The 54,384-nt window shown below is 67.9% G+C and carries 59 protein-coding genes (1 of these 59 only partly in view); 35 read left to right on the top strand and 24 right to left on the bottom strand.

What is annotated here, in order from left to right; all coding sequences use genetic code 11:
• Positions 1-3,108, top strand: the 3' portion of a protein-coding gene (locus tag ACYVDN_RS17250) for a beta strand repeat-containing protein (RefSeq protein WP_460573660.1). 2,280 nt of this gene lie to the left of the window's left edge; 3,108 of the gene's 5,388 nt are visible here — the last part of the coding sequence; its start codon lies off the left edge, out of view; it ends in the stop codon at positions 3,106-3,108.
• A 1-nt stretch (position 3,109) separates the two neighbouring features.
• Entirely contained in the window at positions 3,110-3,571 is a 462-nt protein-coding gene (locus tag ACYVDN_RS17245) for a hypothetical protein (RefSeq protein ID WP_460573658.1), read from the top strand.
• A gap of 36 nt (positions 3,572-3,607) precedes the next feature.
• Here ACYVDN_RS17245 and ACYVDN_RS17240 read toward each other — a convergent pair whose 3' ends face one another.
• The 6 genes from ACYVDN_RS17240 to ACYVDN_RS17215 form a co-directional block, all read right to left on the bottom strand.
• Positions 3,608-5,107 (bottom strand): helix-turn-helix transcriptional regulator, encoded by a 1,500-nt coding sequence (locus tag ACYVDN_RS17240; protein ID WP_460573656.1) that lies wholly within the window; start codon positions 5,105-5,107, stop codon positions 3,608-3,610.
• Between the two features lie 256 nt (positions 5,108-5,363).
• Positions 5,364-6,425, bottom strand: a complete 1,062-nt coding sequence (locus ACYVDN_RS17235) for a collagen-like triple helix repeat-containing protein (protein WP_460573654.1) — start codon at positions 6,423-6,425, stop codon at positions 5,364-5,366.
• Positions 6,426-6,547: 122 nt separating this feature from the next.
• Positions 6,548-7,168 (bottom strand): dihydrofolate reductase family protein, encoded by a 621-nt coding sequence (locus tag ACYVDN_RS17230; protein WP_460573652.1) that lies wholly within the window; start codon positions 7,166-7,168, stop codon positions 6,548-6,550.
• Positions 7,168-7,701: an SRPBCC family protein gene (locus tag ACYVDN_RS17225; RefSeq protein WP_460573650.1), complete on the bottom strand. Its 534-nt coding sequence runs from the start codon at positions 7,699-7,701 to the stop codon at positions 7,168-7,170. The genes ACYVDN_RS17230 and ACYVDN_RS17225 overlap by 1 nt, the downstream gene beginning before the upstream one ends.
• A 3-nt stretch (positions 7,702-7,704) precedes the next feature.
• Entirely contained in the window at positions 7,705-8,046 is a 342-nt protein-coding gene (locus ACYVDN_RS17220; protein WP_460573648.1) for an ArsR/SmtB family transcription factor, read from the bottom strand.
• A 53-nt stretch (positions 8,047-8,099) separates the two neighbouring features.
• A complete protein-coding gene (locus ACYVDN_RS17215; RefSeq protein ID WP_460573646.1) occupies positions 8,100-8,456 on the bottom strand; it encodes a hypothetical protein in 357 nt (118 codons plus the stop codon).
• A gap of 56 nt (positions 8,457-8,512) precedes the next feature.
• Between ACYVDN_RS17215 and ACYVDN_RS17210 the strand changes: the two genes are divergently transcribed.
• Positions 8,513-9,673: an NAD(P)-binding domain-containing protein gene (locus ACYVDN_RS17210; RefSeq protein WP_460573644.1), complete on the top strand. Its 1,161-nt coding sequence runs from the start codon at positions 8,513-8,515 to the stop codon at positions 9,671-9,673.
• Positions 9,674-9,680: 7 nt separating this feature from the next.
• On the opposite strand, the gene ACYVDN_RS17205 is transcribed toward ACYVDN_RS17210, so the two are convergent.
• A complete protein-coding gene (locus tag ACYVDN_RS17205; RefSeq protein WP_460573642.1) occupies positions 9,681-10,262 on the bottom strand; it encodes a TetR/AcrR family transcriptional regulator in 582 nt (193 codons plus the stop codon).
• A 114-nt stretch (positions 10,263-10,376) separates the two neighbouring features.
• On the opposite strand from ACYVDN_RS17205, the gene ACYVDN_RS17200 reads away from it, so the two are divergent.
• The 4 genes from ACYVDN_RS17200 to ACYVDN_RS17185 all read left to right on the top strand — a co-directional run bounded on the left by ACYVDN_RS17200 (position 10,377) and on the right by ACYVDN_RS17185 (position 13,270).
• Positions 10,377-10,829 carry an anthrone oxygenase family protein gene (locus ACYVDN_RS17200; RefSeq protein ID WP_460573640.1) on the top strand — a complete coding sequence of 151 codons (453 nt, stop codon included), beginning with the start codon at positions 10,377-10,379 and terminating at the stop codon, positions 10,827-10,829.
• Between the two features lie 108 nt (positions 10,830-10,937).
• Complete coding sequence (locus tag ACYVDN_RS17195; RefSeq protein WP_460573637.1) at positions 10,938-11,744, top strand: MBL fold metallo-hydrolase; 807 nt, start codon at positions 10,938-10,940, stop codon at positions 11,742-11,744.
• A 32-nt stretch (positions 11,745-11,776) separates the two neighbouring features.
• Positions 11,777-12,262 carry a nitroreductase family deazaflavin-dependent oxidoreductase gene (locus ACYVDN_RS17190; protein ID WP_460573635.1) on the top strand — a complete coding sequence of 162 codons (486 nt, stop codon included), beginning with the start codon at positions 11,777-11,779 and terminating at the stop codon, positions 12,260-12,262.
• A 78-nt stretch (positions 12,263-12,340) separates the two neighbouring features.
• Positions 12,341-13,270, top strand: coding sequence for a LysM peptidoglycan-binding domain-containing protein (locus ACYVDN_RS17185; RefSeq protein ID WP_460573633.1), 930 nt, complete (start codon positions 12,341-12,343; stop codon positions 13,268-13,270).
• Between the two features lie 26 nt (positions 13,271-13,296).
• Here the strand turns inward: ACYVDN_RS17185 and ACYVDN_RS17180 are convergent, their stop codons facing one another.
• Entirely contained in the window at positions 13,297-14,547 is a 1,251-nt protein-coding gene (locus tag ACYVDN_RS17180; protein ID WP_460573631.1) for a multidrug effflux MFS transporter, read from the bottom strand.
• A gap of 152 nt (positions 14,548-14,699) precedes the next feature.
• Between ACYVDN_RS17180 and ACYVDN_RS17175 the strand changes: the two genes are divergently transcribed.
• Entirely contained in the window at positions 14,700-15,827 is a 1,128-nt protein-coding gene (locus ACYVDN_RS17175) for an ROK family protein (protein WP_460573630.1), read from the top strand.
• On the opposite strand, the gene ACYVDN_RS17170 is transcribed toward ACYVDN_RS17175, so the two are convergent.
• Complete coding sequence (locus ACYVDN_RS17170) at positions 15,743-16,879, bottom strand: LLM class flavin-dependent oxidoreductase (protein ID WP_460573889.1); 1,137 nt, start codon at positions 16,877-16,879, stop codon at positions 15,743-15,745. The genes ACYVDN_RS17175 and ACYVDN_RS17170 overlap by 85 nt on opposite strands.
• A 105-nt stretch (positions 16,880-16,984) precedes the next feature.
• Here ACYVDN_RS17170 and ACYVDN_RS17165 point away from each other — a divergent pair, with 105 nt between their 5' ends.
• Complete coding sequence (locus ACYVDN_RS17165) at positions 16,985-17,476, top strand: MarR family winged helix-turn-helix transcriptional regulator (protein WP_460573628.1); 492 nt, start codon at positions 16,985-16,987, stop codon at positions 17,474-17,476.
• Positions 17,477-17,506: 30 nt separating this feature from the next.
• On the opposite strand, the gene ACYVDN_RS17160 is transcribed toward ACYVDN_RS17165, so the two are convergent.
• From ACYVDN_RS17160 to ACYVDN_RS17150, 3 genes are all read right to left on the bottom strand, one after another.
• Positions 17,507-18,382, bottom strand: a complete 876-nt coding sequence (locus ACYVDN_RS17160) for a helix-turn-helix transcriptional regulator (RefSeq protein ID WP_460573626.1) — start codon at positions 18,380-18,382, stop codon at positions 17,507-17,509.
• Between the two features lie 78 nt (positions 18,383-18,460).
• Complete coding sequence (locus tag ACYVDN_RS17155; protein WP_460573887.1) at positions 18,461-19,504, bottom strand: NAD(P)-dependent alcohol dehydrogenase; 1,044 nt, start codon at positions 19,502-19,504, stop codon at positions 18,461-18,463.
• 49 nt (positions 19,505-19,553) lie between these two features.
• Entirely contained in the window at positions 19,554-20,858 is a 1,305-nt protein-coding gene (locus ACYVDN_RS17150; protein ID WP_460573624.1) for a multidrug effflux MFS transporter, read from the bottom strand.
• 146 nt (positions 20,859-21,004) lie between these two features.
• Here ACYVDN_RS17150 and ACYVDN_RS17145 point away from each other — a divergent pair, with 146 nt between their 5' ends.
• The 3 genes from ACYVDN_RS17145 (at position 21,005) to ACYVDN_RS17135 (ending at position 24,027) form a co-directional block, all read left to right on the top strand.
• The gene (locus ACYVDN_RS17145) at positions 21,005-21,979 is read left to right on the top strand and encodes an NAD-dependent epimerase/dehydratase family protein (protein ID WP_460573622.1); all 975 of its coding nucleotides are present in this window, start codon (positions 21,005-21,007) and stop codon (positions 21,977-21,979) included.
• A 71-nt stretch (positions 21,980-22,050) separates the two neighbouring features.
• Entirely contained in the window at positions 22,051-23,568 is a 1,518-nt protein-coding gene (locus ACYVDN_RS17140) for a hypothetical protein (RefSeq protein ID WP_460573620.1), read from the top strand.
• 39 nt (positions 23,569-23,607) lie between these two features.
• A complete protein-coding gene (locus ACYVDN_RS17135) occupies positions 23,608-24,027 on the top strand; it encodes a cupin domain-containing protein (protein ID WP_460573618.1) in 420 nt (139 codons plus the stop codon).
• Positions 24,028-24,247: 220 nt separating this feature from the next.
• Here ACYVDN_RS17135 and ACYVDN_RS17130 read toward each other — a convergent pair whose 3' ends face one another.
• Both ACYVDN_RS17130 and ACYVDN_RS17125 read right to left on the bottom strand, forming a co-directional pair.
• Positions 24,248-25,480, bottom strand: coding sequence for an RNA polymerase sigma factor (locus ACYVDN_RS17130; protein ID WP_460573616.1), 1,233 nt, complete (start codon positions 25,478-25,480; stop codon positions 24,248-24,250).
• Positions 25,477-25,821, bottom strand: coding sequence for a YciI family protein (locus tag ACYVDN_RS17125; RefSeq protein WP_460573614.1), 345 nt, complete (start codon positions 25,819-25,821; stop codon positions 25,477-25,479). Before ACYVDN_RS17125 ends, ACYVDN_RS17130 begins: the two co-directional genes overlap by 4 nt.
• A gap of 152 nt (positions 25,822-25,973) precedes the next feature.
• Here ACYVDN_RS17125 and ACYVDN_RS17120 point away from each other — a divergent pair, with 152 nt between their 5' ends.
• From ACYVDN_RS17120 to ACYVDN_RS17110, 3 genes are read left to right on the top strand one after another with little or no spacing between them, the layout of a single operon-like run.
• Complete coding sequence (locus tag ACYVDN_RS17120; RefSeq protein WP_460573612.1) at positions 25,974-26,348, top strand: VOC family protein; 375 nt, start codon at positions 25,974-25,976, stop codon at positions 26,346-26,348.
• A gap of 2 nt (positions 26,349-26,350) precedes the next feature.
• Positions 26,351-26,701 (top strand): ArsR/SmtB family transcription factor, encoded by a 351-nt coding sequence (locus tag ACYVDN_RS17115; protein ID WP_460573610.1) that lies wholly within the window; start codon positions 26,351-26,353, stop codon positions 26,699-26,701.
• On the top strand, positions 26,698-27,135 hold the full coding sequence (locus ACYVDN_RS17110) for an SRPBCC family protein (protein WP_460573608.1): 438 nt from the start codon (positions 26,698-26,700) through the stop codon (positions 27,133-27,135). The genes ACYVDN_RS17115 and ACYVDN_RS17110 overlap by 4 nt, the downstream gene beginning before the upstream one ends.
• On the opposite strand, the gene pdxR is transcribed toward ACYVDN_RS17110, so the two are convergent.
• Positions 27,071-28,567, bottom strand: a complete 1,497-nt coding sequence (gene pdxR / locus ACYVDN_RS17105; RefSeq protein ID WP_460573605.1) for an aminotransferase-like domain-containing protein — start codon at positions 28,565-28,567, stop codon at positions 27,071-27,073. The two genes, ACYVDN_RS17110 and pdxR, sit on opposite strands and share 65 nt — an antisense overlap.
• Positions 28,568-28,710: 143 nt before the next feature.
• On the opposite strand from pdxR, the gene ACYVDN_RS17100 reads away from it, so the two are divergent.
• A complete protein-coding gene (locus ACYVDN_RS17100; RefSeq protein ID WP_460573603.1) occupies positions 28,711-29,421 on the top strand; it encodes a pyridoxamine 5'-phosphate oxidase family protein in 711 nt (236 codons plus the stop codon).
• A gap of 69 nt (positions 29,422-29,490) precedes the next feature.
• On the opposite strand, the gene ACYVDN_RS17095 is transcribed toward ACYVDN_RS17100, so the two are convergent.
• Positions 29,491-29,895 carry a RidA family protein gene (locus ACYVDN_RS17095; RefSeq protein ID WP_460573601.1) on the bottom strand — a complete coding sequence of 135 codons (405 nt, stop codon included), beginning with the start codon at positions 29,893-29,895 and terminating at the stop codon, positions 29,491-29,493.
• A gap of 194 nt (positions 29,896-30,089) precedes the next feature.
• Between ACYVDN_RS17095 and ACYVDN_RS17090 the strand changes: the two genes are divergently transcribed.
• The 3 genes from ACYVDN_RS17090 (at position 30,090) to ACYVDN_RS17080 (ending at position 31,560) form a co-directional block, all read left to right on the top strand.
• A complete protein-coding gene (locus ACYVDN_RS17090; protein WP_460573599.1) occupies positions 30,090-30,833 on the top strand; it encodes a dienelactone hydrolase family protein in 744 nt (247 codons plus the stop codon).
• A 65-nt stretch (positions 30,834-30,898) separates the two neighbouring features.
• Positions 30,899-31,168: a hypothetical protein gene (locus tag ACYVDN_RS17085; protein WP_460573597.1), complete on the top strand. Its 270-nt coding sequence runs from the start codon at positions 30,899-30,901 to the stop codon at positions 31,166-31,168.
• The gene (locus ACYVDN_RS17080) at positions 31,156-31,560 is read left to right on the top strand and encodes a type II toxin-antitoxin system VapC family toxin (protein WP_460573595.1); all 405 of its coding nucleotides are present in this window, start codon (positions 31,156-31,158) and stop codon (positions 31,558-31,560) included. The genes ACYVDN_RS17085 and ACYVDN_RS17080 overlap by 13 nt, the downstream gene beginning before the upstream one ends.
• Before the next feature lie 2 nt (positions 31,561-31,562).
• On the opposite strand, the gene ACYVDN_RS17075 is transcribed toward ACYVDN_RS17080, so the two are convergent.
• The 3 genes from ACYVDN_RS17075 to ACYVDN_RS17065 are packed head-to-tail and all read right to left on the bottom strand — an operon-like array spanning position 31,563 to position 34,324.
• Entirely contained in the window at positions 31,563-32,594 is a 1,032-nt protein-coding gene (locus ACYVDN_RS17075) for a DUF4037 domain-containing protein (RefSeq protein ID WP_460573593.1), read from the bottom strand.
• Between the two features lie 27 nt (positions 32,595-32,621).
• On the bottom strand, positions 32,622-33,845 hold the full coding sequence (locus ACYVDN_RS17070; RefSeq protein ID WP_460573591.1) for an RNA polymerase sigma factor: 1,224 nt from the start codon (positions 33,843-33,845) through the stop codon (positions 32,622-32,624).
• 59 nt (positions 33,846-33,904) lie between these two features.
• Positions 33,905-34,324, bottom strand: a complete 420-nt coding sequence (locus ACYVDN_RS17065; protein WP_460573589.1) for a YciI family protein — start codon at positions 34,322-34,324, stop codon at positions 33,905-33,907.
• Positions 34,325-34,495: 171 nt separating this feature from the next.
• On the opposite strand from ACYVDN_RS17065, the gene ACYVDN_RS17060 reads away from it, so the two are divergent.
• The 6 genes from ACYVDN_RS17060 (at position 34,496) to ACYVDN_RS17035 (ending at position 39,073) form a co-directional block, all read left to right on the top strand.
• A complete protein-coding gene (locus ACYVDN_RS17060; protein ID WP_460573587.1) occupies positions 34,496-35,155 on the top strand; it encodes a TMEM175 family protein in 660 nt (219 codons plus the stop codon).
• Between the two features lie 175 nt (positions 35,156-35,330).
• On the top strand, positions 35,331-36,284 hold the full coding sequence (locus ACYVDN_RS17055; RefSeq protein ID WP_460573585.1) for a patatin-like phospholipase family protein: 954 nt from the start codon (positions 35,331-35,333) through the stop codon (positions 36,282-36,284).
• Positions 36,285-36,325: 41 nt separating this feature from the next.
• On the top strand, positions 36,326-37,156 hold the full coding sequence (locus tag ACYVDN_RS17050) for a helix-turn-helix transcriptional regulator (RefSeq protein WP_460573885.1): 831 nt from the start codon (positions 36,326-36,328) through the stop codon (positions 37,154-37,156).
• A complete protein-coding gene (locus ACYVDN_RS17045) occupies positions 37,153-38,055 on the top strand; it encodes a class I SAM-dependent methyltransferase (RefSeq protein ID WP_460573583.1) in 903 nt (300 codons plus the stop codon). Before ACYVDN_RS17050 ends, ACYVDN_RS17045 begins: the two co-directional genes overlap by 4 nt.
• 122 nt (positions 38,056-38,177) lie before the next feature.
• The gene (locus ACYVDN_RS17040) at positions 38,178-38,768 is read left to right on the top strand and encodes an HdeD family acid-resistance protein (RefSeq protein WP_460573581.1); all 591 of its coding nucleotides are present in this window, start codon (positions 38,178-38,180) and stop codon (positions 38,766-38,768) included.
• Entirely contained in the window at positions 38,765-39,073 is a 309-nt protein-coding gene (locus tag ACYVDN_RS17035; RefSeq protein ID WP_460573579.1) for a hypothetical protein, read from the top strand. The genes ACYVDN_RS17040 and ACYVDN_RS17035 overlap by 4 nt, the downstream gene beginning before the upstream one ends.
• 109 nt (positions 39,074-39,182) lie before the next feature.
• Here ACYVDN_RS17035 and purB read toward each other — a convergent pair whose 3' ends face one another.
• On the bottom strand, positions 39,183-40,571 hold the full coding sequence (gene purB / locus ACYVDN_RS17030; protein WP_460573577.1) for an adenylosuccinate lyase: 1,389 nt from the start codon (positions 40,569-40,571) through the stop codon (positions 39,183-39,185).
• On the bottom strand, positions 40,568-41,125 hold the full coding sequence (locus ACYVDN_RS17025; RefSeq protein ID WP_460573575.1) for a low molecular weight protein-tyrosine-phosphatase: 558 nt from the start codon (positions 41,123-41,125) through the stop codon (positions 40,568-40,570). Before ACYVDN_RS17025 ends, purB begins: the two co-directional genes overlap by 4 nt.
• 183 nt (positions 41,126-41,308) lie before the next feature.
• On the opposite strand from ACYVDN_RS17025, the gene ACYVDN_RS17020 reads away from it, so the two are divergent.
• Both ACYVDN_RS17020 and ACYVDN_RS17015 read left to right on the top strand, forming a co-directional pair.
• The gene (locus ACYVDN_RS17020; RefSeq protein WP_460573573.1) at positions 41,309-41,563 is read left to right on the top strand and encodes a hypothetical protein; all 255 of its coding nucleotides are present in this window, start codon (positions 41,309-41,311) and stop codon (positions 41,561-41,563) included.
• Positions 41,553-42,959, top strand: a complete 1,407-nt coding sequence (locus ACYVDN_RS17015) for a hypothetical protein (RefSeq protein ID WP_460573572.1) — start codon at positions 41,553-41,555, stop codon at positions 42,957-42,959. Before ACYVDN_RS17020 ends, ACYVDN_RS17015 begins: the two co-directional genes overlap by 11 nt.
• A gap of 10 nt (positions 42,960-42,969) precedes the next feature.
• Here the strand turns inward: ACYVDN_RS17015 and ACYVDN_RS17010 are convergent, their stop codons facing one another.
• Positions 42,970-43,362, bottom strand: a complete 393-nt coding sequence (locus ACYVDN_RS17010; RefSeq protein WP_460573570.1) for a phage holin family protein — start codon at positions 43,360-43,362, stop codon at positions 42,970-42,972.
• A 90-nt stretch (positions 43,363-43,452) separates the two neighbouring features.
• On the opposite strand from ACYVDN_RS17010, the gene ACYVDN_RS17005 reads away from it, so the two are divergent.
• Positions 43,453-43,761: a hypothetical protein gene (locus ACYVDN_RS17005; protein WP_460573568.1), complete on the top strand. Its 309-nt coding sequence runs from the start codon at positions 43,453-43,455 to the stop codon at positions 43,759-43,761.
• 72 nt (positions 43,762-43,833) lie between these two features.
• Here the strand turns inward: ACYVDN_RS17005 and ACYVDN_RS17000 are convergent, their stop codons facing one another.
• On the bottom strand, positions 43,834-44,187 hold the full coding sequence (locus ACYVDN_RS17000) for a hypothetical protein (protein ID WP_460573566.1): 354 nt from the start codon (positions 44,185-44,187) through the stop codon (positions 43,834-43,836).
• A gap of 100 nt (positions 44,188-44,287) precedes the next feature.
• Here ACYVDN_RS17000 and hisC point away from each other — a divergent pair, with 100 nt between their 5' ends.
• From hisC to ACYVDN_RS16980, 4 genes are all read left to right on the top strand, one after another.
• Positions 44,288-45,394 (top strand): histidinol-phosphate transaminase, encoded by a 1,107-nt coding sequence (gene hisC / locus ACYVDN_RS16995; protein ID WP_460573564.1) that lies wholly within the window; start codon positions 44,288-44,290, stop codon positions 45,392-45,394.
• A 5-nt stretch (positions 45,395-45,399) separates the two neighbouring features.
• The gene (pdhA, locus tag ACYVDN_RS16990; protein WP_460573562.1) at positions 45,400-46,593 is read left to right on the top strand and encodes a thiamine pyrophosphate-dependent dehydrogenase E1 component subunit alpha; all 1,194 of its coding nucleotides are present in this window, start codon (positions 45,400-45,402) and stop codon (positions 46,591-46,593) included.
• Between the two features lie 89 nt (positions 46,594-46,682).
• Positions 46,683-47,642 carry an alpha-ketoacid dehydrogenase subunit beta gene (locus ACYVDN_RS16985; RefSeq protein WP_460573883.1) on the top strand — a complete coding sequence of 320 codons (960 nt, stop codon included), beginning with the start codon at positions 46,683-46,685 and terminating at the stop codon, positions 47,640-47,642.
• 61 nt (positions 47,643-47,703) lie between these two features.
• Complete coding sequence (locus ACYVDN_RS16980; RefSeq protein ID WP_460573560.1) at positions 47,704-49,131, top strand: dihydrolipoamide acetyltransferase family protein; 1,428 nt, start codon at positions 47,704-47,706, stop codon at positions 49,129-49,131.
• A 335-nt stretch (positions 49,132-49,466) separates the two neighbouring features.
• Here ACYVDN_RS16980 and ACYVDN_RS16975 read toward each other — a convergent pair whose 3' ends face one another.
• The gene (locus tag ACYVDN_RS16975) at positions 49,467-50,816 is read right to left on the bottom strand and encodes a TetR/AcrR family transcriptional regulator (protein ID WP_460573558.1); all 1,350 of its coding nucleotides are present in this window, start codon (positions 50,814-50,816) and stop codon (positions 49,467-49,469) included.
• A gap of 120 nt (positions 50,817-50,936) precedes the next feature.
• Between ACYVDN_RS16975 and ACYVDN_RS16970 the strand changes: the two genes are divergently transcribed.
• The 3 genes from ACYVDN_RS16970 (at position 50,937) to ACYVDN_RS16960 (ending at position 54,198) form a co-directional block, all read left to right on the top strand.
• The gene (locus tag ACYVDN_RS16970) at positions 50,937-52,007 is read left to right on the top strand and encodes a Gfo/Idh/MocA family protein (protein ID WP_460573556.1); all 1,071 of its coding nucleotides are present in this window, start codon (positions 50,937-50,939) and stop codon (positions 52,005-52,007) included.
• A complete protein-coding gene (locus tag ACYVDN_RS16965; protein ID WP_460573554.1) occupies positions 52,004-52,804 on the top strand; it encodes a hypothetical protein in 801 nt (266 codons plus the stop codon). The genes ACYVDN_RS16970 and ACYVDN_RS16965 overlap by 4 nt, the downstream gene beginning before the upstream one ends.
• Before the next feature lie 77 nt (positions 52,805-52,881).
• Positions 52,882-54,198: an ABC transporter substrate-binding protein gene (locus tag ACYVDN_RS16960; protein ID WP_460573552.1), complete on the top strand. Its 1,317-nt coding sequence runs from the start codon at positions 52,882-52,884 to the stop codon at positions 54,196-54,198.
• Positions 54,199-54,384 lie beyond the last annotated feature (186 nt).

The raw sequence follows: 54,384 nt of genomic DNA, 5'->3' as shown, positions 1-54,384 counted from the left end.
AACGGCGGAACGGCCACCTACAACGTGACGTTCACCAACACCGGCTCGACCAATCTGGTGAACCCCGTCATGTATGACCTGTTGCCCGCGGTCGGTGACACGGACACCACGAAGACGGATGCCCGCGGGTCGCAGTTCGGCGTGGCCCTGACCGGTGTGGGCCCAGTGCCCGCCGGGGTCACGGTGTCCTATTCCCAGGCGGCCAACCCCTGCCGGCCCGAGGTGTTGGCGAATGCCGGCAACCCGGGATGCGTCGACGACTGGAGCACGACTGCTCCGGCGTCTCTGTCCTCGGTGACCGCGCTGGAGTTCTCCTACAACGGCACGGTCTTCGTGCCGGATAGTGCCGGGATCAACACCTTCTCGGTCCCCTACACGGTGTCGACCCCGGCGAACATCGCAGGCAAGACGGCGTGGAACACGGTGGGCACCACGGCCACTCCGGGTGTAGGACAGCCCCTGATGACGGCGGCGGAGTCATCCGTCACCGGGCTGCACGCCCAGGCCGGTCTCACGGTCGTCAAGGCGGCGTCGCCGACCACCGTGGATCACGTCGGCCAGACGGTGACCTTCACCTTCACGGTCGACAACGACACGGCGGTCGCACTGAACGCTGTCTCCATCAACGACGTGCAGAACTCCCCAGCAGGCGCTCTCACCAGCGGGCCCACCTGCCCGTCACCGAGCCTCGCGCCCGGCGCGACCGAGGACTGCACCGCGACCTATACCGTGACCCAGGCCGACCTCGACAACGGGAGCATCTCCGACAGCGCGACGGCGTCGGGGACCCCGGTCTCGGGAAGCCCGCTGGTCTCCGCGCCTTCGACCGCGACGGTGACGGCGACTCAGACGCCCGCACTGACGCTGCTCAAGTCGGCAACCCCGACGACCGTGAGCAACGCGGGCGACAAGGTGACCTACTCGTTCCTGGTGACCAACACCGGAAACGTGACGGCCACGGGGCTTGCGATTGCGGATGACGGCTTCTCGGGCTCCGGCAGCCTGTCCGCCATCACGTGCCCGACGACCACCCTGGCGCCTAATGCCGACACGACCTGCACCGCCACGTACTCGTTGACCCAGGCGGATGCGGATGCTGGATCGATCACCAACACCGCGCACGCGACCGCCACCGATGCCGGGGGTGCTGCGGTTGCCTCCGCGCCGTCGACGGCCACAGTGACAGTGACGCAGGCACCGGCGCTCTCCCTCGTGAAGTCGGCCGATCCTTCCGGCGCGGCCGCCTTCCTCGCTGGCCAGGTGCTCACCTATCACTACCTGGTGACCAACACCGGTGATGTCACCGTGACGAACGTGGGCATCACCGAGGGGATCTTCACGGGCTCGGGCTCGCTCTCGGACATCTCGTGCCCCTCGACGACGCTCGCACCGAACGCTCAGGTCGATTGCACCGCCACCTACACGCTGAGCCAGGCGGACATCGATGGTGGATCGGTGTCGAACACCGCCACCGCGACGGGAACGGGACCTGGCGCGACGCCGGTCTCCTCGCAGCCGTCCACGGTGTCGACGCCCGCCATCGCGGCCCCGGCATTGACACTGACCAAGTCAGCTTCACCGACGACCGTGAGCGCGCCGGGAGACCAGGTGACCTATTCGTTCCTGGTGTCCAACGCCGGCAATGTGACGGTCACCGGTGTCGGGATCGTGGAAGGCAGTTTCTCGGGCACGGGAACGCTGTCTGACATCTCCTGCCCTGACTCGGCCCTGGTGCCCGGCCAGGACACGACCTGCACGGCGACCTATGGGGCGACGCAGGCCGACATCGATGCGGGATCCGTGACCAACACCGCGTCCGCCACGGCCCTCGCACCGGGTGGTGCTCCGGTGACCTCGCCGTCGTCGAGCGCAACCGTGACGGCGACGCAGGCCCCGGGTCTCGAGATCGCGAAGACCGTCGATCCGACCGCGGTCGACGCAGCCGGACAGACGGTGACCTACACGTTCGCGGTGACCAACACCGGCAACGCCACCCTGAACCAGCTCGCGGTCTCCGACACGGACTTCTCGGGATCGGGAACCCTGTCGGCGATCTCCTGCCCGACGACCACTCTTGCCCCCGGCGACAATGTGTCGTGCTCCGCGACCTACGTCGTGACCCAAGAGGACATGGATTCGGGATCGGTGACCAACACCGCGACCGCCACCGGCGTCGACACCGCAGGCGCCACGGTGACCTCCGACCCGTCTGAGGCGACCTTCACCGTCACGGCGCAGCCGGCGCTCACCCTGGTCAAGACGGCTCAGGCCACCACGACCGACAGCGAGGCAGGTCAGCAGGTCGAGTACGACTTCTTGATCACCAACACCGGAAACGTGACGGTTGCGGATGTCACTTCCGAGGAGGACACCTTCACGGGTACGGGCACGCTCGACTCGCCGACCTGCCCGACCGGTGCGGCTTCGCTGGCGCCGGGCGCACAGGTGACCTGCACCATCGTGTACACGGTGACGCAGGCGGATGTCGACGCGGGGTCGATCACGAACACCGCCACCGCGGTGGGCACGCCTGCCGGCTCGCAGACACCGGTCACGTCCGACCCGTCGACGGCGACCGTGACCGAGCCTGCAGCGGCGGCGGTGACCCTGGTGAAGACGGCGAACGTCACCTCGCTGAGCAAGGCCGGCCAGGTCGTCACGTTCTCCTTCACCGTGACGAACACCGGCAACATCACGCTGGAGAACCCTGCGGTCGAGGAGGGCACGTTCAACGGGCACGGAAAGCTCTCAGCGCCGACATGCCCGACGGGCGTGACCGAGCTGACTCCGGGTCAGGTGGAGGTGTGCACCGCGGACTACACGGTGGTCGCATCCGACCTCACCGGCGACCCGCTGACCAACACCGCAACGGTCGACGCTGCGGCGCCTGATGGAGACCCGATCGTCTCCGACCCGTCGACGGTGAACATCGCCGAGGTGCTGCCGGCAGGTACGTCACCGAGCTCGACGCCTTCACCGACGGCGACGGCGTCGGGACTGGCCGACACGGGATCGACGATCGCCTGGGGCTACGGTGTGCTGGCTCTCGCGCTGGTTGCGGCCGGCGCGGTCATCCTCATCATCCGCCGACGCCGGAGGAGCGCCTGACATGCAGACTCGTCTCGCCTCTCGAACCACGGCCATCGCCGCCGCGCTGATGGTCGCCGGGATCGCCCTCGCGGGCTGCACGGCTGCCGTGCCGACCACTGCCAAGACACACACGGCAGCGGCGGCGACGGTCCCCGGGCTGCCTGCCGGAGTGACCCAGGCGACCGCGCTGCCCACGAACATCCCCAATGATGTGAAGACGCGTGCCAACGTGAAGCTCGCTGGTTGCGCCTCGACCAAAGACGGCTGGAAGGCCTCGGGGACCGTCAGCAACGCGGGCAAGTCCCCGGCCACGACGGTCATCACGGTGTTCTTCACGACGGACAAGGCGACCGTCATCGGCACCGCTCAGACCCGCGTCACCGTCAAGGCTGGCGACAAGCAGAGCTGGAGCGCGCAGAACAAGTTCACCGCACGGTCGAAGACGTTGTGCGTGCTACGGGGAGCCGGCCAGGCCGGCTGATCACGTGACGCCGTGGGGTCCGACCACCCCGCGGCGTCACAGCATCCGTCGTCCGATCCAGGCCGCCTCCTCACGGCCGTGCGCACCGAGCTTTCGGTAGAGCACCCTGAGGTGCGTCTTGATCGTGTTCGGCGACACGTGGAATCTGTGCGCGAGATCGGCGATCGACTCGTCGGCGACGAGACCCTCGAGGATCTCCCGTTCACGTCGAGTCAGGCGGGGTCGTCGTTGTGCGCCGAATCGGATCGGGATGTCGCCTATCGGGTCATCCAGCAGCGGACCGAGCTGGTCCCTGAGCTCCGGGGATGCCAGGGTCAGCGTGCTGAGCGCTTTGGACGCGTTGACCGCCCAAGCAGTGGATTCGATCGTGCGGTCGCTGACCGTGCCTGAGATCGCGAGCTCGGCCTCGGCGTAGAGCACGGCGCGGCCAGCCTGCAGCGAGATGGGGATGCCGGTGGCCGACTCCTCTTCGTGCAGCATGGCGACGGCGTTCTCGGCGTGCCCCCGCAGCCACTCCTGTCGAGCGCGCGCCAAGGGGATTCCGGGCCACGCAGTACTCAGCCCGGGACGGTTCAGCGTGCGGTGGGCAGGCTGGAGGTCGCCGAGCGACTGGTGAAGGGTGGCCAGATCCGCCCTCAGCACCGCTCCGGGCAGTGATTCGGGGTCGGATCGCGTGCGCTCCGAGATGAGTAGCTGGCCGATCTCATTGATCGCGGACCGCTGTGTTCCGTTCACGAGCGCCGCGATCGCCCGCGCATGCACGGGAACCCACCACCAGTGATGCCCAGGCACGACCACGGGGGACTCGTCCGGCACGGCATCGGCCGTCACGCTGCCAGTCGCCGCGTCGATCAGAGCGCGCGCGAGAATGCCCGGCTGCTGAAAGTGGAAGGTGGCGTGGCCCGGATGATCGAGCCCGTGCACCGTCATCGTGAGTAGGCGCTCCGCCTGGCGATACCGCTCGGCCAGCGTGTATGCCAGCGCCAGATGTTCGCGCGCGTACCTCCCCGCAGGGTGCTCGGTCTGCACCGTCGCCCATCGGACGCCCTCCGTGAAGGCGGAGATGGCGCCCAGCACGTCTGCGGCGAGGAGCTTCGCCGTTCCGCACAGCAGGAACACGACGGGCAGCACGTCGGAGAAACGTCTCATGTCCACAGCGGTGTGGATGACATCCAATGCGTCGTCCGCGGCGGCGGATGCATCCCGGTAACGCCCAGCGGCGAGCAGCTCCCTGATGCGGGCCTGCCGAAGCACCAGCAGGTCCCGGGCCTCGGGGGCGCGCTGGGAGCTCACCCACGACGAGAACCGCTCGATCGCGTCATCGTCGATCAACATGACCGGTCGCCTGGCAGCGGAGGTGATCGCACGCCGCATCACGTTCCGCGGATTGCGTTCGTACCACTCCTCTGGAGCCGCCTGGAACAGCCGGTCGAGAAGGTCGTCATCCGTGAACAGATAGAAAAAGAAATGCTTGTCGAGAAGCCGATCGACGGCCTCCCAGTTTTGCGAGGCGAACGCCTCGGTCAGTGCAGACATATGCACCCGAACTCCCCAAATCCCACACAACGTCTCAAACTTCGTCGGCGGCCGAGCATCGACTCGACCCGGTCCCGCCGCGACGCTGCCGCAAACGCTTTCCCGGCACGACCCGGGATGTCCGGGGTTTGGCCTGCGCTGGCGACGAGCCGCGCGGCGGTGGTCATCGCTGCTTCCCGGCGCGCGTTCTCGCATCACGAGAGACGGCAAGGCGCCGGAAGCCGAGGGATGACGCACTCCCGCAGCGCGGTCCGGATCAGTCGGGACTGGAGTCGGTTTCGAAGGTCGGAGTCGGAAGAGGCCGGTCGTCGGCGCAGGGTGAGCCGGAGGCCCTCGATGCGAGGCCGGACAGGGTGATCTCGGAGACGTCGCTGAACGCGCCGCCGCTCGCTGATGAGCCACCGCCGGCCCCGCCGAAGCCTGCGGCCGATCGTGCCGGAGGGCTGTCGGGGTCGGCTTGTCTGTGCACCGCGGGCACGACCCGGGTGTGGTGGCCGAATCCAGTGGATGTCGGGTGTGCGGCGTTCCACGACCCGGAGAGCTGCCACGCGAGGGGTGTGTTGCCCTCGTTGATCGCCAGGAACGCCGACGCGACACTCGGCGCGGCGTGCGGCCCGAGCTTCGTGGGCGCCGACGAGCCGCCGACCGTCGCGGATGTCGCGCCACTGCCGGAGCCGATAGTGCCGGTCGTGCCCTGTCCTGACCCCGGTGCGCCGTCCCCGGAACCCGTGCTGGCCCCGCCAGGGGCTGTACCGCCGCCGGGACCGGATGCCGGTGGTCCGAGCACCGTGCCGGTGGTGGAGCCCACATCTCCGACCACCCCGTCCACGAGATCTGTGACAGGAGCGGTGGCGCTCGACAGAGAGCCGAGCGTTGAACTCACCGTCGGCCCGACCACGGGAAGTGATCCGACAACCTCGTCGACACCGCTCTCCACCGGGGCGAGAGACTGCGTGAGCGAGATGGAGGAGGTCGCAGAGGCGACCGCGCTCGTCACCGGCTGCACGACCTGCTTCACGGGAGCAGGAAGCGCCTGCACGACGGGTGCGGCGACGTGCGAGACCGTGGACGCGACGCCGCTGACGGTGCCGCCGACCGGCGTGGTGGCCGCACCCAGCACGGATCCCACTGAGCCGAGCAACGTGGAGTGCGAGCCGCTCGAACCGGTGCTCGAGGTCGGTGGCGTTCCGGGTTCATCGGCCGAAGCCGACAGCGCTCCGAGCGCGAGCCCGAGCACGACAAGTCCCCCGCTGATTCCCAGCCCCCACAGCATCGGGCGTAGGAATCGCCCAGGCCCCTCAGCCTCGGCGTGTTCCATGGTCAGCCCCCTGTCCAGATCCCTGGACGAATCTATCGGTTGTGCTGACATGGGCGTAGCGGTCGACACGAAATTGAATCGTGTCAGGTTACCGGTCACGACGGGTCGACCGACGCGTTCGGCTAGCGTTGGCGCACGGCGTAGGTGAGGTGCGTCGCCCGCGGGGATGCCTCCGAGCTGAGCTGATCCAGCTTGACCTTGGACGCGTCGATGCCCTCGAAGAGGCGCACTCCTGCACCGAACAGCACCGGCGAGAGCGCGATCGAGAATTCGTCGACCAGGCCGGCGTTCACATACTCCACGATGGTGGTGCCACCGCCCGCGATCCGTACGTCTCGGTCATCCGCAGCATCGCGCGCTTGGGCGAGCGCGGACTCGATACCGTCGTTCACGAAGAAGAAGGTCGTGCCGCCGGCGCGTTCCCAGGGGTCGCGCTTCTCGTGCGTGACGACGAACACCGGCGTGTGGAAGGGTGCGTCCTCCGGCCAGGCGTGCTCGCCGGCGTCGAACATGTGCTTGCCCATCACGCTGGCGCCGGTGCGCTCGAAGGTCTGGCGCGCGACGTCGTTGTCGAGCCCCTCGTCGCCGCCGGCGCCGAGCTTGAGACTCTCCCGCATGAAGCGCGTCGGGAAGACCCAGTGCTGCAGCTCCATCCACTGCTGCCCCATCAGCTCCTCGGGCGATGCGGGCGCCATGAACCCGTCCAGCGACATCGACACGCTGAAGAACACTTTGCCGGTCATCAGTTCTCGGCTCCCTTCCTCAGGATTTCAGGGCCGCCGGACTCGGCGACAAGGGTTTCGGTGACGTAGGCGGCCAGCTTGCCCAGGGTCTGGTTGCCGGCCTCGATCGCGTGGTACTTCTCGGCCGCCTCGTCGCGCAGCTCTTTGGTCGAGAACACGGTGCGCATCTGAACCCGCGTCCCGGCATCGTCGGGCGTGAAGGTGAGGACCGATTCGAAGGCGTTCGGATCGCCCCGATACTCGCCGTGCAGCATCGAGATCTTCTCGGTCGGGATGATCTCGGTCCACGAGATCCATTCGGGATAGTCCGTGCCGTCGGGCCCGCGCATCTCGAAGGCCCAGTCCTCGCCGACGCCGAACCCGAACGACCGCGTCGTCGTGGTGAACCCCTCAGGCCCCCACCACTGCGACAGGTGCCGCACGTCGGTGAACGCCTCGAAGACGAGCTCCCTCGGCGCGTGGATGACGCGGGTGATCACGATCTCGCGGTCATCCGTCGCCCGTGCCGGGGCGTTCTGGGCCGTCTCGCTCATGCGCTATCCCTTCTGCTTCGTCTGCTGGAGGTCTTGCACGTACGCGTCGAGCCGGTCGAAGCTCTCGTTCCAGAACCGCTCGAACCCGCCGGTCCACTCGTGAACCGGTCGCAGTCCGCGGGCGTCAAGGCCATAAAGGCGTTGCTTGCCCGCCTTGCGGTCCTGCACCAGCCCGACTTCCCGCAGGACTTTCAGATGCTTGGATGCCCCAGGCTGCGACAGTCCCAGTGCGTTGGCCACCTCGGTGACGGGCCGCTCGCCGGCGCGAAGCAGCATCAGGATCTCCCGGCGCTGCGGCTCCGCGATGGCGTTGAAGACGTCGGTGGTCGTCGCTGCGCGTGCCATGCCGGCCATCGTATACCCATATGGTTATGCGTTGCGGACGGAGCCAAGCCTCGTCACTTCGGGGTGATCGCGTCGACGAACTCGTAGGCCTCCGCGACGATGGCCGGCCACGTCTCCGGACGGTCGGCGCGGGCGGTGACCCACTCGCGCATCGGGCGGTCCCGCATCACGGCCGGCTCGGCATCACCGGCAGCGATCAGCTCGCCGACGCGCTCCTCGGGGAGCTTCGCGAACAGGCTCCCGGAGAAGCCCACGAAGGCGAAGACCTTGCCGCGCACGCTCAGGCCCTCCGAGCCGAACATGCGGCCGAGCGCCACGTCGTCGAGCGTCGTGTACTCGGCGACGATCGGGTCGAAGACCGCGTACGACTCTGGAGACTTCTCGCGACGTGAGTCACTTGCGGAGGCCATGGCATCACGTTACGTCTGCAGGGAAGAACCGTCATCCCTCATGGGTTCAGACACGTGTGGGTGAGGGAGAGCGCAGGGCGACCGTCGTGGTCATCGGTGCCGGCCAGGCCGGACTGTCGGCGGCGTACCACCTGCTGCGACACGGGTACACGAGCGCGCTCGACGACCCGAACGGCGAACGGACCTTTGTCGTGCTCGACGCCAATCCGGCGCCCGGTGGCGCGTGGCAGCATCGCTGGCCGTCGTTGCGCGTGGCCACTCTCAACGGCATTTTCGGTCTGCCCGGTCATCCACAACCGGAGCTGGACGACACCGAGAAGAGCAGCGTCGCCGTGCCCCGGTACTTCGCCGGGTTCGAGCACGAGCATCAGCTGCCGGTCTTGCGGCCGGCAACAGTCGAGGCGGTGCGGCGTGCCGACGACGACCCGGACGGCGATCTCGTGATCGAGACGGATGGCGGACCCTGGCGTGCCCGCGCGATCATCAACGCCACCGGCACGTGGAACAACCCGGTGCAACCGCACTATCCGGGCCGGGAGACCTTCCTCGGCCGCCAGCTGCACACCAGGGACTATCGGTCGCCCGACGAGTTCGCCGGGCAGCGGGTCGCGGTCGTCGGCGGTGGAATCTCGGCCATCCAGCAGCTCGAGGAGATCTCCCGCGTCGCCACCGTGTTCTGGTACACGCGGCGCGAGCCGGTGTTCATCGAGGGCACGTTCGAGCCGGAGACCACGGGAAGGGCGACGATCGCGAAGGTCGTCGCGGATGTCGAAGCCGGGCGCCCGACCGGGTCCGTCGTGTCCTACACCGGTCTCGGCTGGACGCCGTATGCCATCGCGGCACGCGACCGCGGCGCTCTCGTTCGCCGGCCGATGTTCACGGCGATCGAGCCGCACGGGGTGCGCGAAGCCGACGGGACCTTCACTCCGGTGGACAGCATCCTCTGGGCGACCGGATTCAAGGCCGACCTTAGGCACCTGGATCCGCTGCTCCTGCGCAAGGAGTCGGGTGGCATCGTGATGCAGCGCACCCAAGTCGCTGCCGAGCCGCGAGTGCACCTGATCGGGTACGGGCCGTCCCAGTCCACGGTCGGGGCGAATCGGGCCGGGCGCGAGGCCGTCGTGGCGCTGACGAAGCACCTGGATGCCACCCCTGGGCACGCGGCATCGGTCTCTACGCCAGACGCGCCGGTCCTGGCGCCCGCCGTCCGGGCCTGACCCCTGGTCAGTTCACCGCGGCGTCCGCGGTCACGCCGAACAGGATGCCGAGCTCGGCGATCCTGTTCGCTCGATGTTCACCACGCATGCGGCCTGCGCGTTCGAGCTCGCTGATGCCGTGCAGGCTTCCCCAGAAGACCTCGGTGCGCGTGCCGCCGTGCTCGTCGCCGATCGCGCTCGCCAGGGCCTCGAAACCGGCGCGGAGTTCCGGCTCGTTACCCTCCTCCGCGAACCGAGCGTCGATCGGCTGCCGGAACATCGCCTCGTAGACAGCGGGATGCGCTGACGCGAAGTCGAGGTAGGCGTCGGCGACCGCCTCGATCGCCTGCCGGCCCCTCGTGCCGCCGGTGGCGGAGCGGCACAACTCGGTGAGCTCGGTGAATCCCTCGAACGCGACGGCCCGGATGATCTCCGCCTTGCCTCCAGGGAAGTGGCCGTAGAGCACCGGCTGGGTGTAGCCGATGGCGTCGGCGAGGCGTCGAGTGGTGACGGCTGCCCAGCCATCCTCATCGGCACAGGCTCGCGCTTCGTCGAGGATGCGCCGTCTCCGTTCTTCGCTGCGTTGGCGGCGCGCGTTCGACTCGGTCATCGCCACTCCTCGTACCTCTGGCGCGCTGTGTCTGACGCGGCCCTTGTGCTTCCGGGATTCGAGTTCTACATTAGCACTGCTAGAAATACTAGCAACGCTAGATCCGAGGTCATCATGGAAGCGCTTCTCGCCGTCGTCGCGGCAACCGTCGTCGGAGTCATGGTCGGCGTGGAGTTCGCCGTCGCGTTCGTGCTCAACCCGATCCTGGGCAGCTTGGCCTTCGGTCCATCCCTCGAGGCACGTGCCTACGGCGGCCGCATGATGGGCAGGGTGATGCCGTTCTGGTACTTCGGCTCGCTCATCCTGGTCGTGGCGCTCGCGGTCGTGGCGTGGGGAACGCCGACCGCTTCAGCAGCGCTCGTCGCGGCCATCCTGCTGGCGCTCAGCGTCGTCCTGTCCATCGCGGTTCTCGTGCCGATCAACAACCGCTCGAAGACGTGGTCGGCCGACGAGCACCCGGATGACTGGCGCGAACAGCAGCAGCGCTGGGATCGCCTCCACTACCTGCGCGTGGCGATCATCATCGCGGCCTTCGTGCTCGTGGTCGTCGCGGTGACGATGCTCTGACAACCCCTGCCCATGTCGCAGGCAAACGGTTAGCGTGGAAACGCGGGATGCGCGACGGCCCAGCACCACGCCGTGCGCGGTTCGAGCGACGAAGCGGGAGGGGACGCCATGCTGAGCCACGTCGCGGAGGGTGTGCTCGTGCACCAGAGCGAGTTCATGCAGAGCAACGCGGTGGTCGTTGAAGGGACGGACGGCGTGCTGGTGATCGACGCCGGCCTTCGGGATGACGAGCTCGCGTGTCTCGCCGAAGACCTGGCCGAGTCGGGGCGGCGGGTCGTGATGGGCTTCTCGACGCATCCGCACTGGGATCACCTGCTCTGGCATCCCGAGCTCGGCTCGGCGCGGCGATACGGCACCGCCGCGGGCGCGGCGATGATCCAGGCACGGATATCGACGCCGGGCTGGGAGGCCGCGGTCACCGGGATGATGCCGCAGGACCTGGTCGAGCACGTGCCTCTCGACGGGTTCGGTCTCATCGACGGTCTTCCCGACGGGGCCGAAGAGATCCCCTGGGACGGGCCGCACATCCGCATCATCGAGCATCGGGCCCACGCGCCGGGTCACGCCGCACTGCTGGTCGAGCAGAGCCGGGTGCTCGTCGCCGGTGACATGCTCTCGGACATCCTGATCCCCATGCTCAACCCGAACTCCCCTGACCCGATCGACGACTACCTGGCGGCTCTGCGGCTCTTCGAGGGTGTGGCGGATGACCTCGACGTGGTCATCCCAGGCCATGGGTCCGTCGGTGACGCCGACCAGCTGCGCGCACGGATCGAGAAGGACCGCGCCTACGTGGGCACTCTGAGCGATGGTGGCGCAACAGACGACTCGAGACTTGGTCCGTCCGCCCCGTACGGCCAGGAGATGACCGGCGTGCACGGCTGGCAGGTCGAGCGTCTCGGCGGCGCGAGCTAGCAAGGCGGGATGCCCGCATGGAGGTTCCCGCGATGCGACCCTGGATCAAACGGCTGCTCGGCGCGCCCAACGTGCTCTACACGTCCGGGCTCGGCCGGATCTTCGGTCACAGGTTCTTGCGACTCACCCACACCGGCCGCACGAGCGGGCGGCGCTTCCACGTCGTCGTCGAGGTGGTGCACTACGACGGAACGACGGGTGAGGCGATCGTCATGTCGGGGTTCGGGCGACGGAGCGGCTGGTTCCGCAACGTCACCGCGGGAACTCCGACCTGGGTCGACTTCGGTCGCGGACCCGTTCGGGCGGATCATCGCGTGCTGGGTGCCGACGAAGCCGCGGAGGTGCTGAACGCGTACGAGCAGCGGATGCCACTGGCCCGTCCGCTCGTACGGTTGGTGCTCGGCCGCCTAGCCGGATTTCGGTACGAGGGCACGCAGGCCGACCGGCTTCGCGTGGTCGAAGCCCTGCCGCTCGTCGCGTTCACTCCGCACCGCCGACGGAGGTCTCCGCGAGACTGATGTGTCGTTGTGCACATGTTCGCGCTCCGAAGTGGACGCACGTCTAGGGAGACCGCGAGACGTGGCTAAGATTCCGCTGTGCGAAGTAGCAGAGAGGTCCATGCCAGGGCGGAGGCGCGGACCAGGCGGGCGAAGCGGCGCGGTCTTGTTCTGATCGGGGCGGCCGCCGCGGTCACACTGGCGCTCGCCGGATGCAGCCCGGCCGCGGAGAGCGCCTCGGCGCATGCGACGCACAGTCATGCGGCTCGCACGAAGACCCCCACATCGACACCGACCGAGACACCGAACCCGGCGATCTCGCACCTCGCCACAGCGGAGCCGGCAGCTACGCCGATGCCGAGCCCGACGATCACGCCTGTTCCGGCGGGAACGGTCGTGGCGGAGGGTGACGTCGCCTCCCCGAAGGGGAGCATCCACTACCACTACCGAGTGGTCGCGAACGGTGACAACACCTATTCGGCGCAGTACTCGGGCTTCACGTCTACGGTGCCGATCCCGGTGTCTGTCACGCTGATCGACATCCCTCCGCAGGTCGGCGACGGGCTCACCTGGCACGGGGTCGGCGACCACCAGCTCGGCGGTCCGACGACTTCGGCAGCGCCTGCATCGTCCGTGTCACTCGGCTCGGAAGATCAGCCGTCGTACCTCACCACCCTCGTGACCTATTCCTCGGCGCCGACCGACGACGGCATCCCGGTCGAGCTCGGCCCGAACAAGGTGCTGGCCGTCGACACGGTGAACTGGAGCATCCCTGTGCGGCAGTCCAACGTGCATCCGGTGGATGGCGGCGCCCGAACGTATGCCGCAGGCACGGTCACCGCCACTACCGGCAGCGGCGCTCCGAAGAGCTACGTCGTCGCGCCCGGCGACATCACCTCGGTCGTCGCGGACCGCTTCGGCATCTCGGTCGAAGACCTGATCTGGCTCAACTCGAACCTGCAGGTGTTCGGCGACCAGCAGTACCTCTACGAGGGCACGACGCTGAACCTCGACCCCGACAGCATCTGAGGGGCTGAGCACTCAGGGTGCCGGAGTCATCCGGCGGCGCTCGTCACGGGAGCCTCGTCGACGACATCCGTTCTGACATAGCGACGCGTCAGCACGGCTGCGATCGCGGCGAGCAGGAAGAAGATCAGCATCACGGTGGCCATGACCGCGACGGACACCGTGCCGAGGAGCCCTGTGAGAGGAGTGGTAAGTGCGCCGACCAGGAACGGCACACCGCCTCCGAGTGCGGACGCGGTTCCCGCGTACCGTCGACCGGTCGCCTGCATGATCGCCGAGTTGGACGGCAGATAGGTGCCCAGCCCCACCGTCATGCCGCACAGGCAGATCCAGATCGCGAGGAGCGGCGGCTGCCCGGGGAGAGAGGTGATCGCGACGACGAAGAGCCCCAGAACTGCGGCGGTTTGGAGACCGATCGCGCATCGGCGCAGCACGAAGGGGCCGAAGCGCATGACAAGAACTCGGAAGAGCACGCTCGAGAGCATCATCGCTGTGGCGTTCACGGCGAACACGACCGTATACATGCCCGCGCTGATGCCGAGGCCCTTCTGGAGCACGAATGACGAGCCGCCGATGTAGATGAAGAATCCCCCGATGGTCAAGCACTGCACCACGACAGGACTGGCGAACGCCGGATCGGCGATGAGTCGCCCTGTGCGTTCGACGAGGCGTCGCAGCCCGCCCGGTTGCCGTCGTTCCGATGGCAGGGTCTCGGGGATCCCCTTGGTCGCGGCCACGATCATGCCGACACCGACGATCGCGAGAAACCAGAAAATCGTCCGCCAGTCTCCGAAGATGAGCAGTACGCCGCCGATCGCCGGACCGATCACGGGGGCGATCAGCCCGATCGCAGAGAGACTGCCGAACTTCGCCGCGGCGGCCCTGCCCTTCCAGGTGTCGGTGACCACCGCGCGGCCCAGAGCAGCCGCCGCACCGCACGCGAAGCCTTGCACCGCCCGCAGCGCGATCAGCTCCCAGCCGGTCGCCGCGATCGCGCACAGCAGAGAGGTCAGCGCGAACGCGATCGTGGAGATCAGAATCAGCATGCGCCTCCCTCGCGCGTCGCTGACGGGGCCGGTCGCCAACTGTCCGACCGCGATGCCCGCAATGCAGGCCGTCATAGTCAGCTGAGCCACCGAGGCCGTCGTGGCCAGGCTCGTCTGCACCTGCGGAAGCGCGGCGATGTACGTGTCCGTCGAAAGCGACATCGTCCCGGTGATCACCATCAGGGCGACGAACGACGGCGTGGTGAGGCGAGTGCGAAAAATTGCTGAAATCATTAGTAAAGACTTCGAATCGGATGCGGAGAATGGCAACTGTTCGAGTCTATTCGCCAAACAGGGCAATTTCTATAAAGTACTAGAGGCATAAATGGCTGATATCATTAGTTATGCCTTTCGCTCATCGCATTGACGATCGCATTGTCGACTTCGTGCGGTACTCAACGGGCGCCGATCGCGCCGAGCTCTCCCGGGAGCTCGGGCTCCCGCGGCCCACCGTCGCCAGTGCGGTGCAACGGCTGATCTCCGCGGGTGTCCTCGTCGATGTCGATGCTCGGGATGGCCGGCCTCTTGTCGGCCGTGGCAGGCACCTCCTCGAGACCGTCGGCCCTTCGGCGGCCGTGGGTCTCGTCAGATGGAGAGGCGGCAGGCTCCTCCTCGGGCTCTACGGCGCGAACGGTGATGCCCTCGATGAGCCGACCAGCCTCGAGCAGCCGGCGCCGGACGTGGGTCCCGCCGGCCTCGAACCCGCTGTGGAGGCTCTCGTCGAACGTGCCTCGCGCCTCGATGCCTACGAGTTGCGGCTGGTGGTGATCAGCGTTCCGGCGCCGTTCCTCCGAGGGCGGGGGGCACCCCTCGAGAGCTCCGTCGATACGGGGGTCGCCGAACGGTTCGCCATCACCCAGCCGGACGACATCGACGAGTATCTCGGGCGCAGGCATCCGCTCGCGTTCATCAGTGAGAATGACGCGAACCTCGCTGCCCTCGGCGAGAGGTACGTCGGCGGCCACGGCGAGGCCAACCTGGTCTACGTCAAGCTCGACGGCGAGGGTCTAGGGTCGGCCCTCATCGTGAACGGCCGGCTGGTGCGAGGGTCGCAGGGGTTCGCCGGGGAGCTGGCGCACATTCAGCTCGACCCGGATGGTCCGCTCTGCCTGTGCGGTGGCCGCGGCTGCCTCTGGAACCAGGTGCGCGACCTCGCCCTGAGTGTTCCCGGGTACGGCGTCGACCGACCGATCGGGTTCGCCGACCTGCCGCGGCTGGCCGCCGCAGGGGATCCTGGTGCGGCGCGCATCCTCACCGACACCGGCCGCGCGCTCGGGCGCCCGCTCGGCCACCTCTGCACCATGCTCGATCCGGACACCATCGTTCTCGACGGCTCACTCGGGCCGCTCGCCGCCGACCTCGTCCTCACCGGCCTCCGCGAGAGCCTCGCCATCCACACTCCTCCGGCGATCGCCCACCACGTACGGGTTCAGGTGAGCGAACTCGGATCGGATGCCGAGGTGCGCGGTGCGCTCGAAATACCGAGGGAGGCTGCGCGTAGCGTACGCGGGTGACCGGATCCGTTGCGCGCGGCGAGCAGCTCCCGCACGCGCGGCGCGACCTGCTCGCCGAACAGCCGGATGCTGTGCTCGCGCACCTGGCGTGGCATATGGAGCAGGTCGTACTTCAGGTCGAAGCGCGAGAGATGGTTGGCGCGCGCGATCTCCGTGATCTTCTGGGCGACGGTCTCCGGTGACCCGACGTAGAGCGCGCCGGTGTCCACCTCTTCCGCGTATCTGGCCGACGTCGGTGGGTAGAACCCGCGCTCCTGGCTCATCTGCCTGACGACGGGCTCCCAGTACTTCCAGTACGTGGCCTTGGCCTCGTCATCCGTGTCGGCGATCAGACCGAGGGAGTGCTGCGCGATCGGCAGCTCGGGCTGCCCGAACTGGGTCAGCGCCCGCAGGTACAGCTCGGCGTGCCCGGCGAAGCGCTCGGGACGACCTCCGATGATCGCCATCATCAGCGGAAGCCCGTTCCGCGCGGCACGGATGACCGAGTCGGGGCTTCCGCCGATGCCGATCCACGCGGGGATGCCGCCGTCGGGCATCCGCGGGTGCAGCCGCACATCGGTGAGCGAGCTGCGGTATCTGCCCGACCAGGTCACGCTGTCCTCGCGCATGAGGCGCAGGAAGAGGTCAAGCTTCTCCTCGAAGAGCTGCTCGTACTCGGCCAGGTCGTACCCGAACAGCGGGAACGACTCGATCGACGAGGCTCGGCCGAGCACGAGCTGAGTGCGGCCGCCCGAGATGCCGTCGACGGTCGCGAACTCCTGGTACAGCCGCACCGGGTCCTGGGTCGACAGCACCGTCACCGATGTGCCGAGACGGATGACCGAGGTGGCCTGCGCTGCCGCGGCGAGCAGCACCGGCGTCGCCGAGTCCACCATTCCCTCTCGGTAGTGCTCGCCGACGCTGAACACGTCGAGGCCGACGGACTCGGCAAGCTGCGCCTCCTCCACGAGCAGGCGCAGCTGCTCCGCGTCGGACAGCACGCGTCCGTCATCCGTCGCGACCTCTCCGAACGAGTTCAGCCCGAACTCGAAGTCCTCGATCTGCACGGCCATGGTCGTCACGACCCCTTTCCCTTCCGGATGTCTTCCCCGGATCGCTCCAGATTGACGTGTCAATGCTGCAACACTGGGATTGACGCATCAATTCCGGAGGTGCTCATGCCGTACGAGACCGTGGCGCACGAGTCGCATCGGGCCACGCCGACGCGGGATCAGCTGCGCGTCTGGCGCGACTACATCGAGACCGCCGAGGCCTTGCGCACCAGGCTCGCGGCGCGGCTGCAGGGTGAGTCATCCCTCTCTTCCGGCGACTACCAGGTGCTGCTCGCGCTGAGCGAGGCAGACCACAAGACTCTGCGCTCCTCTGAGCTCGCCACCCGGATCGAGTGGGAGCGCAGCCGCCTCTCGCACCATCTGGGCCGCATGGAGAAGCGCGGCCTCATCAGACGGGTCGCGTGCGTCGACGATGTGCACGGCGTCGACGTGCAGATCACGGATGTCGGACAGTCGGCCTTCAGAGCCGGGTCGGTTCCCCACCTGCGTGCCGTGCGCGAACTCTTCATCGACGCGCTTTCCGCCCAGCAGCTCGATCACGTCGAGGACCTCACGGCCACGCTTCGCAAGCACCTCGGGCTCGACGCGGAGCGCTGAGGGGTCCGCGACGGCTCGTCGCTGACGCGGTCAGTGCGTCGCTTCCGCCACTTCGGCGGCGTCCTCGGTGGCCGCCCACGACGCCAGCAGCCTCAGCGCCTCGTCGGTGGGGCTTCCCGGCACGGCGGGATACACGGTGAGCGTGAGGCCGGTGTCCTCGTCGAGCTCGGTCTGCACGAACAGGAGCTCGAGCGGTCCGACGATCGGATGGTTGAAGTGCTTCGTGCCCGTGTAGTGCCGGTGCACGTTGTGCGCTGCCCACCTGGTGCGGAACTCGTCGCTGCGCATCGACAGCTCGCCGATCAGCTCCGCGAGGCCTTTGTCGTGCGGAAAGCGGCCCGCCTGCCGTCGGAGCATCGCCACGTTCGTGCTGGCGGAGCGCTCCCAGTCCGCGTAGAAGTTGCGCGCGTGCGGATCGAGGAAGATGAACCGCGCGTAGTTGGCCGGGCCGAAGCTGCTACGGAACATGTCGATGTACATGGCATGCCCGAGAGCGTTGTACGCGACGATGTCTTCGCGATTGTTCACGACGAAGGCCGGAGCCCCCGTGATGGAGTCGAGCACGTACTGCAGCGGCGGCTGCACCGTGCTGATGCGCGGCTTCGGTGGCGTGCGCGACGTCGTCGCGGCTGCTCGTGCGAGGTCGTAGAGGTGGTCGTGCTCGGCGCGATCCAGCTGAAGGGCGCGGGCGATGGCATCCAGCACGCTGTCAGAGACGCCGGAGAGGTTCCCTCGCTCGAGACGCGTGTAATAGTCGACGCTCACCCCGGCCAGGCGGGCGACCTCGTCGCGACGCAGACCCGCCACACGGCGCCGCGTTCCGACGGGGTCGATGCCCGCCTGCTCGGGCGTGATGCGCGCCCGGCGGGAGATGAGGAACTCCCGCACCTCGGTTCGGTTGTCCATGCTCTCCACGTTAAGCCTCTCCTTCGCTTTCAGGTCCAACGCGCAGCGCGCTATTCGATCCGCGTGAGACAGCCGCGCTCAGGAGAAGGTGGCGGCGTCGATGACGAAGCGGTACCGCACGTCGGAGGCGAGCACGCGATCCCATGCCTCGTTGATATACGAGGCGGCGATCAGTTCGGTGTCGGGCAGGATGCCGTGCTCGGCGCAGAAGTCGAGCATCTCCTGGGTCTCGCGGATGCCGCCGATGCTCGATCCAGCGAACGAGCGGCGGTTGCGGAACAGGGTGAAGACCCTGATCGGAAGCGGCTCTGCCGGCGCCCCGACGTTGACCATGGTGCCGTCCAGCCGCAGCAGCGACAGGTAGGCGCCCAGGTCGAGCGGAGCCGAGACGGTGTTGACGATGAGGTCGAAGGCGCCCTTCAGGTCGGTGAACGTCTGGGCGTCATCCGTGGCGTAGTAGTGGTCGGCGCCGAGCCGAAGTCCGTCATCCTTCTTCGACAGCGAGCGGGAGAGCACCGTGACCTCTGCGCCCATCGCGTGGGCGAGCTTCACGGCCATGTGTCCGAGGCCGCCCATGCCGACGACAGCGACCCTCTTGCCAGGGCCGGCCTGCCAGTGTCGCAGCGGCGAATAGGTCGTGATGCCGGCGCACAGCAGCGGGGCCGCCGCTGCGAGGTCGAGCGACTCGGGAACCCGCAGCACGAAATCCTGGTCGACGACGACGTGGGTGGAGTATCCGCCCTGCGTGATGGTGCCGTCGGCGTCGACGCTGCCGTAGGTACCGGTGTTGCCGTTCAGGCAGTACTGCTCCTCGCCGGCGAGGCAGTTCTCGCACTCGCGGCAGGAGTTGACCATGCAGCCGACGCCGACCCGGTCGCCGACGGCGTGCTTGGTCACCTCGGATCCCACTTCGGCGACAATCCCGACGATCTCGTGGCCGACGACGAGCGGGTGCGCGATGGGTCCCCACTCCTCGCGAACGGTGTGGATGTCGGAGTGGCAGATTCCCGCGTACTTGATGTCGATCAGCACGTCCTTCGGCCCGACGTCACGACGGGTGATCGTCACCGGCTCGAGGGGTGCATCGGCGGAAGGGGCTGCGTAGGCGTTGACGGTGAGCAAGGGGTTCTCCTTGTGTCGTGTGGAGGGGGTCTTGTCGAGGGGTCTCGGGTCAGGCATCCGCGCACGCGAGCGCGACGGGATCGACGCGACGCTTGGTGCGCTCACGACCGACGAGCATGACCCGCGCGGCCGTGGCGAGGGCGATGGAGATCACCGTGACGATGCCGAGCGGAAGCACGGTGTGCGCGCCGCCGAGTCCCACCAGCGGCGCTGCGATCCCGCCGAAAGCGTACCTGGTGAGCCCCAGAACGGATGACGCTGTGCCCGCCAGCTCCGGGTAGTCGGAGAGCGCCAGCGCGGTGGTCGGGGCCGATGTGGCTCCCGCTCCGCCGGCCGCGAGCAGGAAGAGGGACACGATGACGACCGGGAGCGGCAGAGCGAACAGGCCGGTGGCGAGAAGGCCCAGCGATCCGATTACGCACATCGCAAGGCCGATGGTGAGCGTTCCGCGGCGCGACCAGCGTTCCGCTGCGCGGGCGCCCAGGTACCCGAAGAGCATCACGCCTGCCGAGTTGAGCCCGAACGCCAGCGAGTAGCCCTGCGGGGAGAGGCCGTAGATGCCCTGCAGAATGTACGTCGCGCCCGCGAGGTAGGCGAAGATCGCGGCGAAGACGAAGCCCGTGATCAGCACCGCGCCGACGAAGAGTCGGTCGGAGAGCAGCCGCCGGAAGTCGCGCGCGGTGTGGCGCATGCCGCCGGTGGTACGTCGCTCGGCCGGAAGGGTCTCCCGGAAGATCACGAGGCAGAGCACGAGCAGCACGACGCCGACGCCCGCGAGAAAGAGGAAGAGGCCCCGCCAGTCGGTGAACCGCACCAGCTGTCCGCCGATGACCGGTCCGACGATCGCAGCGAGCCCAGCCATCAGGGTCAGCCGCCCGTAGTAGCGAATGAGCGCTCCGCCGTCGTATACGTCGCGGCCCGCCGCTTGGGAGATGACGATGCCGACGGCGCCGGCGAGACCCTGCACGAAGCGGGCGAGGATGAGTGTGCCGATGGTCGGGCTGACGGCGCAGAGCACCGACGCGGCGGCGAACGCCGCGACACCGATCAGAAGCGGAGTGCGCCGCCCGAACCGGTCGGAGAGCGGACCGGCGACGATCTGCCCGAGCGCGAGCCCGATGAGGCACGCGGTGACAGTGAACTGCGCGACGGAGGTCGACGTGCCGAGCTCGTTGGTCAGGTCCGGAAGTGCGGGCAGGTACAGATCCATCGAGATCGGTCCGAACACGGTCAGCAGCATCAGCAGTGTTGCGAGCGCTGCGCCGACCCGGCGGCGTGACGGTGCGGTCGCGACCGACTCGGTGCCGGTGCCGGTGCCGGTGATGGAGCCGGTGGTGGAACGGTTGCTGGACATGCATCGATTCCAACCCAGGCTCCGACATCCAGCCAGATCGCGGCTAAACGCGTACTGCCAGTACCCCTTTACGCGGCATCACGCGGCCCGACGGGGTGGCATCCTCGGCATGATGGATCGGTAGGCATCCAAGAGCGGAGGACATCGTGCGCATCGTCGTCATCGGAGGAAGCGGTCACATCGGAACCTTCCTCGTGCCCCGGCTCGTGCGGGCCGGTCACGAGGTCATCAGCATCAGCCGCGGCACCAGGAAGGCGTACACCGAGGCCGCCGAGTGGGAGCAGGTGACCCAGGTCGCCGCCGACAGGCAACAGGAGGATGCCGACGGCACGTTCGTCACCCGCGTCGCCGAGCTGCGCCCCGACGTCGTCATCGACCTGGTCTGCTTCACCCTCGAGTCAGCGACGGCGCTCGTCGAGCGGTTGCGGGGAGAAATCGGACACCTGGTGCACTGCGGCTCGATCTGGCGCAGCGGCCCGAGCACCATCGTGCCGATGACGGAATCGACCATGACCCCGCCGTTCGGCGAGTACGGCGTTCAGAAGGATCTCATCGCGAGGATGCTCAAGGAGGAGACTGCCGGCGGCGGACTCGTGACCACCTCGGTGCACCCCGGCCACATCGTCGGCCCCGGATGGTCGCCCATCGGGCCGCTGGGCAACCTCGACCCGACCACCTGGGCGACGCTGTCCGCAGGTCGTCCGTTTCGTGTGCCCGGTCTCGGCGCCGAGATGATGCACCATGTGCACGCGGATGACGTTGCGCAGGCGTTCGAGCTCGCAGTCGCGCACCGCGATGCGGCGGCAGGCGAGGACTTCAGCGCAGTCTCCCCCGCTGCGCTCACCGTGCGCGGGTACGCGGAGCAGGCCGCCGAGTGGTTCGCGCAGCCGCTGGTCATGGAGTCCGTGACGTGGGACGAGTTCCGTGCCGGCACCACCCCTCAGCACGCCGAGGCGAGCTGGGAGCACCTGCTGCGCAGCCACTGCTTCAGCATCGACAAGGCGAAGGACCTGCTCGGCTACGCGCCCCGGTACGGGTCGCTCGACGCGATCCTCGAGTCGGTGCGCTGGCTCGTCGACCACGATGAGCTGCATGTCGAGAGGCCCCTCGCGATCGACTAGCGCCATAATTCAGGCAGGATCGCGCTCGCCGGGCCGGTTCTCCCCGGTTCTGCTCCGTCCCGTCTGAATCCATGCATCGTTCTCGCTGGTTGCTCCTCGAGGTCATCGTCATTGCAGCGTTGACGCTCGCTGGATACCTCGCGCTCTGGAACACCCAGCACGCCCTGTGGACCAACGGGCTGGAGCCCCTTCCGGTCTATCCCCGGCCGAATGCGGATGTCACGACCGGCGGCATCCAATCGATCAGGGTGATCCTGCTGGGTGTCGCACTGACGGTGGTGTTCGCCTGGCTGGTGCTGCGAGCGCAGGCGTTCGCCCGTGCCGGACTCGGATGGCCGGCGATGGCGATTCCCGTCGTCGTGGCCGTCGCGCTGTTCTTCACCACGCCGACGCTGTCCATCGACGCGTACTCCTACCTCTCGCACGGATACCTGGCGGCCACCGGATCGAACCCCTACGTCGACCCGTCGTCGTCCGTCGCCGGCACCCCCTACGGCATCCAGATGCTGGCCCAGGGATGGCAGGCCGTGCATCCGCAGACGCCGTACGGTCCGGTGTGGACGGCCTTCGAATGGCTCGCGTACGTGCTCTCCGGCGGGAACCTCTACGTCGGCATCCTGCTCGTGAAGCTCCCCGTGTTTCTGGCGGTGCTCGGCACGACCTGGCTGATCTGGTCGTTCCTCGCGCGCACGAACCGGGACCGCGCGCTCCGCGGCGCGTTGCTCTATCTCGCGAACCCGCTCATCCTGATCGAGCTGGTCGGTGAGGGCCACAACGACGGCGTCATGGCGTTCTTCGTCGTGCTCGCCGTCTTCGCCGTCGCGCGGCGCTGGGCGTTCCTCGCCGTGGCGGCTGTGATCTTCGCGGCCCTCGTGAAGCTCAATGCTCTGCCGTTCGTGCTGCCGGTCGCCGTCGCGCTGATCGCCATGCGGCGCTCCGCGCTGCGCCTGATCGGCGAGGCGATTGCCGGGGTCGTCGTGGCCGTCGGCGCCGGGGTGCTGCTCATCGCCCCGTACTGGGTGGGCGCAGGTACCTTCGTGGGGCTCGGTGCGAGCGGCGCTCCGTCGTATGGAGCCGATGTCGCAGGGTGGATGTCCGGCCTCCTCGGCCTAGGCCAGCAGGGGTTCGTCACCGATGCCACCCCCGCGACCACCGTGCAGCTCGTGCTGGCCGGACTGCTCGTGCTCGCGACGGCCGCTGCGAGCTTCATGGCGCGAACGGTCAGGGGGCTGGTGCGGGCGTGCGGGATCGTGTCGTTGGTCATCCTGCTGCTTCTGCCTCTCGAATGGCCGTGGTACGCGACGCTGCCAGCAGCCGTCCTGCCGCTGGAGGCCGGAGTTGTGGACATCGCTGCCGTCGTCGCCCTCACGGTCGGATCGCGTCTCGTTGCTCCGATCGGCGATGCTGCCGCGCTCGGTGTCGTCGGCACCGACACGTTCCGTGGAGTGCAGGCGTTCGTCGGGCAGACGATCCCCGCGGTCATCGGGCTGGTGCTCACGGTGAACCGAAGTGTACGGGATCGGGTGAAGGGGGCATCCTCGAGACGGGTTCTGTCCGGGCCTCACACCGAGTCTTCGCCGCGGGGTTGACTGGGGTAGATCACCTCAGACGTGCGAAGGAGGCACCCGATGAATCTCGAGCCGAAGCAACCGACGGGCAATGGGTCGCCGGACTGGTTCAGCGGCGACGTCTACATCGATCCCATCGCGACCCGAAAACAGGAGCCCTCGCGCATGATGGTGAGCACGGTGCGGTTCACTCCGGGAGCTCACACGGCATGGCACTCGCACGCGCAAGGCCAGACCTTGCACATCACCGAGGGTGTCGCGTTGATCGGTACTCGTGATGGAACGGTCATCCGTGCCCTGCCCGGCGACACCGTGTACACGCCGCCGGGGGAAGAGCACTGGCACGGCGCCTCCAGCGAGCGCTTCATGGCGCACCTCGCCATGTTCGAGGCGGGCGACGATCCGGCAACGTCGACAGTCTGGCTGGAGCACGTGAGCGACGACGACTACCGCGAGGCGGACAGAGGGAGTGGGAGCTGATGCACACTCGAACACTGGGCACCGGCCCGGGCGACATGGGGTACGTGGGCCGCTGAACGGCGACGGCCGGTGACGTCACCCCACCGAAAACCGGTGGCGTCACCCCACCGAAAACCGGAGTGTCCGCGCTCTCAGCACGAAAGCCGCAGATTCTGTTCGGGTTTCGGCGCCTCCTCCGGTCTTCGGTGCACGTGGCGCGACCGCACCGGTCCGAGATTCGCTACCCCAGCTCGCCGCGCCGCCGCGACAGGTACGCCCGCTCTGCGGTGTTGCCGGCGAGACCGATGGCCGCGTCGTAGGCCACTCGCGCTTCCTCGTCGCGGTCGAGCCGGCGCAGCAGGTCGGCGCGGGCCGCGTGGTAGGCGTGGTAGCCGGCCAAGCTCGAGTCGAGGCGATCGATGGCTGCAAGGGCGACCTCGGGTCCGTCGAGTTCCGCGATGGCGATCGCCCGGTTGAGAGCGACGATGGGCGAGGGGTCGAGTCGAGCGAGCTGATCGTAGAGCGCGACGACCTGCGACCAGTCCGTGTCGTGGATGTCACGAGCCGAGGTGTGAACGGCGTTGATCGCCGCTAGCACTTGGTACCGATCGGGAGCATCGCCGCTGACCAGGCGTTCTCGCACCAACCTATGGCCCTCGGCGATGAGTGCGACATCCCAGCATCCGCGATCCTGTCGATCCAGCGGGATGAGCTCGCCTGCGTCCGACACGCGCGCGTCGTGTCTGGCTTCGGTCATGAGCATCAAGGCGAGCAACCCGGCGACCTCACCGTCGTCGGGCAGCAGCGTGTGGATGAGTCGCGCAAGCCGGACAGCCTCCGCGGTCAGCTCGCGCCGGATGGGGTCGGCGTCGGCACCGGTCGCCAGGTAGCCTTCGTTGAACACCAGGTAGAGCACGGTGAGCACACCGGAGACTCGCGCGGGCAGATCCGCTGCCGAGGGCATCCGATACGGGATGCGCGCCGCCTTGATCTTCGCCTTGGCGCGCGTGATGCGCTGGCCCATGGTCGGCTCGGGCACCAGGAAGGCGCGTGCGATCTCCGGCATCGTCAGGCCGCCGACCATGCGCAGGGTCAGCGCAACGCGTGCCGGTGTGGCGAGCGCCGGGTGACAGCACGTGAAGATGAGCCGCAGGCGGTCGTCGTCGATGGCGCCCAGACTCTCCGGCGGGGAATCGTCGTACAAGTGATGCGCCTCCTTCTGCTTGTCGTCCCGCTTGTTCTCGCGGCGAATGCGATCGATGGCCTTGCGGTTCGCGGTGGTGGTGAGCCACGCCCCGGGGTTGGGTGGGACGCCGTCGGCCGGCCACCGCTCGACGGCGGTCGCGAAGGCCTCGGCCGCGGCCTCCTCGGCGATGTCGAGGTCGCCGAAACGCCGGGTGAGGGAGGCCACCACCCGCGCCCACTCCTCGTGGTGAGCACGGGTGATGGCCTCCTCGATCGGGTCGTCGTTCATAGGAACGGACGCACCTCGATCTTGCGGTTGCAGGCCTTCGAGGCGTCGACGGCGAGGGCGAGGGCGGCGTCGAGGTCGGCCGCTTCCAGAATCCAGAAGCCGGCAAGGAATTCCTTCGACTCCACGAAGGGGCCGTCGGTGAGCATCGTCTCGTCGCCGCGGTTGTCGACGACGGTTGCCGAATGGGGCGACCCGAGGCCGCCGGCGAACACCCAGTTGCCATCTGCTTGCAGTCCACTGTTGAACACGTCGATCGCGGCCTGCTCTTCTGCCGTCGCCGTGCCCGTGCGAAGGAGTTCTTCGTCGGTCGTGTCGTCGATCACGGAAACCAGGTACTGCATTTGAAGATCATCTCCTCCGGTTCGGCGGCGCCCCTCGTGGGCGGCCGCTCACCCCTGCTACGAACAACTGTGCCCCGATCCGACACGCGGCGCGGGGCGACGTGAGTCGGTAGAGGTTGATATGTAGGAAAACTCCTACATATACTGGAGGCATGACTTCGACCCCCGACATCCGCATTCAGACCATCACCATCCCCGTCGCCGACCAGGAGCGCTCGCTGCGCTTCTACCGCGATGTGCTCGGCTTCGAGGTGCGCGCCGACAACGCGTTCGGCGACCAGCGTTGGCTGTCTGTCGCGCCAGCAGGCAGCCCCGTCGACTTCACGTTGCACCCGCCGTTCCCTGGTCAGGCGGGTCCTGGATGGCAGCAGGGGCTCGTGCTGCACACGGATGACATCGCCGGCGTCATCGCCGCGCTGGGCGCCGTAGGGGTGGAGGCCACCGAGCCGGAGAGCGTCGGGTGGGGCATCCAGTCGCAGTTCAAGGACCCGGACGGAAACGGGTTCGTGCTGCTGCAGCAGGGCTGACCGTGCCGACCCGCGCCAAGGATTCGGCGACGGACCGGCTGTTCGGTGCGCTGGCGAACCCGACGCGACGTGAGGTGCTCGACCTGCTGCTCGACGGCGAGCGGAGCGCCGGCGAGATCGCCGCTCACTTCGCCATGAGCCGGCCGTCGGTCTCCGAACACCTGCGAGCACTGCGCGAGGCCGGGCTAGTCAGCGAGCGGGCCGCCGGACGACAGGTGTTCTACGCGCTGACCCCCGATCCGTGGGTGCAGCTGAGGGACTGGATGGCACCGCACGAGCGGTTCTGGCGGGAGCGCATGCGGCGGCTGCATGCCACGCTGGATGAGCTGCCCGACGATCTGGAGACGAGATGACCGACCTGGCGACCTTCGAGCTCGATGAGTTCCTGCCGCATCCGCCCGCGAAGGTGTGGCGGGTGCTGAGCGAGCCCGAGCTGATGGCCGGATGGCTCATGCCGAACGAAGGCTTCGCTCCGGTCGTCGGAACGCGATTCGTCTTCCGCACCGAGCCGGTTCCGCAAACGGGATTCTCGGGCCGCGTCGAGTGCGAGGTGCTCGAGGTCGACCCCGAGCGGATTCTCCGCATCTCATGGGCGAGCCCCGGCACGGCTCTCGACAGCGTCGTGACGTGGCGGCTCGAGCCGGAAGGCACCGGGACCCGCTTGCTGCTCACGCAGGCTGGCTTCGACCTCGACGACCCAGAACAGGCCAGGGCGTTCGAGATCATGAACGGCGGATGGCGGTCCCATGTGTTCCGCCGAATGGCGGCAGCGCTCGCCGCATTGTGAGCTCCCGCGCGGAGTCATCGCCGAGCTCGCCGAGGATCGCGTCCAGGGCGCGGTCGAGTTCCGTCAGCGAGACGGCGCCGTACCCGAGCACGAGGCCGTTCAGGGCGGACGCGGGAGTGGTCGCGTAGTTCGCGAGTTCCTCGACGAGGATGCCGTTGCGTGCGAGGCGCTCCCGCACCGCCGCGGCATCCGAGTGGTCCCACTTCAGCACCGCGTGCAGCCCGCCCGCGAGCGCGTGCACCTCGAGACCGGGGATGCCGGCGTCTGCCAGTCGAGCGGCGATGCGGTCGCGACGATGCACGTAGTCCCGCCGCACGCGACCGAGATGGCGCCGAAGCGCACCGGTGCGGACGAGGTGCGCGATCGCCTGCTGGGTGACCTCGGAGACGACGGGGCCGCGGGCGGTCCGTGCGGCTCGCACGGCGGCGGCCGCTCTGGCGCCGACGCCGGAGCCCTCGCGCTCATCGGCGGATGACTGCGCAGGCAGCACCAGATAGGCACACCTGAGTCGCGGGTCGAGCACCTTGGAGAACCCGCCGAGGTGCAGAACGACGCCTTCGACATCCAGCGACGCGAGCGCGGGCATCGGAACCCCGCGGTGGCGGAACTCGGAGTCATAGTCGTCCTCGATCACGACCACGCGGTTGGCCGCGGCCCATTCGAGGAGCCGCCGTCGGTTCGCGACCGGCATCACGGAGCCGAGCGGATACTGATGCGTCGGCGTCACCATCACGGCATCCGGCGCGCCGAACCGGTGAGCCGCCGACTCGAGGGCCGCGAGATCGATGCCGTCGTCGGTGACCGGGATGCCGACCACCGTGCCACCGGAACCCAGGATGGCGCGCCGTCCCGATCGGTAGCCGGGGTCTTCGATCATGAAGAGCGGGTTCCGGCCGTGCAGAGAACGGAACGCGTCCGTGATCAGGGAAAGGGCCTCCGAGGTGCCCGCGGAGACGATCACCCGAGACGGGTCGGGGATGAACCCGCGAGACAGGCCGAGCGTGGCGATCTGCTCTCGCAGGGCAGGGGTGCCGAGCGCGTCGCTGAGCGCGTTCTCGTGCGGGAGTTCGGCCGCCGCGCGCCATGCGGCTCGCCATTCGCGAGCAGGGAAGGCGGTCACGGCCGGGATGCCGGGCCGGAGGTCGATGACAGGTCTGACTGCTGCCCGCCCGCCTTCCGATACTGCCGCTGCGCGAGGCGCGACACCGACCGGCACGTCGGACACCACGCGGGCCGCCGCACCCTGACGTGTGCGGATGTATCCCTCGCCGTCGAGCTGTTCGTACGCGGCGACGACCGTGCCTCTGGCGACGCCGAGCTGTGTCGCGAGGGTGCGGGTCGAGGGAAGGGCATCCCCGGCGTGCAGGGTGCCCGAGTGCACCATGTCGCGGATGCGACCGGCTACCGCTGCGACCTTTCCCGACTGGTCCATCGAACCGGCTCCGATCTGGACCAGTGAATGGTCCAGCGGCACTCTACCGTGATGGCATGAGTTCGACACCCGACACTTCTGCACCCCACGCTTCTGCACCCGACGCTTCCGAAACGAATGGCGCGATATCCGACGTCCCTTCGATGACCGTGCGTCGCAAGCGTGAGCGCCAGTCGTACGATCCGGAGCAGCTCGCCGAGATCCTCGCGGATGGCCTGGTCGCCCACGTCGGCATGGTTCGCGATGGCCTGCCCGTCGTGCTCCCCTACCTCTACGCCGTCGGTGACCTCGGGGCCGGCCCGCGGCTGCTCCTGCACGGGTCCACCGGCGGTGGCGCGTTCATCCAGGCCGGCACGCAGGGGATGCCCGTTGCCGTGACCATCACGCACCTAGACGGGCTCGTGTACGCGCGCTCGACGAACGACAGCTCGGCGAACTACCGGAGCGCGATGGTGTTCGGCACCGCGACCGTCGTGCCCGCCGAGCAGCGTGCGGAAGCGCTGTGGTGCATCGCGGATCACCTCATGCCGGGGCGCCGAGCCGAAGTGCGCGAGATGACCGCGAAGGAGATCGCGGCGACCCAGGTACTGCAACTGCCGCTCGACACCGTGAGTGTCAAGGTGCGGTTCGCCGGTGCCGGCGAGGCGGCCGACGACGGCGAAGATCACGGGGTCTGGGCCGGGGTGCTTCCGCTCTCGGTGCGCGCCGGCGTGCCGCAGACCTCCGCGCTGAGCGAGGCAGCGGATGTCTCGCCGTCGGTGCTCGCGGTCGCGACGAGTCTCGACGCGAGGGCTCGCCTCCGAGAGGAGCGCCTCACCGAGTTGCTCGCCCCACTGGCCTCAACGCCGCTCTGACGTCCTCCGCGTCTCCGCGCCTTTCGCCTGCCCCACCGAGAGTCTCGGTTTCGAGAGGTGGCGTCCCGCCTACCGCACGACGGCGACCGCTTCGATCTCGACGAGCTGGTCGTCGTAGCCGAGCACGGTGACGCCCATCAGTGTGCTCGGCACGTCGTGCTCGCCGAAAGCGTCGTGCACGACAGCCCACGCCGCGCCGAGGTCCTCCTGGCGCGTGGACGCGACGAGCACCCGAGTATTGATCACATCCGTCACTGATGCACCGGCGTCCCGAAGAGCGACGATCAGGTTCGCGAGGCACTGTCGCGTCTGGCCGGCGTAATCGCCGATGGCGACCGTCTTGCCGTCCCGATCGAGGGGGCACGAGCCGGCGAGGAAGATCAGCCGCGCATCCGCCGGCGCCGTCGCCGCATACGCGTACGGAGCATCGGAGTACAGCTCGGCGGACCGGATCAGACTGACGACGCTGCTCACGGGCGGTTTCCTTTCGAGATGGATGGTTCGACGTCCCAGTCTCGTGCTACCGTCGTCGAGTTCGTGACGCGATGTCAGGAGGTGAGACCCATGAACGCTCGACCCCGTATGGGTGCTCCCCTTCTGTTCACGGTCGCGCGGCCGTAGTTGTCGTCGGGAGCGCCTCCTCAGTGGCATCCCGAAAGGCAACAACCATGAATCACTTACACTTCACAGCGCAGACGATGTCGGACGACATCGTCGAGCGCGACTTCCTCATCGAAGATGTTCCCGGCGTTCTCTGGACGCCGACATCCTTCTCGTCGGGCACCTCGGTTCTTCTCATGGGTCACGGCGGCGGTCTTCACAAGAAGGCGCCGGGCCTCGTTTCGCGTGCCCGCGCCGCAGTTCTCGACGACGGGTTCGTCGTCGCGGCGATCGACGCGCCTGGACATGGCGATCGACCCCGGTCCGCAGAGGACCAGCAATGGGTTGACGCGATGCTTCAGGCACGGTCGGCGCGGCAGCCCATCGATTCGATCATCGCGGAGTTCAACACCTTTCTGGCAGAGCGCGCGGTCCCCGAGTGGCAGGCGTTGATCGACGGCCTCCAGGCGCTTCCCGAGATCGGGCCGGACGCGCCGATGGGTTACTCGGGCATGACGCTCGCGAGCACGACGGGCATTCCCTTGGCTGCCGTCGAGCCGCGTATCCGGGCGGCGATCTTCGGCGGCGTCCCGGCCTACGACGCGATCCTGGATGCCGCACGCAAGGTCATGATTCCGATCGAGTTCCTTCTGCCGTTGGATGACCCCGAACTCAGTCGCGAGGCGGGACTCGAGGTCTTCGATGCCTTCGGCTCGACGGAGAAGATCGTGCACGCATTCCCCGGAAGTCACTTCCGGGTGCCGGCCGAGCGCATCGACACGCGGTTCTTCCCTCGGCAGCTCGTGCGCTAGCGGCACCGGCGAAGGTCGGCCCCGGACCCGGTGATGCACCGTGCGATGAGTGTTACACTCCGACCATGCCCACCACCCGCCCGCGTCACATGATCACCGAGACCGACGAGATCCGCGACGCCATCGACGAGGCGGCGAGGGAGTGGCCCGAGAGCGCCGACAACCGCGCGGAGCTTCTGCGGCGGCTTGTGCTGCAGGGGAGGCCGAGTGCGCTGGAGAGGGAGGCCCGCCGTCTCGTCGGATTCCTGACCGCAGTCGACGAGGCGGCGGGCAGCCTGCCCGGGGTCTACCCGCTGGATGCTGCCCGTCGCCTCGCCGACGAATGGCCCAAGTGACAGGCTCCGTCGTCGTCGATGCCGGCGTCCTGATCGGATTGCTCGACCCCGCCGACGCGCATCACGCGTGGTCGGTGCAGCTGCTCCGGTCGCTGGGGCCTGGGCGCATGATCGTCAACGCGATCACCCTCGCCGACGCGCTCGTGCATCCCGCGATAGCAGGTGTCGCACCGGTCGCACTGACCTCGATCACACGACTCGGGCCGCGAATCGTCGGTGTGACGGAGTCGGATGTCCTCGACCTCGCCCAGCTGAGGGCAGCGTCACGACTTCGCATGCCGGATGCACTCGTGGTGCACACTGCGGCCCGGGAGGGCGCCGCCGTGGCGACGACGGATCGTCGGCTCGCGCGAGAGGCGTCCGCCGCGGGACTCGTCGCGCATCAACCGTGAGGTCACGCGCCAATCAGCGCACGGCGTGCGGTCGCATCGGTGAGCAGCGCCACGTTGTCGGTACGCTGCTCCACGCTGCCCAGCCCTACCGGGAGTTCACAGATCGCGGGATCCGCGATGCCGTCGAGAAGCTGCTCGACGATGCGCGGATCGGGATGCACGAAGGGACGATCCCAGAACGGGATGGTCGCCTCGTGAACATCAGTCAGGCCGAGGTCGTTCTGCACCACGAGCAGACGCTGAAGTGCTCGCGACAGCTCGCCCTGTCGCTGACGCCAGTCCGTCGCCAGCATCGCGGAGTCCAGTGTGTCGCCGACTCCGTTCGCGCAGGAAAGACCCGAGAAGAGCGTGCCGAACCACTTGGCATACGGCGGCCACCTCTGTTCGAGCAGGAACGCGAGATGCATGGCGATGCTCACGAGCCGACTCAGGATGACCCGCGAGCCGAGATCGTCCCCGGCCGCCGCGGCCCGACTCATCAGCGGAAGCTCCTGCTCCAGCCGCGACCAGTCGCACGCGAGCACGAGGCGCGACACATCGTCGGGGTACCACTGCAGCAGCCGCCGCACGGTGGCGAGTTCCCCCGTGACATCCGCGAAGACAGGTCCGGCCGTGACCTCGAGCACCGCCTGACCGGTCAGCGACAGCCAGTCCGCCGGGGTCATCCCTGCTCGGGGGTCGAAGCCGAGGCGATCGTGCAGAAAGTCCTCGAGCGTTCCGACGTCGACGTGGTGCCGCTGCTCGGTCTGCCCGGTGAAGGCGAAGCGGGTCGGCAGCCCGCTGAACGAGTCGGGGAGCGCGCGTTCGAGTCGGGCATCCACGGCCTCGACCGACTCGGCCGGAACGAACAGCGTCAGACGCAGGCCCCAGTCGTGGTCGCGGGAGGTCGCGTCGTCGAGCCCGAGCACGTCGCTGCCGGTGCCGAAGCGGCCGGCCGTATGCGGCAGACCCGGAAAAGTGGATGTCAGCAGCGGCCCGACAACGTCGCGATAGTAGTCGCGGGAGAGTTCGATCCCCGTCGGTTCGTGCGGCACGGTGCCATCCTTCCGCACGGCTCAGCCTCAGCGCACGTCTCGGGCCGCCGGCACCTGTAGCGCGGCTGCCTTCGCCAGCAGGACATCGCGCTCCGCTGAGTTGGCGCAGAGCTCGGCCGCCCGCAGATAATGCTCACGGGCCTCGGCGGCGCGCCCCATGCGTGCGAGCAGCTCGCCGCGCACCGAGGGGACGAGATGAGAGCCCTGCAGCCCGCCCTCGGCGTCGATCTCGTCGACGATGACGAGTCCGGCGGCCGGTCCCTGCGCCATGGCCACGGCGACGGCGCGGTTGAGGTCGACAATGGGAGACGGCGCCAGCCTGCCCAGCGCCTCGTACAGCAGGACGATCCGCTCCCAGTCGGTCTCGGCAACGGACGGCGCCACCGCGTGGCACTCGGCGATGGATGCCTGCAACCCATACGTCCCGAGCCCTCTGCCAGACGCCGCCCGCGCGAGCGCCGCACGGCCGCGAACGATCGCGGTGCGATCCCACCGCCCGCGGTTCTGCTGCTCTAGCAGCACGGGATTTCCCTGGGCATCCAGCCGCGCAGGGAAGCGCGCGGCCGTCAGCTCCATGAGGGCGAGCAGTCCGTACACCTCGGGCTCCGGCGCCAGCCTGCAGAGCACTCGAGCCAACCTCAGGGCCTCGTGCGCGAGGTCGAAGCGCATCCAGTCGTCCCCACCGGTGGCCGAGGAGCCCTCGGTGAAGATCAGGTACAGCACGCTCAGCACGGAGCTCATCCGCTCCCGTCGCTCATCAGCCGCCGGCACCTCGAAGGGGATGCGCGCCGCGCCGAGGGTCTTCTTCGCCCGGGTGATCCGTGCCTGCACCGTCGGCACCGGGATGAAGAACGCCGCGGCGATCTCGTCCGTCGTGAGACCACCGACGACACGCAGGGTGAGGGCGATGCGGGCCTCTCGTGAAAGCACCGGATGACACGCGGTGAAGATCAGCGCGAGGGTGTCGTCGTCGATGGCATCCGGATCGAACAGCACGTCTGCGCCGGGCGTCGACTCGTCGAGCTCGCGGGCGAGCAGCGCGTACCGCTGGTCGCCTGCCGACCTGCGACGGAACGCGTCGATCGCCCTCCTCCGACCGACAGCGAGCAGCCACGCGACCGGATCCCGCGGCACCCCGCCTGTTTCCCAGCTCACCAGAGCCTCGGCGAGGGCCTCTTGCGCGACATCCTCCGCCAGAGCGAAATCCCCGGTGTACCGGGCGAGCGCGCCGACCATGCGTGCGGCATCCATGCGCCACACAGCATCAACGACGCGTCGCGCCTCGGTGCTCCGGGGATTGCCGGCACGGCTCACAGCTGGCCGTGCTCCTCACGCCACGCGCGCTCCTTCTGGATCCACTCGTTGTCCTGCGGAAAGTCGTCCACCGTCGTGACCCTGCGGATCTCGATCTTCGTGCCGTCGGTGAACGGCATGCGCTTGGCCCACTCTGCGGCCTCCTGCGCCGACGCTACATCGAGGATGTAGTAGCCGTTGAACAGCTCCTTGGTCTCGCCGTACGGACCATCGGTCACCACGGGGGCCTCGCCGGTGAAGTCGACGACGATCGTGTTCGACGCGTCGTCGAGTCCCTCGGCGGCGAGAAGAACTCCCGCGCGGATGAGCTCGTCGTTGAAACGCCCGACGCCGTCGAGGATCTCTCCAAAGTCGGCGTTCGCGAAGCCCGCCAGCGCTTCGTCGGTGGTGCGCATGATCAGCATGTACTTGCCCATTGTTCTCTCCTCATCTACGGGTCGCTCTTCGACCCTTTCATCACCGAGGTCGAACGGCATAGTGCTCGATCGACACGACTCCGGAATTCTTTTGTGGCGGATGTCCGGGCGGCTGTCCGCCTCGCCGAGCGTCGGCCGCGTCGAGGTCCGACGACGGCGGATACTGGCTGCGTGACGGAGTCCTCGAACGCAGCGCCCCATGCGCGCCATCCGCGCCGCAGACAGGGCAAGGGACGCATGGAGGCGTTCAGCGACGGCGTCTTCGCCGTTGCCATCACGATCCTCGTGCTCGACCTCGCCATTCCGCTCAGCGCGTCGAAGGATCTCGTCGGCGCGATCCTCGGCGAGTGGCCCGGCTACCTGGGCTACCTGGTGAGCTTCGCGACCATCGGCACCATCTGGCTCGGGCACAGCTCCATGACGGACTACCTCGAACGCGTCGATCCCGTCTTCCAGCGCCTCAACCTGCTGCTGCTCCTCTTCGTCTGCCTGCTGCCCTTCGCCACCGGGCTGCTCGCGGAGTTCATCGATCGAGAGGGCGCCGAACGTGTGGCATCCGTCACTTACGGCGTCACGCTGCTGCTCTGCGCGGTACTGCTCTATGTCCTGTGGCGATACGCGGTACGGGCCAAGTTGGTGAACGCAGACCTCGACGACGAGGAGATCACACTGCTCACGTCGCGACTCACGCCCGGACTCGGCGGGTACGTGCTGCTCATACTGTTCGGCCTGTTCTTCCCGAAGATCTCGGTCTTCGGGTACCTGGCGGTGGCGGTGTTCCTGATCCTTCCGTTCCGGCTTCCGCATCGCCGGCGGCGTCTGCAGCAGTAGCCGCCCACCGTGATGGATGCCCGTGCTAACGTCCTACTGATCGTGATCCGTCGACAGGAGGTGAGACCCATGAACGCAGTATCCGTATGGGTGCTCCCCTCGCAGTCCACGATCGCGCGACTGAGGTAGTCGCGACAGGGAGCGCCCGCCAGGCACTTCGCGAAAGGCGACTCCCATGAACACAACACCTTCTACTTCTGACTCTTCTTCGGGCACGTCGAACGAGCGTGCCGAGCCTGGGCGCAGAGCCCTTGTACTCGCAGGCGGCGGCGCGGCAGGCAACGCATGGGAGCTCGGCGTCATCGCCGGCCTGTGCGAGGCCGGTGTCGATCTCACCGAGGCCGATCTCATCGTCGGAACCTCGGCAGGATCGACCGCGGCGGCACAGCTCACCGGTGGCATGCGGCCGGCCGAGTTGTACGCGGCCACCACGGCAGCAGCACCCCGGCCACAGACCGCGGGCGCTGGACCCGATGCGGGGCGGAGCGCAGGACGCGCCGCCGTCGCCTCCAGCGTGAACTACCTGGAATGGTCGAACGCGATCATCGCCTCCGCGAGCGACGCATCCGACATGCGGCGCAGGATGGGCGCGGCCGCGCTGGAAAAGGATGCCTCCGACGGGGCCGCCACGACCCGCTGGCACGACATCGTCGCCTCCCGGCTGACGAACCACGACTGGCCGGAGCAGCCCGTGCTCATCACCGCAGTCGATGCCCGCACCGGGCAACCGGTCACGTTCGACCGCGCCAGCGGGGTCGGTCTTGTGGACGCGGTCGCCGCAAGCACCTCGTCCCTGACCCCGTACCGCATCGGCGAGAACCGATACCTCGACGGCGGCTACCGGCGCAACGAGAACGCCGACCTCGCGACGGGACACGCGCGGGTGATCGTGCTGTCGCCCTTCGGCGGCAGGTCGCGCATGCCGCACGAGTGGGGAATGGATCTCGCCACCCAGGTCGCCGAGCTGCGTGCGGCGGGCAGCGAGGTGGAGACGCTGTTTCCTGACGAGCGTGCCGGCGACGTGTTCAACGCAAGCGCTGTCGATCCGTCGACGCGCGGGCTGGCCGCGCAGGGCGGACACGCTCAAGGCCTCGCGCTCGCCGAAATGCTAGGCGAGTTCTGGCGGTGATGGATGCTAGTACCTCGCGTACTAGCGTTGTCGAGGTGGCGATCGCGGATCGGAGCAGGGCCGAGCTCGGCGGGTTCCTCCGTGCTCGGCGAGAGAGCCTGTCGCGGTCGGATGCCGGGCTGCCGATGCTCGGCAGGGCACGGACATCCGGCCTCCGACGCGAAGAGGTCTCGTACCTGAGCGGTGTGAGCGTGACCTGGTACACGTGGCTCGAGCAGGGGCGCGACATCCATCCGTCGAGGCAGGTTCTCGATGCCCTCGCGCGCACCCTGCGGCTCACGGTCACCGAGCACGCGTACCTGCTTTCGCTCGCCGGCTACTCGCCCACCGTCGCACCGGGCGCGGCGCCGGTCGCCATCGCACCTCCCCAGGTGCAGCGACTCATGGATGCCCTGGCGGGGTCGCCCGCGTACACCGTCACCGCCGACTGGCGCATCGCCGGGTGGAACGCCGCATACGCGGCGCTCTATCCCGGCGTCGCCACGGCGCGTGGCGAGGATCGCAACCTGCTCTGGCTCGTCTTCACCGACCCCTACGTGCGGCAGCTCCTTCCGGACTGGGAGGCGACGAGCAGGCGCTTCGTCGCCGAATTCAGGGCGGATGCCGGTCCTCGCCTGGGAGATCCCGCCTACCTCGACCTCGTCACGCGTCTCGAGCAGGCCAGTCCGGAGTTCCGGTCGGCGTGGGCCGCGCACGACATCGAGGGGTTCGCGTCGCGGGAACGTGTCTTCCGTCATCCGACCGCCGGGCTGCTGACGCTCGAGCACCACCAGCTCGCGCCATCCGACCACCCCGACCTGCACATCGTCATCTACACGCCGGCCCCCGGAACGGATGCTGCCGAGCGACTCGCGCAGCTGCTCGCCTCATGACCGCGCCGTCACCCGAGTTCGACCTCGACGCCGTGGTCGCCCGCCTTCGAGCCGCCGGCTGCGTCTTCGCCGAGGATGAAGCGGCGATCCTGCTCGCGGATGCCGAGACACCGGCCGACCTCGAGGCCCGAGTCGCGCGTCGCGTGGCCGGCGAGCCCCTGGAGTACATCGTCGGATGGGCGGAGTTCTGCGGCCTTCGGGTGAGCGTGACGCCGGGGGTGTTCGTGCCGCGGCAGCGCACGACGCTGATCGTGCGGGAAGCGCTACAGGTCGCACCGTCGACACCGGTCGTGCTCGACCTGTGCTGCGGCGCCGGCGCGATCGGCGCCGCGATCCTCGATGCCCGCCCGGATGCCGCCGTCTACGCGGCCGACATCGACCCGGCGGCGACGGAGTGCGCGCGCCGCACGCTCGCCCGTCTGCTGGTTGAAGAGCACAGCGAAGCGGCGCGTGCACCGTGGGTTGAGGAGCACAGCGAAGCGGCGCGTGCACCGTGGGTTGAGGAGCACCGCGAAGCGGCGCGTCTCGAAACCCGCCCCCAAGTCTTCACCGGCGACCTCTACCAGCCGTTGCCGACATCCCTCACGCGCACGGTCGACGTGCTCGCCGTCAACGCGCCCTATGTGCCGACGGATGAGATCGCGTTCATGCCGTCGGAGGCCCGCGACCACGAAGCGCGTGCCGCCCTGGACGGCGGAACGGATGGCCTAGCACTGCACCGACGCATCGCGGAGGGAGCCGGCGAGTGGCTCGCCCCGGGTGGACACCTGATCATCGAGACGAGTGAGAGGCAGGCATCCGTGACGGCGGGCATCCTCGAATCCGTCGGACTGTCGGTATCGATCGTTCACGACGACGAGGTCGACGGCACGGTCGTGGTCGGTCGGGCCGCAGGCTGAGCCTTCTGGGGCCTTCCGACCCTCCGATCGTTCCCTCATGCGCCGTGGGTAGAATCATCGCGGCCGTGGCATCCGGTCTCCCGACGATGCCAGCCCTCTGACATTCGCACGAAAGAAGCCACGTGAGCACAGCCGCGTCTCCGCGCGTCAGCCCGGACCGCTATTGGATCCTCGCCCTCGTGCGCGCCGTCGTCGCACTCCTTGCCGGCGGGTTCATCACGTTCGACCCCGAGCACTCCGCGCGCGTCGGCCTGATCGTCTTCGGCGCCTACGCGCTGGTCGAAGGCGTCGTCGTCGGCGTCGGCGGTCTGCTGCTCAAGGATGCCGTCACCAAGTGGCTGTTCGTCACGCAAGGCATCCTCGGCGTGGTCGTGGGCATCGCGGCCCTCGTGCTGAACGGCGCGGGACTCGGAGTGCTGCTGTACGGCGTCAGCGTGTGGGCGCTGCTCACCGGATTCGCCGAGCTGTACTGCGGCATCCGCAACCGCGGTCGATCGGAATCGTCCCGTGACTGGATGGTCATCGGCGTGCTCACCGTGGTGCTCGCTCTCGTCTACCTCTTCATCCCGCCCGACGCGCTGCTCGCCGTCGGACTGTTCGGCGCCTACGCGGTGATCGTCGGCGTCTACGTGGGAATCGGAGCCTTCACCCTCAAATTCGGCCTGGCACATGCCCACGCCGACGACGAGAACGCATCGGAGAAACACGCGTGACCGACGACAACAAGGCGCCAGAGGGGCGCAAACCGACCCTGCGCGACAGGATGCGCCCCGTGGAGTTCCTCGGCATCGCCGGAGTGCTCTCCGTGTTCGTCGGGCTCATCGTGCTGATGTCGACCCGCGAGCCGATCCTCGCCTTGATCTTCTTCGGCGTCGCGTTCATCGTGACGCTCGTCGTGCTGGCGATCTTCGCACTCGGATTCAAGCCGGATGACGAGGAACGACGCGATCTCGCGGAGCAGAACCACGAGCGCCCGGAGCTCCCCGGCGGCGACGCTCCGCGAAATCCCCACGACTGAGTTGTTGTGCACGCCGGCCCCCGCCCGGCGTGCCGCGGTCGGGCGAGTGCGCGGTCGCGTTTGATTCGCCGGCAGAGCCGCCGAATCGTGTAGCGTGTCGCCTTCGCGCTTATTGCTGCGGCAGGCGGTCGACCAGGGATGAGGCGAGGCCGACGTAGCCGGCCGGGGTGAGGGCGAGAAGGCGTGCCTTCGCGTCCGCGCCGATGTCCAGCGTCTCGACGAACGCCGCGAGGCCCTCGCGGTCGACGCGCTTGCCGCGGGTCAGCTCCTTCAGCATCGCGTAGGGGTCGCTGATGGATGACCGTCCCGCAACGACCTCCGCACGGATGACCGTCTGGATGGCCTCCCCGAGCACCTCCCAGTTCGCGTCGAGGTCGGCGGCGAGGGCATCCTCATCGATCGCGATCTCGTCGAGCCCGCGCCGGATGTTGTCGAGTGCGAGCAGCGAGTGCCCGAGGCCGACACCGATATTGCGTTGGGTCGTCGAGTCTGTGAGGTCGCGCTGCAGCCTGCTCGTCACCAGCGTCGAGGCGAGCGAATCGAGCACGGCGCTGGAGAGCTCGAGGTTCGCTTCGGCGTTCTCGAAGCGGATCGGGTTGATCTTGTGCGGCATCGTGGACGATCCCGTTGCGCCGGCCTGCGGGATCTGCCGGAAATACCCGAGCGAGATGTACGTCCAGATGTCGGTCGCGAGGTTGTGCAGAATGCGGTTCGCGTGCGAGATGCGGCCGTACAGCTCCGCCTGCCAGTCGTGCGACTCGATCTGCGTCGTCAGGGGGTTCCACGTGAGGCCGAGCGTGGTGACGAACTCCTCGGAGATGGCCGGCCACCCGGCATCCGGGTCCGCAGCCAGATGCGCCGAGAACGTGCCCGTCGCGCCGCTGAACTTGCCGAGGTATTCGCTCGCGGCGACCTGCGACGCCACGCGCTCAACCCGATAGACGAAGACCGCGAGCTCCTTGCCCATGGTCGTCGGCGTCGCGGGCTGGCCGTGCGTGTGGGCGAGCATCGGCACGTCCCGCAGCGCGATCGCGAGGTCGCGCAGCGCGTCGACGACCGTGCGGAGCTTCGGAATCCACACCTCTTCGACGGCCGACTTCACGGTCAGCGCGTACGACAGGTTGTTGATGTCCTCGCTGGTGCACGCGAAGTGCGTCAGCTCTGCGATGGAGGTGAGGCCGAGGTCATCCAGCTTCTCCCTCACCAGGTACTCGACGGCCTTCACGTCGTGACGAGTCGTCGCCTCGAGCGTGGCGAGACGGTCGATCTCGGGCTGACCGAAGTCGGTGACGAGCGCGCGCAGAGCGGACGCCTGTTCCGGCGTGAGCGGCTTGCTCCCGAACATCCGATGCGACGTCAGATAGAGCAGCCACTCCACCTCCACCTGCACGCGGGCGCGATTGAGCCCCGCCTCGGAGAGGAAGTCGCCGAGCTCCGAGACGGCGGCCTTGTAGCGGCCGTCGAGTGGGCTGATCGGCTGGGGAGGAAGGGAGGTCATGAGTGTCCTTGTCCTTGTGGTGGCACGCGGAGTGCTGGTGCCAGCTGCGAGAGCAGAGCGCGATCCGCACGCTCGATCATGCCGAGCACGGCCGCGAACATCGTGTGGTCCGAGTAGTAGGGGTCGGGCACATCCAGTGAATCGGATCGCGGCGACTCGAAGCTGCGCAGAAGCTGCACCTTGCTGCGATCGATGTCATCGGTGGCCCACGCCCTCAGGATGCGCTCGTGGCTGCGATCCAGCGCGACCACAAGGTCGAGCTGGTCGAACCATGCGGCGTCGAACTGCTTCGCGCGGTGCGTCGAGCAGTTGTATCCGTGTGCGTGCATGACCTCGACAGCTCGCGGGTCCGCCTGTTCGCCGACGTGCCAGTCGCCGGTTCCCGCCGAGGACACGCGCACGCGATCGCCCAGGCCGGCATCCTCCGCCAGCTGACGGAACACCACCTCGGCCATGGGCGAGCGGCAGATGTTTCCGCTGCAGACGAAGCAGATTCGAAAACGCGGCTGACGCGCCGGATCCTGCGCCTCCAGCGAGTCGGGCGCGAAGGTCATGACTCCATTCTGACAGCGCTGCGTTGCGCCTCTTCCTCCCCAGCCGGTGCATCCGGTGAATTGTGCCCGCCTTGCCGCTTTGGATGCCCGTGCCGAGCGTGCTCCAGCGAGGCTGGGCTCCTCGAAGGAGGTGATCGTCTGTACCAGACGACGTTGCAGGCGGCGCGGGAGGCCGTCCGATATGTGAGGAGCGAGCTGGCGACTGCGACCGCTCAGGTTCCGGACGCCTCCCAGCTGGGCTGGCGGTCCGCCGCTGAAGGGATGTTCGAGTCGAGGCTCGATGAACCGAGCGGTCTGCTGAGGGAGGCCATCACGGCGCTGCAGCTCGCGGACGACGACCTGAGCGAGCAGCTCGTGCGGCTGGAGAGCCAGTCGGACGCCCGTGCCGACGCCCTAGGTGCGATGGGTGGGGAAGGGGTGAGGCTCGGTGTCCGATGACATCGTCATCTCGGGTGGCGGAAGCACGCAAGTCGCCCCCGATCTGCTGCTGGGCGCCGAGCGGGGACTTGTGGGGTTGGCCGCCGTTCTCAGTGAGCTCATTGGGGAGCTCGCGCCGGCACAGGGCCTCATGGAGGTGCCGGACACCGCGCGGCTCGTGGGGGCGGCCGTCTCGCGCATCGACGCGGCCTACGCTCAGTCCCAGCGGCTGTCGGGCGGGCTGCGCGACGCCGCCGAGCGGTACGGAAGCGCCGAGCGGGCCTCGAACTCGTTCCTCACCAGGCTCAGCGAGGTGGCGGGATGGGCTCTGGGCGGCCTCGCTCCGATCGCACTTCTCGTCGGGCTCTCGGCGCTCCCTGGCATCCTGAGCGCCGCAGTCACCATGCTCGGCGTCAGCACGATCGCGACCGGGTCGCCTCAGGCGTTCTTGCGCGACGTCGGCGGACTGATGAAAGGCAGGTCGGGCATCCTTCGGGACCCTCGCATGGTGGCTCTGATCAGGCTGGCGGTCTCGGCCGCGGACAACGCCCTGCTCGGTGCGGCGGGCGTGCCGCTTCCCGTGGCTCGACTCCTCGACGATCGGCTCACGGGCCTGTTCGGGCTTCACGGCGCGGCGACCACGGTCGTGGCGGGAGCCTCCGTGCTCGGCTCCTTCAGGGAATCACCGGTGCACGTCGAGCGATCGGATGCACTGCGAACCGCCCCGCCTGCCAGTTACGAGGACCTCGCAAGGCGCATCCCGCCGACGCGTGTTGACGCACCACAGGTGCGTGTCGAGCGGTACCTCGCTGCTGACGACTCAGGCGGAGGCAAGCCGGTCTTCCTGGTCTACGTGGGCGGCACCGTCGACACGAGCACGATCGCGGATGACGAACCGTTCGACCTCACGAGCGACCTGACCGGCATCGCGGGACTCGGCTCGGGCTCGCTCACGGCCACCGAGTCGGCGATGGAGCAGGCGGGTGTGCAGCGCGGCGACACGGTGATCCCCGTCGGGTATTCGCAGGGCGGCATCGTGGCGACGAGCATCGCCACCTCCGGCCGGTACGACGTGCCGACACTCGTCACGTTCGGTTCGCCGACGGGTGGCGTCGACGTACCATCGTCGACCGCCGACGTCGCCGTAGAGCACACGGACGACCTCGTGCCTGCGCTCGGCGGGGAGCCCAGAGAGTTCGGCAACGGAGGAGGCGACCGCGTCGTCGTCACGAGGCAGACGTACGACGGGGAGATCCCGGCGGGATCATCGCCCTCGGATGCTCATCGCCTGAGCGAGTACGCCACCACCGCCCGACGCATGGATGCCTCGACCGACCCCCGCCTCGCGTCGGCGCTCGCCGCCTTACCCATCGGTGCCGACGGCGACGTCGGCCTCTACCGGGGCATCCGTGACTGAGCGGGCGTTCTCAGCGCCGGGTAATGGGCCGGAAGATCAGGCCGAGGAGCCAGCCGATGATCGCGAGGATCAGAGCGGCCCAGACGCCGTCCCAGAAGCCATCGATGTGCAGGCCGAAGCCCATCAGGTCGCTGATCCACACGACGAGGAAGAGCAGCAGAGCGTTCACGATCAGCGAGATCAGCCCGAGCGTCAGCACGTAGAGCGGGAATGCGACGATGCGGACCACGGTGCCGACGATGCCGTTGACCAGGCCGAAGATCAGTGCGATCAGCAGATAGGTGAGGATGAGCGGCCACTCGCCGCCGTTCGGGTCGTACGACGTCACGGTCACGCCGCTGACGATCAGCGTGGTCAGCCAGAGGGCGAACGCGTTGATGATCAGCTTCAGCAGGAACCGCATTGCCACATTCTGACAGCCGGAATGCCCCCTGCATAGAGTCCGTCGCGACCTGGAGCAGCCGTGTCTCGGAGTAGGAGACTTCGCCGTCAAGTGTTGCGTGATGTGGATCCGTCGCAGCGGCTCGACATCGGCGCTCTGCGCGAAGCGATGGTGCGGGTGCTTGAGTTCCGCGCGGCGCGACGGTTGGTCGAGGTTGGCATGTGTGTCGAATTCCTGCCGATCGTCAACGCGCCCGGCGTGAAGAATCTCGCCGCCAGATCGACGGGCGGGCTCGCCGCCGCCCCCTTCTCCCCCGTCTCCCTCCCGTCGCCCCCCGTCCCTCTCCCCGGGGCCCCGCCCCCCAGAAACGTTTCGAAGTCAAATAACGCGAACGATCCCTCGGGCGTTCGCGTTATTTGACTTTCAAACGGGATCTCGGGGACGGAGGGTGCGGAGGGAGATCTGTGGGAGAGGCATTCGACCTTCGTTTCGCTATCGATGCGACCTCGACGCCCCCGCCGCGAACCAGAGAACTGTGGTGGTGCCGAGCACGAGCAGGGTGTATGCCGCGAGCGACTGCGCGAGATCACCGGACACGAGGGTCTCGGAATGGGTGTCATCCGCCCACGTGCATCGGCGACCGATCGGCCACCACGAGAACGTCTGCACGACGCTCTCCGAATCTTCTGAGGGCGCGATCGTCGTCGGATTGGGCCCTTCCGCGGAGCAGGATGCCTTCGCCGCATTCCCGAGCTGACCCACGACGTAGAGCCCGCCGAACGCGACGAAGAGTAGGGCGACCCCGATGACGACCAAGCGACCGGCCCGCGATCGCGACGAAGACATCTCCCCATGGTCGGCCGACAGCCGGTGCGACCACATGTGTCGAAGGTTCCGGGCCCCCTCGTCCAGCCCTCGCGGCTGAGTGAACGCGTAAGTTAGCGGTGTGGATCTGCAGAACGTCGACAAGGTGCGTCTGCGCCCGGAGATCGCCGCCCTGAACGCCTACGCGCAGGGTCGGGTTCCGGGTGACAGCGGCTTCAAGCTGTCGAGCAACGAGAACCCCTTCAGCCCGCTTCCCGGGGTGCTGGATGCCGTCGCGGCGTCCGACGCGCTGAATCGGTATCCGGATGGCGCCGCCCTCGCCCTCCGCGATCGCCTCGCCGAACGGTTCGGAGTCGGCACGGCGGAGGTCCACCTCGGCGCCGGATCCGTCGCCCTGATCTCCCAGTTCATCAACGCCGCGGCCGGGCCCGGAGACGAGGTGCTGTACGCCTGGCGGTCGTTCGAGGCGTATCCCGGTCTCGTCGTCGTGTCTGGGGCATCCAGCGTGACCGTGCCGTTGCTGCCCGATGCTCGCCACGACCTCGACGCGATGGCCGCCGCGATCACCGACCGTACCCGCGTCGTGATCGTCTGCACGCCGAACAACCCGACAGGGCCGATCGTGACCGCGGCGGAGTTCGAGCAGTTCATGGGATCGGTTCCCGCAGACCGCCTGGTGCTGCTCGACGAGGCATACGGCGAGTTCGTCACCGACCCCGCCCGGGTCGACGGATGCACGCTCGTCGGCCGTTACCCCAACCTCGTCGTGCTCCGTACGTTCTCGAAGGCGTACGGCCTCGCCGGCCTCCGCATCGGCTATGCGATCGGCCCCGAGCGCCTCCTGAATGCGGCCAGGGCGGCGGCCATCCCGATGAGCGTGACCGACACCGCGCAGGCCGCTGCGCTGGCGTCGCTCGATCGCGAGGACGAGCTGCTGACCCGAGTGGCAGAGATCGTCGCCCGCCGCGAGGCACTCCGCGACGAGCTGATCGACCAGGGCTGGGACGTTCCGGAGTCGCAGGCCAACTTCCTCTGGCTGCCCACGGGAGAGGCCACCGCCGAGGCAGCAGACGCGTTCTTCGACGCCGGTCTGGCCGTGCGCGCGTTCCATCCGGACGGCATCCGAATCAGCGTCGGAGAGGCCGAATCTGTCGAGTCGGTTCTAAAGATCACGAAAGAGCTTGTCGGCACCCTACGGAAGAGCGCCCAAACCGAGCAGCTAGGTTAGTGGGGATGTCTGCCACGAACGACCGCACCACCTCGTCGCCTGGACTCTCAGCGGCGACGGTGCAAGTGCTCACCGAAGAAGGACGCTTCGAGCCGACGAATGCCGCGGAAGAGTACCTGCCGTACCTCGAGTCGCTGACCGACGACGACTTCCTCCGCTTCTACCGCGACATGCTCGTGGTACGCCGGTTCGACACCGAGGCGACCAACCTGCAGCGCCAGGGCCAACTCGCCCTGTGGCCGCCGAGCAGCGGTCAGGAGGCCGCGCAGGTCGGATCCGCCCGTGCCGCCAAGCCGCAAGACACGATCTTCCCGTCGTACCGAGAGCACGCCGTCGCGATGATCCGCGGTGTCGACCCCGTCGACATCGTGCGCGTCATGCGAGGAGTGACCAACAGCGGATGGGACCCGACCGATCCGAAGAACGGCAACGTTCGCGTCTACACCCTGGTGCTCGGCACGCAGGCGCTTCACGCGACGGGCTACGCCATGGGCGTGCGGTTCGACGGCAAGATCGGCACGGATGACCCGCAGTCCGACGAGGCCGTGATCGTCTACTTCGGCGACGGCGCAAGCTCGGAGGGCGACGTCAGCGAAGCCTTCGTCTTCGCGAGCAGCTACCAGACCCCGCAAGTGTTCTTCCTGCAGAACAACCAGTGGGCCATCTCGGTCCCCGTCAAGACACAGTCCCGCACTCCACTTTACCTGCGGTCGAGCGGGTTCGGCATCCCCGGTGTCCAGATCGACGGCAACGACGTTCTGGCGAGCTTCGCCGTCACAGCGAAGCAGCTCGACGAGGCCCGCGGAGGCCATGGTCCGAGCCTCATCGAGGCGGTGACCTACCGCATGGGCGCTCACACCACGAGCGATGACCCCTCGCGCTATCGCACATCCGACGAAGACGAGCACTGGCGCGGCCGCGACCCGCTCGCCCGCATGCGCACGTTCCTTGTCGACCGGGGCGTGGGCGGCGAGTGGTTCGACGCCGTTGACGAAGAAGCCGCGGACTATGCGGCCGATGTGCGCCGCCGCACGCTCGAGCTCGTCTCGCCGGCCACCGAAGTGATCTTCGACCACGTGTACTCGGAGCCGCACGCCGGAATGGCCGAGCAGCGCGCCTGGCTCGAGCGCTACGAGCGCTCGTTCGAAGCGGATATCTCCGTCGGCGGGCAGACTCCGAACCAGGGAGGAGCGGCATGACCGACGTGACGACCGCGCAGGCCGTGGCACCGACATCCGACGCCACGGCGCAGCGCACGCCGTTCCGCACGGGCACCGAGAGCCTCCCGATGGCGAAGGCACTGAACGCCGGGCTGCGTCAAGCGCTCGCCGACGATGACCACGTGCTCCTCATGGGCGAGGACATCGGACCGCTCGGCGGCGTGTTCCGCATCACGGAGGGGCTGCAGGCCGAGTTCGGCGAGAACCGCGTGATGGACACACCGCTCGCGGAGTCCGGCATCGTGGGTTCGGCGATCGGGCTCGCGATGCGCGGCTACCGACCCGTCTGCGAGATCCAGTTCGACGGGTTCGTCTTCCCCGCGTTCGACCAGATCACGACTCAGCTGGCGAAGATCACCGCCAGACATGAGGGCGTGTTGCGCATGCCCGTGGTCATCCGCATTCCCTACGGCGGCCACATCGGCGCGGTCGAACACCACCAGGAGAGCCCGGAGGCGTACTTCGCGCACACCCCCGGCCTGCGCGTGGTGAGCCCTTCGACGCCGAACGATGCGTACTGGATGATCCAGGAGGCCATCGGCTCGGACGATCCCGTCGTGTTCCTGGAGCCGAAGAGCCGCTACTGGCCCAAGGGCGAGGTGGACTTCGACGCGAGCGCGGTGCCGCTGCACGCCAGCCGTGTCGTGCGCACAGGGACCGACGTGACCGTCGTCGGCCACGGCGCCATGGTGAGCGTGCTGCTCCGTGCAGCCGAGATCGCTCAGGACGAAGGCACCAGCGTCGAGGTCGTCGATCTGCGGTCGCTCTCGCCGATCGACTTCGGTCCGCTGCTCGCCTCCGTGCGCAAGACCGGCCGGCTCGTCGTCGCGCAGGAGGCGCAGGGCTTCGCCAGCCTCGGCAGCGAGGTCGCAGCGACCGTTGCAGAGAAGGCTTTCTACTCGCTCCAGGCCCCCGTGCTGCGGGTCTCCGGGTTCGACACGCCGTTCCCGCCCGCCAAGCTCGAAGACCTCTACCTTCCAGACGCCGACCGGGTGCTCGAGGCCGTGGACCGCGCGCTGGCGTACTGACGGACATCCACAGTCCCGATCAACAACTCGTCACCTTTTCCGTAAGCCCGCAAGGAGTGTCATGAGTGAGTCCGAGTTCCTGCTGCCGGATGTCGGCGAGGGCTTGACGGAGGCCGAGATCGTCTCGTGGAAGGTCGCGCCGGGCGACACGGTGCACCTCAACGATGTGCTGTGCGAGATCGAGACAGCGAAATCGCTGGTCGAGCTGCCGTCTCCGTTCGAGGGAGTCGTCGATCGGATCCTGGTGAACGAGGGCGACACCGTCGAGGTGGGCAGCCCGATCATCGTCGTCGGCGCGAGCGCCTCCGGAGGGGTGGCCACGGGCGGCGAGGGCTTCGACAACGTCATCGAGGTCGACGAGTCCCCCGTGCACGGCGGCGCGACGGATGACAGCAGCAGCGCCGGCTCCCCTGAGGGCCAGGCACGGGATGACGCTGCCGAGCAGTTTGCAGACGCCGAGGCATCCGCTCTGGTCGAGCGCGAGGGTGACGAGCCCAAGCCGGGCGCCGTGCTCGTCGGCTACGGCTCGGCGGGCCACGGTGCAAGCCGCAGGCAGGGCCGCAACCGTGCGGCTCAGGCGGGCAGGCACGTGCCCTCCGGTGTCGATCTGCTGCCTGCCGCGAAGGCAGTGCCGGTGATCGCGAAACCGCCCATCCGCAAGCTCGCCAAAGACCTCGGAGTCGATCTCGACCAGGTGACGGGCACCGGTCTGGCGGGCGAGATCACCCGCGACGACGTCGTGCGACAGGCCAGCCAGGCGAGCGTGTTCCGCAACATCGAGACGCCTGCATGGGCGGATGAACGCGAAGAGCGTATCCCCGTCAAGGGCGTGCGCAAGGCGATCGCCACCGCGATGAGCACCAGTGCGTTCACCGCGCCGCACGTCGGCCTGTTCGTCGACGTCGACGCCACACGCACGATGGAGTACGTCAAGCGACTCAAGACGTCGACGGACTTCGCGGGCGTCAAGGTCTCCCCGCTGCTCATCATGGCGAAGGCGATCACCTGGGCCGTGCGCCGCAACCCCACGGTGAACTCGACCTGGACGGACGAAGAGATCATCGTGCGCCACTACGTGAACCTCGGCGTCGCCGCGGCCACACCGCGCGGGCTCATCGTGCCCAACGTGAAAGAGGCGCAGTCGATGAGCATGCTCGAGCTTGCAACCGCCCTCGAACAGCTCACGATCACGGCGCGCGACGGAAAGACCCAGCCGGCCGACATGGCGGGCGGCACCATCACGGTCACCAACATCGGTGTGTTCGGCATGGACACCGGAACGCCCATCCTCAACCCGGGCGAAGTCGCCATCGTCGCCCTCGGCACGATCAAGCAGAAGCCCTGGGTGGTCGACGGCGAAGTGCGACCGCGATTCGTCACGACGCTCGGGGCATCCTTCGACCACCGCGTCGTCGACGGGGATGTCGCCAGTCGCTTCCTCGCCGACGTCGCAGCCATCATCGAGGAGCCCGCGCTGCTGCTTGATTAGCGCCGCGGCGCGCTTGCACGCCGGTCCCCGCCCGGCGTGCCGCGGTTGGCAGAGCGCGTGGTTGCGATCGATTCGGCGTACACGCCGCCGAATCGGCGAGCGTGTCGCGAACCCGACACGGCCGGCTCGCCCCGCGGCATGACCACTACCGCGGGTTGAGGAGCGCGCTGCACTTACCGCGGGTTGAGCCGCAGGCTGCGCTCACCGCGGGTTGAGGAGCACGCCGACGGCGCGCGTCTCGAAACCCTGGGTTCACCAGTCGCCGGCTTCCTTAGCCGGCCGTTTCGACGTCAAAAGATGTCGACGCCGGCGCTCCAATTCGCGTTTTGTGACTTTCAAACGGGATTCGCGGGTGGGCCAGCTGTCGGCCCGCCTGCATCGGTGCGAAGTCGCGCGATGACCGCCTCGTAGTGAGCGTCGAAGAGGCCCACCAAGTCGAGTTCGGGATCGGCGATCCATTGGAGTTCCAGTCCGTCCATGACGGCGTAGATGCAACGGGCCTCGAACTCGCGCTCAGCCGGGGACAGGTCCCTGATGTGACCTTCATCGGCTGCCGTCGACAACTGCTCGTCCGCACGGGCCATCAGTGTGTCGTACCGGCTCGAGACCCAACACCTCGCGGGATGCGCTGGATCGCTCGCTTCGGTGCAGATGGTCAGGAACAGTTCGATGAATCCAGGGCTTTCCACGTGTCGTGCCATAGCGATGGGGAGCGACTCCCATGCCTCGACTGCGGAGCCGCGCCCCGACGACGGGATGGCCTCGTTGGCGTCATCCCATCGATCGAGCACGGCCAGAAGCAAGCCTTCCTTGCTGCCGAAGTGACGGAGGATGGCCGCACTCGTGACGCCGACGTTCTCGGCGATCTCCCGCAACGACGCGCCGACGTAGCCATGCTTGGCGAATGCTGTCGTCGCCTCGTCCAGAATCTGCCGCCGGCGCTCGATGCCCGCCCGGTAGGGCCCTCGTTTCGGCTCTGCATCGACATCGGAGGGAACCGTGGCCACGGGCAGCGGACGCGAGGCGGCCGGCGGAGGCTGGATGGCGATGTCGACGCCCCAGCTGCGCAGAACGACAGTGAGCGCGGCGGAGAAGAGTCCGACCAGGTCGAGGTCGGGCCGCACGATCCACTGCAGCTCGAGACCGTCCATCAGCGCGAAGAGTCGTCGTGCTTCCGCTTCACGCCGACGTCTGGGCATCGGGTCGGCCTCACCGCGCTCGGCGGCCAGTCGCAAGTGCTCGCTCGCCTGGGCGACGATCAGCTCATAGCGTTGGCGCGCCCAGTCGTGGGCCGGATGCTCCGAGGTGCTCGCCTCCGCGCAGATGGTCAGAAACAGCTCGATCAGGCCGGGATGGCCCACGTGATACCGCATCAACGGGACCAACCCGAGGAAGAACCCGAGCCCATCACCGACTCCCGCGTCGTCGACCGCCACGCGCGTGGATTCCTGCCACTGATCGAGCACGGCGATGAGCAGCTGTTCTTTGTCATTGAAGTGACGATTCAGAGCCCCAGGCGTCACGCCCACCTCGCGGGCGATCTCGCGCAACGACGCACCGGCGTAGCCGCGACGGGCGAACAACGTGCTCGAGGCCTCGAGTATCTGCTGCCGTGTCTGCACGCCGTTGCGATACGGGCCCCTCGGTGTGGGAGCCCGTTTCGGCGTACGTGTTGCTGAAGTCATCGACCCGATCTTGGCACGCGAAGCACCCGAGCACTTGCGCAACTGTCTCCACGTGTTTACTATTGGCCAATTGTAAACCGATGAAGACAATTCATCGACACTCGACGGTGAGGAGCTTGCGTGGCAGACCGAAACAGGATCGGAGTGGGCATCCTCGGCGCAGGCCCGGTCACCCAGGCCATCCATCTCCCTACGCTCGTCCGCCTCAACGACACCTTCCGCGTTGTTCGGATCATGGATGTCGACGCCTCGGTCGCCGAGGCCGTCGCCGCACGGGTCCACGCCGACTGGACGACCAGTCAGGCCGAGCTTCTCGACGACCCGGCGGTCGAGGTGGTCGCGATCTGTTCGCCCCACCCTTTCCACGCCGACCAGGTCATCGCTGCGTGTCGCGCAGGCAAGAAGGCTGTGCTGTGCGAGAAGCCGTTCGCCGTCTCCGCCGAGGAGGCAGCTCGCATCGCGGAGGTCTCCGAGCAAACGGGGGTACCCGTCGTGGTCGGCGCCATGCACGCGTACGACGCGGGATGGATCGCCGCGATGAAGAACAGCGGGGACCTCGCGCCTCACACGGTGCGCTCATCGATCGTGCTGCCGCCGAACTCTCGCTTCGAGGACTTCGCCACCGAGGTGGTCACCCGACCAGCGCCGTTCACTCTCGACCTTGACGATCCTGATGCTGTCGCGGGCGTCATCTCCGGTGGCATCCTCGGGCTGGCCATCCACGATCTACCTCTGATCAGGCAGCTGGTCGGGAGGGTGGGATCTGCGCTACCGGCCGACGTGACCGTGCTCAGGTCCGAGACGGTGTACCCATTCGGATACCTCGTCGTCCTCGAGGTCGGAGGAGTGCTTGTCGAGCTCCACGCGGCGATGAGCGAGAACTGGGCACCGAGTTGGCATCTCACCGCGTTCGACGATGTCTCGGCACTCGACGTCGAGTTCACCCCGTCGTATGTGCAGGCGGGGTCCTCAACCGCGACCTTCGCTCGGGAGGGGCGCACGACGATCTCCACACCGACCGATGACAACGGTTATGAGCGGGAGTGGATCGAGATCGGTCGAGTCGCGCGCGGTGCTACGCCGGTCATCCCAGCGAGCGTTCTGATCGACGACCTCGCGTTCGCCCTTGATGTCGCCGACAAGGCGTCGAGCGTGGCTCGCGCCGCGGTGGCCGAAAGGACGGCAGCATGAACGGCCCACTTACCGTCGGTCTGGCAGAACTCACGGATGGCGCGCATCGCACCGATGTGACGCTCGCGTCGCTGCCCATCTCCTTCGAGAGTGTCGACCTCGCTGACACGGTCGATGTCGTCATCGTCGATGGCAACGACGGGTGGGCTGTGCGGGTGGAGGACGCCTTCGCGCGAGGTGCGCGTGTCGTCGTCCTCATCGAACCGACATCCGGCGAATCGATCGGTCATAATCCCGGACCGGTCATCGTCGATCGCGTCTACGCGGGCAACCCGGCGGTTGCCGGCCTGCCGGGCGTGCTCGCCGATCTCTCCCCATCGGCACTTCTCGAGATCCGAGCGACAGTGAAGGTCGGTGCGCATCTCGGTGCGAGCCTGCACGGGTTACTCGCCCTTGCGCGGACCTCGACGAACGCCGAGCTCATCGACGCGCAGGTCGTCGCGCGCAGCCGAGGAGGGCTTGTCGTCAGGGGCCGCCAAGCGAACGGCCGACCGGTGCTTCTCACCGTCACGGTCACCGATGCCGTGCCAGAGGGGGTCTCGTTGCGGGTGATCGACGCTCACGCGGCCGTGGAGGCCGAAATCCCCTCCGCTAGTACGGCGAGACCCGCCATCGTGACCGTCGCCGACGAATTCGGCAGGCGTCAACTGCCGACGCTGTACGAGACCTCGCATCGCGCGGCGTTGCGCCGGGCACGAGACGTCATCCACCGCATCGGGAACGGCGACGACCTGAGCGCCGTCTGCGCGGACGCCACCCTGGCAGACCGGCTCATCAACAGCACCACCGACGCATAACCGAACAGAGCAGCAAGACCACAGCATTCCCAATCCGGCGCTCCCCAACGGTCGCCGCACATCAAGGAGTAACTGCAATGACGCATGACACCTTCTCCGGAGCATCCTTCTCCCGGCGAGGCTTTCTCGGCCTCGCCGGGGGAGCCGCAGCGGTAGCGGCGCTGGCCGCCTGCTCATCCGGCGGGAGCGGTGGTTCTGGTTCCGGGGGCCATGTCACGTTCTGGGACATGCCGTGGGGCACGGCGGCCTACAACGTGGCAGCGAAGAACCTCACCGAGGCGTACAAGCCGACCGGCAAGAACCTTCCCATGCACTACCAGACGATCCAGTGGAACGGGTTCACGCAGACCTTCTCCTCGGCGATCGCCTCGAACACGGGCCCGGCCGTCTCCACAGGCGGAGGCTTCCAAGCCTTCCAGTTCGCAGCGCAGGGTGCGATCGCCTACGCCGATGACCTGCTCGAGACCTTCAAGAAGAACGGAACGTACGACGACTTCCTGCCCGGCGTGATCGAGCCGTTCAAGACGAAGGACGGATACGCCGCTGTGCCCACCCAACTCGATATGCGTGCGTGGTGGTACCGCAAGTCGCTCTTCGACGAAGTCGGCGTGTCTCTGCCGACGACCTGGGACGACTACCTGACCGCGAGCAAGGCCTTGGCCGCGAAGGGCTACTACTCGTTCGGCACGGGTGCCGGCAACGGGAACAACCTCGGCGCGCACGCCATGGTCTCGATGATGATCAACAATGGCGGCGGCCTCTTCAACGCCGACGGCGAACTCGACTGCGTCACTCCACGGAACATCGAGGCCATGGATGTCGTGAAGGAGCTCGTTGCCATGAAAGCCGTCGATCCCGGCGCAGTGTCGTACACCACGGATAACCTGAACGCCCAGTGGAAGGCGAAGAAGGTCGCGATGGGCATCTACGCTGCGGAACTCGACCTCACGGTCGGCGACACCAGCGGAGACCTTCTGGTCGCCGATCCCATGACCGCATTGCACGGTGACAAGGGCACGCTGGAATTCCTGAACAACATCATGATGTACAAGCACACCCCGTCGCAGGCATCCTCGGAAGCGTTCCTCACCTACTGGTTCAAGAACTACAGCATTCTCTGGAAGAAGAAAGTGCTGCCGTCCCTCCCGGTTCTGAAATCCATCGCCGCACTGCCTGAGTTCAAGCAGAACGCGCAGAACGTGAAGATCATCGAGCAATGGCAGCCGATCGCGAAGACCTACGCGTCGCGAGGCACTGAGCTGACCCCCTTGCTCGCGTCCGTTGACGGTGGCCAGCCGCTCAACACCTTCACACAGACGATGCTGACCGGTCAGTCGGAGTCGAAGGCCGCGTTGGCGACGCTCGAGTCGGCCATCAAGGCGCTGCAGAAGTAGCCATCAGGGCACGGGGTAGGCGTAGTCATCGGCCACGCCAACCCCGTGACCCGTTCGAGGTCGAGGGAGTTGTGGAATGTCCACGGAGTCCGTGTCTGGTTTGAAGCGGGCGCGTCAGGGTGTGGGTGTCGCGGGGTCGGGTCGTTCGCCTGGTAGGGGCAAGCGTCGTCGTGCGATGTCGTATAC

The sequence above is a fragment of the Humibacter soli genome (genome assembly GCF_054779035.1).
This window is presented reverse-complemented; position numbering and strand designations above follow the sequence as displayed.

What these genes read in the sequence shown, in the direction of transcription:
- ACYVDN_RS17100 (WP_460573603.1), top strand. Translation starts at nt 28,711, where the DNA reads ATGACCGTGCGTCGCAAGCGTGAGCGCCAGTCGTACGATCCGGAGCAG.
- ACYVDN_RS17245 (WP_460573658.1), top strand. Translation starts at nt 3,110, where the DNA reads ATGCAGACTCGTCTCGCCTCTCGAACCACGGCCATCGCCGCCGCGCTG.
- ACYVDN_RS17240 (WP_460573656.1), bottom strand. Translation starts at nt 5,107, where the DNA reads ATGTCTGCACTGACCGAGGCGTTCGCCTCGCAAAACTGGGAGGCCGTC.
- pdhA (WP_460573562.1), top strand. Translation starts at nt 45,400, where the DNA reads ATGTCTGCCACGAACGACCGCACCACCTCGTCGCCTGGACTCTCAGCG.
- ACYVDN_RS17205 (WP_460573642.1), bottom strand. Translation starts at nt 10,262, where the DNA reads ATGACCGAGTCGAACGCGCGCCGCCAACGCAGCGAAGAACGGAGACGG.
- ACYVDN_RS17055 (WP_460573585.1), top strand. Translation starts at nt 35,331, where the DNA reads ATGAACACAACACCTTCTACTTCTGACTCTTCTTCGGGCACGTCGAAC.
- ACYVDN_RS16965 (WP_460573554.1), top strand. Translation starts at nt 52,004, where the DNA reads ATGAACGGCCCACTTACCGTCGGTCTGGCAGAACTCACGGATGGCGCG.
- ACYVDN_RS17200 (WP_460573640.1), top strand. Translation starts at nt 10,377, where the DNA reads ATGGAAGCGCTTCTCGCCGTCGTCGCGGCAACCGTCGTCGGAGTCATG.
- ACYVDN_RS17215 (WP_460573646.1), bottom strand. Translation starts at nt 8,456, where the DNA reads ATGGCCTCCGCAAGTGACTCACGTCGCGAGAAGTCTCCAGAGTCGTAC.
- ACYVDN_RS16960 (WP_460573552.1), top strand. Translation starts at nt 52,882, where the DNA reads ATGACGCATGACACCTTCTCCGGAGCATCCTTCTCCCGGCGAGGCTTT.
- ACYVDN_RS17120 (WP_460573612.1), top strand. Translation starts at nt 25,974, where the DNA reads ATGACTTCGACCCCCGACATCCGCATTCAGACCATCACCATCCCCGTC.
- ACYVDN_RS17235 (WP_460573654.1), bottom strand. Translation starts at nt 6,425, where the DNA reads ATGGAACACGCCGAGGCTGAGGGGCCTGGGCGATTCCTACGCCCGATG.
- ACYVDN_RS16985 (WP_460573883.1), top strand. Translation starts at nt 46,683, where the DNA reads ATGGCGAAGGCACTGAACGCCGGGCTGCGTCAAGCGCTCGCCGACGAT.
- ACYVDN_RS17230 (WP_460573652.1), bottom strand. Translation starts at nt 7,168, where the DNA reads ATGACCGGCAAAGTGTTCTTCAGCGTGTCGATGTCGCTGGACGGGTTC.
- ACYVDN_RS17025 (WP_460573575.1), bottom strand. Translation starts at nt 41,125, where the DNA reads ATGACCTTCGCGCCCGACTCGCTGGAGGCGCAGGATCCGGCGCGTCAG.
- ACYVDN_RS17170 (WP_460573889.1), bottom strand. Translation starts at nt 16,879, where the DNA reads ATGGCCGTGCAGATCGAGGACTTCGAGTTCGGGCTGAACTCGTTCGGA.
- ACYVDN_RS17130 (WP_460573616.1), bottom strand. Translation starts at nt 25,480, where the DNA reads ATGAACGACGACCCGATCGAGGAGGCCATCACCCGTGCTCACCACGAG.
- ACYVDN_RS17190 (WP_460573635.1), top strand. Translation starts at nt 11,777, where the DNA reads ATGCGACCCTGGATCAAACGGCTGCTCGGCGCGCCCAACGTGCTCTAC.
- ACYVDN_RS17070 (WP_460573591.1), bottom strand. Translation starts at nt 33,845, where the DNA reads ATGGATGCCGCACGCATGGTCGGCGCGCTCGCCCGGTACACCGGGGAT.
- ACYVDN_RS17090 (WP_460573599.1), top strand. Translation starts at nt 30,090, where the DNA reads ATGAATCACTTACACTTCACAGCGCAGACGATGTCGGACGACATCGTC.
- ACYVDN_RS17110 (WP_460573608.1), top strand. Translation starts at nt 26,698, where the DNA reads ATGACCGACCTGGCGACCTTCGAGCTCGATGAGTTCCTGCCGCATCCG.
- ACYVDN_RS17000 (WP_460573566.1), bottom strand. Translation starts at nt 44,187, where the DNA reads ATGTCTTCGTCGCGATCGCGGGCCGGTCGCTTGGTCGTCATCGGGGTC.
- ACYVDN_RS16975 (WP_460573558.1), bottom strand. Translation starts at nt 50,816, where the DNA reads ATGACTTCAGCAACACGTACGCCGAAACGGGCTCCCACACCGAGGGGC.
- purB (WP_460573577.1), bottom strand. Translation starts at nt 40,571, where the DNA reads ATGACCTCCCTTCCTCCCCAGCCGATCAGCCCACTCGACGGCCGCTAC.
- ACYVDN_RS17140 (WP_460573620.1), top strand. Translation starts at nt 22,051, where the DNA reads ATGCATCGTTCTCGCTGGTTGCTCCTCGAGGTCATCGTCATTGCAGCG.
- ACYVDN_RS17135 (WP_460573618.1), top strand. Translation starts at nt 23,608, where the DNA reads ATGAATCTCGAGCCGAAGCAACCGACGGGCAATGGGTCGCCGGACTGG.
- ACYVDN_RS16980 (WP_460573560.1), top strand. Translation starts at nt 47,704, where the DNA reads ATGAGTGAGTCCGAGTTCCTGCTGCCGGATGTCGGCGAGGGCTTGACG.
- ACYVDN_RS17080 (WP_460573595.1), top strand. Translation starts at nt 31,156, where the DNA reads ATGGCCCAAGTGACAGGCTCCGTCGTCGTCGATGCCGGCGTCCTGATC.
- ACYVDN_RS17150 (WP_460573624.1), bottom strand. Translation starts at nt 20,858, where the DNA reads ATGTCCAGCAACCGTTCCACCACCGGCTCCATCACCGGCACCGGCACC.
- ACYVDN_RS17220 (WP_460573648.1), bottom strand. Translation starts at nt 8,046, where the DNA reads ATGGCACGCGCAGCGACGACCACCGACGTCTTCAACGCCATCGCGGAG.
- ACYVDN_RS17195 (WP_460573637.1), top strand. Translation starts at nt 10,938, where the DNA reads ATGCTGAGCCACGTCGCGGAGGGTGTGCTCGTGCACCAGAGCGAGTTC.
- ACYVDN_RS17225 (WP_460573650.1), bottom strand. Translation starts at nt 7,701, where the DNA reads ATGAGCGAGACGGCCCAGAACGCCCCGGCACGGGCGACGGATGACCGC.
- ACYVDN_RS17045 (WP_460573583.1), top strand. Translation starts at nt 37,153, where the DNA reads ATGACCGCGCCGTCACCCGAGTTCGACCTCGACGCCGTGGTCGCCCGC.
- ACYVDN_RS17180 (WP_460573631.1), bottom strand. Translation starts at nt 14,547, where the DNA reads ATGATTTCAGCAATTTTTCGCACTCGCCTCACCACGCCGTCGTTCGTC.
- ACYVDN_RS17065 (WP_460573589.1), bottom strand. Translation starts at nt 34,324, where the DNA reads ATGGGCAAGTACATGCTGATCATGCGCACCACCGACGAAGCGCTGGCG.
- ACYVDN_RS17085 (WP_460573597.1), top strand. Translation starts at nt 30,899, where the DNA reads ATGCCCACCACCCGCCCGCGTCACATGATCACCGAGACCGACGAGATC.
- ACYVDN_RS17010 (WP_460573570.1), bottom strand. Translation starts at nt 43,362, where the DNA reads ATGCGGTTCCTGCTGAAGCTGATCATCAACGCGTTCGCCCTCTGGCTG.
- ACYVDN_RS17160 (WP_460573626.1), bottom strand. Translation starts at nt 18,382, where the DNA reads ATGGACAACCGAACCGAGGTGCGGGAGTTCCTCATCTCCCGCCGGGCG.
- ACYVDN_RS17125 (WP_460573614.1), bottom strand. Translation starts at nt 25,821, where the DNA reads ATGCAGTACCTGGTTTCCGTGATCGACGACACGACCGACGAAGAACTC.
- ACYVDN_RS17165 (WP_460573628.1), top strand. Translation starts at nt 16,985, where the DNA reads ATGCCGTACGAGACCGTGGCGCACGAGTCGCATCGGGCCACGCCGACG.
- pdxR (WP_460573605.1), bottom strand. Translation starts at nt 28,567, where the DNA reads ATGGACCAGTCGGGAAAGGTCGCAGCGGTAGCCGGTCGCATCCGCGAC.